Consider the following 57,671-nt stretch of genomic DNA (forward strand, 5'->3'; position numbering starts at 1 on the left):
CAGGTTATGCGCTTCAGCCTGAGAATCGATACCTGTGATACGGAAGTTACGGCCCAGCGCGGTCTGGATAGTCGCCTGGTTAATCACTTCTTCGTGTTTTTCCAGGATAACTTTACCGCTGGCGTCACGTTTACCGCTGTCTTTGTATTCAGTAAAAATGGTCGCCATCAGCTTACCCACGTTGTTACGTGAGAAGGCTGTCATTTTGCTGCCGCCTTCGCTGTCGAGCGAGATGTTTACCTGCGGACGGCCATATTCATCAGCACTTGAGCTTGCATCCGTGATGTGAGAACCCGACAGGATCACTCGTTTTTTCAGAACAACAGGGCGCTGATCACGGGTGAATTTCACTTCGCTGCCTGGTGGCACACGACCGGAAGCCGCTGCCGCCAGATCAGCCGCGCTGTCGACTTCACGGAATTCCAGAGTGGCGGTTGCCCCCAGGATTTCTTTCGCACGGGCAGTATCCTGTACCCCTGGCAGTTCTACCACGATGCGGTTTGCACCCTGGCGCTGTACCAGCGGCTCAGCAACACCCAGCTCATTCACACGGTTACGAAGAATGGTAATGTTCTGATCGACGGCGTAGTTGCGGATTTCTTTCAGACGCTCTTCAGTGAAACGCGCCGTCAGAACAAAGCGACCGTTGCTGCCGGAATCTGTGAACAGCATATCCGGGTGCAACTTAGCCAGCGCAGATTTGGCTTCAGCCAGTTGCGCGTTGTCACGCAGACGCACTTCTACCGTGTCAGTGGTTTTGGCGATCGCACGGTAACGAATCTTGGCTTCACGCAGCTCGGTACGGAACGTTTCTTCCTGCTGACCCAGCAGTTTTTCCATCGCGGCGTCCATATCCACTTCCATCAGGAAGTGCACCCCGCCACGGAGGTCAAGGCCCAATTTCATTGGGTTAGCGCCGATAGCTTCCAGCCAGTCAGGAGTCGATGCAGCCAGGTTCAACGCAACAACATAGTTATCGCCCAGCTGTTCATTCAGAATATCGCGAGCACTGATCTGTGTATCAGTGTCGTTAAAGCGGACCAGGACAGTGCCGTTTTCGAATGCGACGGATTTATAAGAGATTTGGTTTTTTTTGAGATCTTCGGTAACGGTATCCAGCGCGGACATATCTACCGAGGCGCCACGCGCCCCGGAGATTTGAATTGCTGGATCTTCACCGAACACATTGGGAAGCGCATAAAGCAGACCGATGATCAGTGTAAACACCACCATCAGGTTCTTCCACAAGGGATAACGGTTTAGCACTGCTGTGATCCTTCAAAGCAAGTTTTACAGAGACTTCATTGTGCCTTTTGGCAGAACGGCAGAAACAAAGTCTTTCTTGATGGTAACTTCAGTCGTGTCGTTCAGAGCGATAACGATGTAGTCGTTTTCTGCTGAAACTTTCGTGATACGACCAACCAGACCACCGTTTGTCAGCACTTCGTCACCTTTGCCCATAGAAGACATCAGATTTTTGTGCTCTTTCACACGTTTCGCCTGCGGACGGTAAATCATGAAATAGAAAATTACCGCAAACAGACCAAGCATGATGAAAAGCTGCATGCTGCCACCCTGAGGTGCCCCTTCCGCTGCCGCGTGTGCTTGAGAAATCAGACTCATTTACTAACGTCCTCGTTTAGTTGTTTTCGTTTAATGGTGGAACTTCACGGTTACGACGCGCGTAGAACTCTTCTACAAAAGCGTCGAAACGATCTTCTTCAATCGCCTTACGGATACTGGCCATCAGACGCTGGTAGTAACGTAAGTTGTGGATTGTATTCAGACGCGCACCTAGAATTTCATTACATTTATCCAGGTGATACAGATACGCCTTCGAGTAGTTGCGACAAGTGTAACAGTCACAATGCGGATCGAGAGGACTTGTATCCGTTTTATGTTTCGCATTACGGATCTTGATCACACCGCCAGTCACAAACAGGTGACCATTTCGGGCATTTCGGGTCGGCATTACGCAGTCGAACATATCGATACCACGACGAACACCTTCCACCAGATCTTCTGGCTTGCCTACGCCCATCAGGTAACGAGGCTTGTCTTCCGGCAGCTGCGGACAGGTATGCTCAAGAACACGGTGCATGTCTTCTTTTGGCTCACCGACCGCCAGACCACCGACGGCATAACCGTCAAAGCCGATGTTGGTCAGCCCTTCCACGGAAACATCGCGCAGGTCTTCATATACACTACCTTGGACGATACCAAACAGTGCATTTTTGTTACCAAGTTTGTCATGGTGGTTTCGGCTGCGCTGTGCCCAACGCAGTGACATCTCCATCGACTTCTTCGCTTCGTCGTGTGTGGCCGGGTATGGTGTACACTCATCGAAGATCATAACGATGTCAGAACCCAGGTCATTCTGGATTTCCATCGACTTTTCAGCGTCCATGAAAATCTTGTCACCGTTTACCGGATTACGGAAATGCACACCTTCTTCCGTGATCTTACGGATATCGCCCAGGCTGAAGACCTGGAAACCGCCGGAGTCAGTCAGAATCGGGCCCTGCCACTGCATGAAGTCGTGCAGATCACCGTGCAGTTTCATTACTTCCTGACCCGGACGCAGCCACAGGTGGAAAGTGTTACCCAGCAGGATTTGCGCGCCGGTGTCTTTTACTTCTTCCGGCGTCATCCCTTTTACGGTGCCGTAAGTACCTACAGGCATAAATGCCGGTGTTTCCACCGTACCGCGTTCAAACTTCAGGCGACCACGACGGGCACGTCCCTGAGTTTTATCTAATTCAAATTTCACAAAGCCTCCAACAGCCAGAGAAACAATCTGACATTTCATTTCCCGGCCGGTTATGGCCAGGAATACCCTGACGCCGCAACGGCGAAGCTGCAGCGCCTGTCTGCCAGGGGGCTTCCCCGCTGGCAAGCCACTACGCATTTAAGCCTAGTGGAAGAAACTGAGATTGGTCGGACTAAGCGCCCAGCCCCTCTTCAGGAATGAATATCGTCTTGATATTCAAAGACAACAAAGGCCGCATTCTAGCAAATGCAGCCTTAAGTAACACTGACTTAGACCATTAACTGGTCATCAAGCGGTCTTACGGGTGATGAACATCGAATCACCGTAACTGAAGAAACGGTAACGATTTTCTACCGCTTCTTTATAAGCATTCATGGTGTGCTCGTAACCGGCAAAGGCACTGACCAGCATGATCAGTGTCGATTCCGGCAGGTGGAAGTTGGTAATCAGCACATCCACCAGCTGGAATTCATAGCCAGGGAAGATAAAGATATCGGTATCACCGAAGAATGGCTTCAGCTCGGTGCCGTTTTTCACCGCGTCCTGCGCCGCGCTTTCCAGCGAACGTACCGACGTCGTGCCGACGGCAATCACACGTCCGCCGTTGGCCTTGGTTTCCGCAATCGCCGTTACCACCTCTTGCGGTACTTCGACATACTCGGCATGCATATGGTGATCATGGATGCTGTCCACACGCACCGGCTGGAACGTACCGGCACCCACGTGCAGGGTGACAAACGCCAGATTCACGCCTTTTTCTTTAATCGCTGACAGCAGCATTTCATCAAAGTGCAGGCCTGCTGTCGGTGCTGCTACCGCGCCCGGCTTGGCGTTGTAAACCGTTTGGTAACGCTCTTTATCAGCCTCTTCATCCGGGCGGTCAATGTATGGCGGCAACGGCATGTGGCCGACATCTTCCAGGATTTCCAATACGGTTTTGTCGCTGTTAAAACGGATTTCAAACAGCGCATCATGGCGGGCAACCATTTCTGCCTGATACTCGTCGTTTTCACCCAACAACAGCTCGTTACCCGGCTTTGGCGGCTTTGACGCGCGAACGTGGGCCAGAATGCTTTTATCGTCCAGCATGCGCTCAACCAGCACTTCCAGCTTACCGCCGGACGCTTTGCGACCGAACAGACGGGCAGGGATAACTCGGGTATTGTTAAATACCAGCAGATCGCCCGGCTGCACCAGATCCAGCACGTCTTTAAAGCCTTTATGGGCAAGCTCACCGTTATTACCGGTCAGTTGCAGCAGGCGGCTGGCTGTGCGTTCAGGTTGCGGATAGCGAGCAATCAGCTCGTCAGGAAGGTCAAAGTGAAAATCTGAAACTTGCATCGTTAGGGCCCTAAATTACAGCAGGCAGCTAGTATAGGCTGCCACACTGCAAGATCAAGCAGAGATCACTCTCACGCGCTGCAAGTTTTTCCTCTCTTTATGCACACCGGATTAGCGGGCTTGTGATAACCCGCCCGGCGGGATCTCGTTTCAGGGGGAAGTGAACCCATTCAGGCTCGGCCAAGACCACGGCGTCGACAGGCCAGCACCATCAGCCCGCAGAGCACCCAGATGCTCATCGTGCCCCCGCCACTGCTACCACCACCACTCGCGACCGGCTGTGCAATGGGAATTCCCTGACCGGCACCGGAATAATCGGCAGTGAACGGATTGCGGGAAAACTCCGGTGTGACCTGAGTAAATAGGCTGCCGCCAACTTCACTGGCCAGCCAGTTACGGTAAGTCGCCACTTGGGTATAAACGCCCGGCAGGCGCCCGGCACACCCTTCGCCGAAACTGACCAGGCCAACCAAGCGCAGTCCGAAATCGCTGTCCCCGGCTGCCTGCGGGTTCTGCCACACCAGCGGCCCTCCCGAGTCACCAAAGCAACTGTCTCGCGCCAGTTCAGGAGCCGTAGAACCGGCACACACATAAATACTGTAATCGTTCGCGGTGACACTGCTGCCCCACATGCCATCACAGCGGGAATCCGGTACGCCTGACAATAAGGTCTGCCGCAGCCGTGTTGAGCCTGAACTGGAATCGCCAACAGACGTACTGCCCCAGCCGGATACCAGCAGGTTCGCTACTCGCTCAGCATTATCGACCCAGCCATTGGCAAACTCGAGGTCAGCCGCCGCCTGCTCGCCGGACGTTGCGAGCTGTATCGGACGAGCGCTGTCAGGCAGGGTTTCTGCCAGCTTCAGCACGGCAATATCATTCGAAAATCGGGTAGAGTTATAATTGGGGTGTATCACGATGCTCTCAACCCGCACAGCACTGGCGGAAGTCGCACTGAAGATGGAAGTAATACCAGCCCAAACTTCCACATCTTCCGGCGCAACCAAGCTCTGGCCGTTACGCATGCAATGCGCGGCGGTGATAACGGTAACCGGGCTGATAACCACCCCACCGCAGATAAACGTACGCGCCCCCTCACTGTCACGAAACGTCATGTTCAGATAAGCCTGCCAGGGCAGCTCATTGGGCGCCGTTTCAATACCACCAATAATTCGGGCTTGTGAGACCGGCTCTGCTCCAGTGGCCTGGAAAGGTAAGCACATAGACCAAGACAACAAAATAAACAACAGCTTATGCATTGATTTATTCCTACATGGCATGTCGTTTATTGAGTATATGACACAATCTTATTTTTAACGGATGAGAAACAAATGAGACACAGTCAAATAACTTGTGTTTTCTTTGACGAGTGTCATGGGTTGCTTATTCAGGATTGGCTACAGTCAATACGTAGGCAATGCATACAGAATCGAGAGGTACAGCTGTAGCGAGCCACAGGGAGGATAAATCTTTGATACAGGAGGCTTGTATGTTTACCGTAGCTGATATGATGACCCCCAACCCGCATACGCTGAGTACCAGTCACACTCTGGCTGATGCGAAGCGGGTGATGGCGAAATACCACATCCACCATGTACCGGTCACGGATGAGAACAACCACCTGGTTGGGTTAGTGAGCCAGCGCGATATTCTGGCCGCCCAGGAATCAAGCCTGGAGCATATCTCGCAATCCCGCTTTGTTTCTGCGCTGGATATTCCTCTGGCCGACAGCATGCACCGGGATCTGATGAGTGTGGCACCCAATGCCGGATTAAAAGAAGCGGCCCTGTTCATGCAGAAACATCAGATTGGCTGTTTGCCAATCATTGACCACAATAAACTGGTCGGTATCATCACTGACTCCGATTTTGTGTCAATTGCGATTAACCTGCTGGAAATTCAGGAAGAGGTAGAACCCCTTGAAGAGGAAGGCGAAGAAGACGGTTCAGATTCTCTGCTCTAGTTACCAACCCCGGCGTCATCACGCCAGAAAGTCACCGTAAGCATGAACTTTCTGGCACATTTACATCTGGCTGAGCAGTGCCAGAGCCATCTGGCGGGTAATTTGCTGGCTGATTTTGTCCGGGGTAATCCTGACCAGCAATTTCGCCAGGACGTTGCCGACGGAATCCGCCTGCACCGTTTTATCGACAGCTATATTGATGCTCTGCCTGAAGTCCTTGAATGCCGACGCTTGTTTGACACCGATACCCGCCGGGTCAGCGGCATTGCTCTGGATATCACCTGGGATCATTTTCTGGCCCGCCACTGGACACAATTTCACCCCCAACCGTTAACTGAGTTCGTTCGCACTGCCCGCCGGGAAGTCGAACAATTCTCGGATCCGGCCCCCGAGCAATACCTGGCGACAATGGCCCGGATGTGGCAACAAAACTGGTTGGAACAATACCAGCACGTCAGCACGCTGGAGCGGGCTTTGCAGCGTATGGCATTGCGTCGTCCCCGGCTCAATCAATTGGCAGCCTGCCCGGACGTGATTCTGGCTCACTATCCGACTCTGGAGCAGCAGTTCTTTGTGATTTACCCTCAGGTCAGCCGGGCAGCTCGACAATTTCGACAGCAGCAACTTCAGCCGTAGTGCCGTGCCAGCAGTATCTGCAGTATCTGCAGTATCTGCAGTATCAAGTTATAGCCAGTCACCGCTAACGCGAAGAACAACCTCAGGCATGAAGGGTTTTTCAGGCGACGCCTAATTACAGAAGGTGCGCCCAACAGAGCCTGGGATAGTCCCCAGATAGCATTGCAGATAGAAATAAAGGTAGAAAAAAGAAAAAGAAAAAGAAAAAGAAAAAAAGGAGCGCACCAGGCGCTCCAAAAGACTATCAACGATTACTAGGAGTTTAAGGGTTTATACCCATTTTTTAGAATTGCTCTTCTTCTGTAGAGCCAGTCAAAGCCGTAACGGAGGAATTACCGCCCTGAATGGTATTGGTCATCTTGTCAAAGTAGCCAGTACCCACTTCCTGCTGGTGCGCCACGAAAGTGTAACCTTTCGATGCAGCTTCAAACTCAGGACGCTGTACTTTCTCAACATAGTGGCGCATACCTTCACCCTGAGCATAAGCGTGTGCCAACTCAAACATGTTGAACCACATGTTGTGAATACCTGCCAGTGTGATGAACTGGTATTTGTAGCCCATGTCAGACAGCTCTTGCTGGAACTTAGCAATCGTGTCGGCATCCAGGTTCTTTTCCCAGTTGAATGATGGCGAGCAGTTGTAAGCCAGCAGCTGATCCGGGTACTGAGCATGAATCGCTTCAGCAAACTTACGCGCTTCTTCCAGACACGGAGTGGCCGTTTCACACCAAATCAGGTCAGCGTAAGGGGCATATGCCAGACCGCGGGCAATCGCCTGGTCAATACCGGCACGAACGCGGTAGAAACCTTCCTGAGTACGCTCGCCCACAATGAAGTCAGCATCATACGGGTCGCAGTCAGAAGTCAGCAGATCCGCCGCGTTAGCATCGGTACGGGCAATAACCAAAGTCGTAGTACCGGAAACGTCAGCCGCCAAGCGTGCTGCAACCAGCTTTTGTACCGCTTCCTGAGTCGGAACCAGAACTTTACCGCCCATGTGACCACATTTCTTCACAGAAGCCAGCTGGTCTTCGAAGTGAACCCCGGCTGCACCTGCATCAATCATATTACGCATCAGTTCATACGCATTCAGGACACCACCAAAACCGGCTTCAGCATCAGCCACGATAGGCAGGAAGTAGTCGATACCCTCTTCCGGGTTACCGCCATTTGACCACTGAATCTGATCAGCGCGGCGGAAGGCATTGTTGATACGTTTTACCACGGTTGGCACTGAATCGACCGGATACAGCGACTGATCTGGGTACATTGTTTCCGCAGAGTTGTTATCTGCTGCGACCTGCCAGCCTGACAGATAGATAGCCTCAATACCCGCTTTCGCCTGCTGCACAGCCTGGCCGCCTGTCAGTGCGCCAAGACAGTTAACATAGCCTTTCTTCGCGTCGCCATTGACCAGGTCCCACAGCTTGTCAGCACCACGCTGGGCAATAGTGTTTGCCGGCGCAAATGAACCACGCAGATTAATGACTTCTTCTGCGGTATAAGTCCGCTTTACATTTTTCCAACGTGGGTTTTCTGCCCAATCTTTTTCCAAGGCTTCGATTTGTTGCTGGCGAGTCAGTGTCATAATGATGTCCCTCGTTTCAGTTGCGATAATCCGCATCACACTTTAGTTATTGAACTGAGTTTTACCGCCCGGAGGTAATCCCTCCCCCGGGCACTGCATTTTCTGTCGCTGGCTGTTACCACTTCGAATACAACGGGTTCTATTTCATCCACTTCGAAAACTAGCGCTTCGAAAACAGTTGTTGCTAAATTCTGTGGGTACAAGAGATTCTCATACCCTGCTCCTGCATCTTCAGGATAAGTATTCGTATCCCGGCACCGTCAGGAAGTTCACCAGCTCGTCACTGGTGGTCAGGCGTGACATCAGCACCGCGGCTTCGTCATAGCGCCCGGCAGCAAAACGTGCTTCCCCGACTTCCTGTTTCACGACGTCCATTTCCTCTTTCAGCATTTGCTCAAACAGCGCTTTAGTGACCATTTGTCCATTGCTGAGTGTTTTGCCGTGTTTAATCCACTGCCAGATAGAGGCTCGGGAGATTTCTGCCGTGGCGGCATCTTCCATTAATCCGTAGATAGGCACACAGCCGTTCCCGGAGATCCATGCTTCGATATACTGCACCGCGACACGAATGTTGTGGCGCATTCCGTCTTCCGTACGCTCGCCATCACAAGGTGCCAGCAGTTCGGCAGCCGTAATCGGAGCATCTTCACTGCGGCTGATGTCAAGCTGATTGCTGCGCTCGCCCAGTACCCCATCGAACACCGCCATGGCTGTGCTTGCCAGACCAGGGTGAGCAACCCAAGTGCCATCGTGGCCGTTATTGGCTTCAAGCAATTTGTCGGTCTGGATTTTGTTCAGTACCCATTCATTGCGCTCTGGATCTTTCGATGGAATGAAGGCCGCCATGCCTCCCATCGCAAACGCACCACGTCGGTGACAGGTTTTCACCAGCAGACGCGAGTATGCATTCAGGAAAGGTTTTTCCATCGTCACGACCTGGCGATCCGGCAGGATACGGTCAGGATGGTTACGCAGCGTTTTGATGTAGCTGAAGATGTAATCCCAGCGGCCACAATTGAGGCCCACAATGTGCTCTTTAAGGCTGTAGAGGATTTCATCCATTTCAAAGACGGCCGGCAGAGTCTCGATCAGTACCGTGGCTTTGATCGTGCCGCGCGGCAGACCGAATTCATCCTCGGTAAAGCTGAATACTTCGCTCCACCAGGCGGCTTCCTGATGCGCCTGCAGCTTTGGCAGGTAGAAGTACGGACCGCTGCCTTTTGCCAGCAGTTGCTGGTAGTTGTGGTAAAAATACAGTGCGAAGTCGAACAGGCACCCAGGGATAGCTTCTCCCTGCCACAACAGGTGTTTTTCCGGCAGATGCAGGCCGCGTACGCGACAGATCAGCACCGCAGGGTCATCGTTCAGTTGATAGTGCTTGCCGTTTTCCGGGTTGGTGTAGTCGATGGTGCCGTTCACCGCGTCTCGCAGATTACGCTGGCCATCCAGCACTTCATTCCATGCTGGAGCAAACGAGTCTTCAAAGTCGGCCATGAACACCTTTACATCCGCATTCAGGGCATTAATCACCATCTTACGGTCAACCGGACCCGTGATCTCCACGCGGCGATCCTGCAGATCGGTAGGGATGTTCTGAATTTTCCATTCGCTGTTACGGATCTCTGCAGTCTCCGGCAAGAAATCAGGCAACGTGCCGGCATCAATGGCTGCCTGGCGAGTTTCCCGTGCAGCCAGCAGCTGAGGGACCCGGGAAGCAAAACGTTGCACCAGTTTTTCCAAAAACTGCTGAGCCCCGTTATCTAGAATCTCTGCCTGCGCCGGTGTCAGGTCAGTCTGAAGTGACAATTTCACTTCATGGCTTGCCGGTGTATGTGTGTCCATTTATCTCGCCCCTTTCAGCTGTAACTTTATCACCACGAATGTCAGTAACCTGATTTTGGGTTATCGACCATCCCATGGCCATAACACGTTAGTTACGTTGCCTTAACAAAAAATGAATTGCAAGCCACTCCATTTTTTCACATTTCCGCAACACAGGATCTAAGCATTTAAAAACAACAAGTTACAAATATTAGAGCAATAACTCAAAACACCAAATTGAAACAGAATTCAGGTGATTACTCGGTTTTTCACCAGATAATAAAAAATCCATAAAAATGTAACGAGTTACGTAATAAAATTTCAGTTTTTGCCAGTTCAAACGAATGTTCAAATTTGCGTTTCAAACAAAAACACAAATTCAACCCTGACACCAAACCAATGATTTTTAAGCATGAAAACGCAGTGTTTGGGACGAAATTTATACAACCCACATAGCAACCAGAGGCATATCAACCCTATTTATTCGCTACGCGAAACAACATATACCTACAAAACAGTTTGAATAGCTCACTGGTGGACTATGGGTAAGATCGGGAAAGATGAAATAAAAGCAGGATAATGTGCTGAGAAAGCGATTTTTTCTCAGCACACCAGTAAATTGGAGGAAATAAAATCAGAGCAGTCCGGCAACAATTTCTGCCAGGCGTTCGAAGGTGCGGGTACGGGTAGAGGTCGGACGCCATACCAGTCCTATCTCACGGTAGGCTTCTTCCTGGCCCGGCGGATCAACAATCACCAGGTTCTGGTTATCCAGCAGGCCATGATCGATCGCCATCTGGGGAATGAAGGTGGTGCCCAGCCCGTTCGCAACCATTTGAACTAACGTATGAAGACTGGTCGCCGTGAAAGGGTTAATCTTCTCTTTCGACGTCAGTTTGCAGGCAGAAACCGCGTGATCGGTCAGACAGTGCTCTTTCTCAAGCAAGAAGACCGATTCATTCGGCAGATCGGCATACCTCAGCGGTACGCTGACCTGTGAAGCCTGCTTCTGGCTGATCACCATTTTGAAATCGTCACGCCCGACCACCTGACTGTGCATACCGTTAATATCCACCGGCAGCGCCAGAATCAGGACATCCATCTCGCCATTACGCAGAGCCGTCAGCAAGTTGGCCGTGGTATCTTCCCGCAGCAATAAATGAAGGTTCGGGTGGAGGCGGTTCACCTCCTGCACCAGATCGCAGAGCAGGAAAGGGGCAATGGTCGGGATACAGCCGATGCGCAGCTGACCATCCATCCCATCCCCTCCTTTACAATTGGAGAGCTCCATCAGATCCTGGGTACGAGCCAACAGTTCCCGGCTGCGTACGACCACGTCCTCCCCGGTCGAGGTAAAGACCAGAGACTTGTTGTCACGCTCAATAAGTTGACAGCCCAGCAATTCTTCCAGATTCTGGACGCCGGAGCTAAGGGTTGACTGACTGACAAAGCAGCGCTTGGCCGCCTCACCAAAATGTCGGGTTTCAAACAGGGTCACCAAATAGTGCAGCTGTTTAAGTGAAGGAAACTTGTTCATCGCAATTTTCGATTACATCAATCTATTTATTCCGCTTTTTTCAATGTACCAGTTTCGTTATAGTTTGTCCCGTTCAAACAGAAGCCTACCGGAAAGGTCGGCGACAAACACAATATTTTAGGAGCACCAAACACATGGTACTAGTAGGTCGTCAAGCACCAGATTTTACTGCTGCAGCTGTTCTTGGTAACGGTGAAATCGTTGATAACTTCAACTTTGCAGAATACACAAAAGGTAAAAAAGCGGTAGTTTTCTTCTACCCACTAGACTTCACTTTCGTATGTCCTTCTGAGCTGATCGCTTTTGACAAGCGTTTCGAAGACTTCCAAGCGAAAGGCGTTGAAGTAATCGGTGTTTCTATCGACTCTCAGTTCTCTCACAACGCATGGCGTAACACTGCTGTTGAGAACGGCGGTATCGGTCAGGTTCGTTACCCTCTGATTGCAGACGTTAAACACGAAATCTGCAAAGCTTACGATGTTGAGCACCCAGAAGCAGGCGTTGCGTTCCGTGGTTCTTTCCTGATCGACGAAGAAGGCGTTGTTCGTCACCAAGTAGTTAACGACCTGCCACTGGGCCGTAACATTGACGAAATGCTGCGTATGGTTGACGCTCTGAACTTCCACCAGAAGAACGGTGAAGTTTGCCCAGCACAGTGGGAAGAAGGTAAGAAAGGTATGGACGCTTCTCCACAAGGCGTTGCTGCTTACCTGTCTGAGTTCACTGCAGACCTAGGCAAATAAGACATCTTATTGTCGTAAATCACACTCGCTCAACGGTGTGACGGCACAAACGTGAAAACGTAAAGCCGAAAAGTCAGTCTATGACACAATAATATGAGGCCCGGATACACCGGGCCCTTTTCGTTTCTGTCTTCCGCTTTCTGCCCTTTCTCCCTTCCCCAACTGAATGACTCCTCCCGCTGTCTTGATCTGTGCTATCGCATCAGACATTCGGATGCTCTACACTGCAGATTCTTCACAATAACTGAGCTAACCCGATGACACTCCGGCATATTGAAGTCTGTATCGATAACATTGAATCCCTGCATCTCGCCCAGCAAGGCGGTGCAACCCGTATCGAACTGTGTTCCTCCCTCGCCCTTGGCGGCCTGACGCCCAATCCGGGACTGATGAAACTGGCAGCCCGTCACGCGACGGTGCCAGTGTACGCCATGATCCGCCCGCGCCAGGGGGATTTTCTGTTTAGCGAGCAGGACAAAGAAATCATGCTGGCTGACGTCTACGCAGCTCGTGAAGCCGGATTGCAAGGCATTGTGGTTGGTGGCCTGTTGCCAGACAGCCGCATTGATGCCGAGCTGCTGGGTGCCTTGTGCCGGGAAGCCCAGGGGATGGGGGTGACTTTCCACCGTGCCATTGACCAGTGCCTTGAGCCGTTTGCGGCACTGGACACCATCATGTCTCACAACTGTGAGCGTGTACTGACTTCCGGCCTTAAAGCCAACGCCTATGAAGGCATTCCGGTACTGGCTGAGATGGTCAGATATTGCGGTGACCGGCTGGCCATTATGGCCGGTGCCGGACTGCATGCTGGCAACGTGGTGGAGATTGTGCAACAGACCGGCGTGCAGGAAGTGCACCTGTCAGGTAAAAGCACCCGTGCCAGCCTGATGCAGCAATATTCACAGGAAGCCTATATGGGCAGCGCGGAGGTTGACGACTTTACCATTCCGGTCACTGACCCGGACAAAATCAGGGCTGTTGTCCAGGCACTCCAAACCCTCGACAACCATACCCCATATAGCCATACCCCACACAATCAACGTCGTTCCTGAAGCTATTCCTGCATGCCCTCCCTGCCACACCAAAGACTTGGCAGGGACAGTTTGCTTTTAGCTGCCCGATACAGAAAAAGTGCCATTGGTTTCAAATAATTAGCTATCCAATTCGTCAAGGATCTCATTCCGCGTTACTCTTTTGTTAAGCGCAGTAAAAAGTGAGAGACAGGTATGGGTTATCAGCCACCAGCACAACGATTGAAAAAAAAGGATTACGACTCAGAGCTTGAGCGCCTGCAGATTGAACTCGTCAAACTGCAGGAATGGATCAAACAGGAAGAGCTCAAGGTTGTGGTGATTTTTGAGGGCCGCGACGCCGCCGGGAAAGGAGGCGTTATCAAGCGCATCACCGAAAAGCTCAACCCTCGGGTATGCCGGGTCGTGGCACTGCCCAAGCCCACCGAAAAAGAGCGCACCCAATGGTACTTCCAACGCTATGTCGCTCACTTGCCGGCCGGCGGTGAAATGGTGCTGTTTGACCGCAGTTGGTACAACCGGGCCGGGGTCGAGAAGGTCATGGGGTTCTGTACCGACGACGAATACGAAGAATTCCTACGCTCCTGCCCCGAATTTGAACGCATGTTGGAGCGCTCCGGTATTATCCTGCTGAAGTACTGGTTTTCCGTCTCTGATGAAGAGCAGGAAAAACGCTTCCTGGAACGGATCAACACCCCGATAAAGCGCTGGAAATTCAGCCCGATGGATTTGGAATCCCGCTCGCGCTGGGCAGCCTACTCCGAAGCCAAGGACAAGATGTTCGCATACACCGACACCAAACAGTGTCCATGGTGGGTAGTGGATGCCGATACCAAGAAAAAGGCGCGCATCAACTGCATTTCTCACCTGTTGTCCCAGATCCCTTATGAAGAGATTGATTACCCTAAAATTGAGCTGCCAGACGTGAATAAAGAAGGGTATATCCGGGCGCCTGAAGATGATCAGACCTTTGTTCCGGACCTGTTTTCTGATGATGCTGACGACGACAGTGAATAGTCACTAGTAAATAGTCACTAACGTGGAAAACAAGAAAGGCGGACTGGTCCGCCTTTTCTTTTGCTCCTGGCTTCTTGCATCAAACGCCTTGCACCCAATTTCACCCACTCGATTTGACTTGCCCGGCGCAGAATCAATCAGCGCAGAATATCTTCCCGCTCTTGCGGGCTGGTGTGGCGAATATCCTTGCCTTTGACAAAATAGATGATGTATTCGCAGATATTCTGGCACCGGTCACCGACCCGTTCGATAGAGCGGGCTGACCACATTACCTGCAACACGTTAGGGATCGAACGCGGGTCTTCCATCATGTACGTCATCAGCTGACGGATAATCGCTTCGTATTCACGATCAATCCGGTCATCTTCTTGGTACACCTGAATCGCGGCTTTAACATCCATCCGGGCAAACGCATCCAGAACCTCATGCAGCATACGCACCGCGTGCTGACCCAGCGCCTCCAGCGACACCAGCAGGTTGTACTGCTTATTGGTGAAGTTTTCCAGCGCCACTTTCGCTATGCTCTCGGCCACGTCACCGATCCGCTCTAGATCGGTAATGGTCTTGATAATGGCAATCACCAGACGCAAATCACTGGCGGTTGGCTGTCGCTTGGCAATGATGCGGGTACAGGCTTCATCAATTGCCACTTCCATGGCGTTGACCTTATGGTCATCTTTGATCACCCGGCGAGCCAGCTCAATGTCCTGTTTATGCATCGCTTTAAGGGCGTCAGCCAGCTGCTGTTCTACCAGCCCGCCCATCGCCAGAACATGGGAGCGGATGCTCTCCAGCTCGGCATTAAACTGGCCGGAAATATGACGGCCAAGGCTTACATTGTCTAACATCGCTTAACTCCTTAACCGTATCGACCTGTGATGTAATCTTCTGTTCGTTTTTCGCGTGGGGTGGTGAAAATATCATTGGTACTGCCGTATTCCACCAGCTCGCCCATGTGCATGAATGCCGTATTGTCTGACACCCGTGCCGCCTGCTGCATGTTGTGCGTTACGATGATCACCGTGTACTTGGTTTTCAGATCGTTGATCAGCTCTTCAATGGTCAGCGTCGAGATCGGGTCCAGCGCTGATGTCGGCTCATCCAGCAGCAGCACCTCCGGTTCAATGGCAATCGCCCGGGCAATAACCAGACGCTGCTGCTGACCACCGGACAACCCGAAAGCATTCTCGTGCAGGCGGTTTTTCACCTCATCCCACAACGCAGCACCGCGCAGCGAGTTTTCCACCGCGTCGTCCAGTACCCGACGATCCCGGATGCCCTGCAGACGCAGCCCGTACACCACGTTCTCATAAATCGATTTAGGGAACGGGTTCGGGCGCTGAAACACCATCCCGACCCGGCGTCGCAGCGAGGCCACGTCCACCTTATTATCATAGATGTTCTGCCCGTGCAGCATGATCTGGCCGTCAACCCTGCACCCTTCAACCAGCTCATTCATTCGGTTGATACACCGCAGCAGGGTCGATTTCCCGCAGCCTGACGGGCCGATAAACGCGGTCACCTGCCCTTTAGCAATGCGCATGTTGATATCAAACAGGGCCTGATGGTTGCCGTAATGCAAATCTAGCCCCTCGATAGACAACGCCGTTTTTTCCTCGGGCAACGCGGACAAGTCAACGGGGGCAAACAAACCGATTGGGGAATTAATTGAAAACATAATCCTTCCTGACTCTCGCTATTGCTCCAGGGAGCGGAACTTCTCTCGTAAATGGTTGCGGATACCGATGGCGGTCAGATTCAGACCAACAATCACCGTCACCAGTAAAAATGATGTGGCATACACCAGCGGGCGGGCAGCTTCAACGTTCGGACTCTGAAAGCCGACATCATATATATGATAACCAAGATGCATGAATTTACGATCCAGGTGCAGATACGGGAAGTGGTTATCAATCGGCAATGACGGGGCCATTTTCACCACTCCCACCAGCATCAAAGGGGCCACTTCCCCGGCGGCGCGAGCAACTGCCAGGATCAATCCGGTCATGATTGCCGGACTGGCCATCGGCAATACCGTCCGCCACAGGGTTTCTGCCTGTGTCGCGCCCAATGCCAGTGAGCCGTGCCGGATAGACACAGGAATCCGCGCCAGGCCTTCTTCGGTCGAGACAATCACAACTGGCAGGGTCAGGATCGCCAGCGTCAACGCCGACCACAGGATACCCGGCGTACCGAATGTCGGCGCTGGCAGCTCAGAGGCAAAAAAGACCTCATCTATGGTGCCGCCTACCATGTAGACGAAAAATCCCAACCCGAACACCCCGTAAACAATGGACGGAACCCCGGCTAGGTTAATCACCGCCACCCGGATCAATTTGGTAAACATACTTTTCCCGGCATACTCGTGTAGGTAGACGGCCGCCATCACCCCTAGCGGAGTGACAATCACGCTCATCAGCAGCACCATGAATACCGTACCGAAAATCGCCGGAAATACACCGCCCTCGGTATTGGCTTCGCGCGGGTCCTCGCTGACAAACTTACCGAGCTGATCCAGCCAGTGCACCAGTTTGGCCGACAGTGTCATTTCATTCGGAAACCACAAATCGAGGATCTGCGCTAAAGGCAAAGCAATTTCTTTGCCAGACATTTCCCGCACGATCAGCGTGTCGCTTTCCAGTTGCTGGCGCAGTTGAGTCAGTTGCTGCTCCAGGGCATGAAGGGACTGCTCCAGGCGGACTTTTTCTGCCGGATCCACCTTGCCGCTATCTTCACGGCGCAGCCGCTCAAACTGGTAGTTAAGCGATTTCAGCTCATTTTTTTCCAGCTGACGAATCTGCTCCCGCACGGCAATGGCCCGCATCAGGCTGAGGTTAAGGCTATCCAGCGAGATCGGCCTGCCGTCCTCATACAATGCGGTGGGCACCCCGTAGAAACGGCCATTTTTCATCCGCTCGATGACAGCTACCCCGGCTGCCAGTTGCTGGCTCACAATATGCGGTGCCAGTACCGTCACAAAGTCACTGCCCAGCAGATCCCGGTTGCCGGTTTTGATGATGTAACGATCAACCTGACCGGCCGCGGCAAACGCCGACGTGTCTACCCCGGCATCAGCCAACTGCTGAACCGGTACCGTTTTCCGCTCGTACAACTCACCGATGACGGTGCTGTGTTCCATGGCCGGCTGACCATTCACTGACAACTCAAACTGATAAACAGGGGCTGGCCAAAAATAGCCCAGCCCCTTCCAGCCGATCAGTAATAACAGCCCCAGTACCGCCACAAGGCTCAGACTGACAGCGCCGGCGGTCAGCCAAATCCAGGGCGAGCCCGATTCAAACCATTTACGCATGATACCACGTCGTCATTGTTATTCTTTTCGTCTTCATTCCTGTGAAAGTCTCTTTCGCTCTGTGCACTGTCTGGCGTGCCTCATCAGAGTGAACTGTATTTTTCCCGCAGCCGCTGGCGTACCAGCTCGGCGACGGTATTAAAGAAAAAGGTAAATACAAACAGCACAAAAGCTGCCAGGAACATGACCCGGTAGTGAGAGCTGCCCACTTCGCTTTCCGGCATTTCAATCGCAATGGTGGCAGACAAGGTGCGCATTCCCTCCAGCACGTTCCAGTCGAGGATCGGCGTATTCCCGGTCGCCATCAGCACAATCATGGTTTCCCCGACTGCGCGCCCCAGCCCCATCATCACGGCGGAAAAAATCCCCGGACTGGCAGTTAGCAATACCACCCGTGTCAGTGTCTGCCAGTGGGTCGCCCCCAGCGCCAGCGAACCGCTGGTCAGGTGGCCAGGTACCGAGAAGATCGCATCTTCCGCAATTGAGAAAATTGTCGGAATCACCGCAAACCCCATCGCAATCCCGACCACCAGGGTATTGCGCTGATCGTAGCCAATGCCCCACTCATTATTCAGGTACACCCGCATATCGCCGCCAAAGAGCAGCGTTTCCAGCGCAGGGCTGAGAGCAAAACACCCGTAACCGACCAGCACGATCACCGGCATCAGCAACAGGATATGGAGACCGCCGGGAATGCGCTGACGAAAACGTCCCGGCAAGAGCGCCCAAACCAGTCCAGCAGCCATCATTGCCAACGGGAAGGCCACCAGCAGCAGGGCAATCCCCGCCAGATTTTTTTCCACAATCGGCGCCAGCCAAATTCCGGCCAGAAAGCCCAGAATGACCGTCGGCAGCGCTTCCATCAGCTCAATGGTCGGTTTAATCACCCGCCGCATCCGCGACGACATAAAATACGCGGTGTAAATTGCACCGGCCAGTGCCAGTGGAACCGCAAAAAACAGGGCATAGAGCGCCGCTTTCAGGGTACCGAAAATGATTGGCACCAGACTCAGCTTAGGTTCAAACTCATCACTGGCCGAGGTGGACTGCCAGACAAAATCCGGCTCCGGATAGCCCTCGTACCAGATTTTCTGCCACAACGAGGCAAAACCGATTTCCGGATGGCGGTTGTCGACTTTATAAGTCTGCCACTGATTGCCCGTAACGGCGACCAGACGATCGGCACGTGGCGAAATCATCAGGGTGTCCGGCACCTTATCAGTAAATACCGCAGAACTGTAGATAGCCCCTTTCACTGTGGTATAAAACGCCGACAACTGGCCGTCATCCTGCAGCACAAAGAAGCCTTTACGGGCATATTCCGGGACCAGCGATGTAACATTGCCAGGCGGCAGAGCAAATTCACGGGTCTTCACCAGCGAGCGGCGCCCGTCTTTCACGATTTCAAACCACTGCGCCACACGGTGCTCGCTGTCCGTGATTAACAAGGAGTTGGCACCGGACAACAACGCCAGTTGACGCGGCTCCGCATCGCCGTCTGCGACACTCACCACCTGACGGATCTGCGCCTGCGCTTCGCCCAGAGTCACAACATAGATACGTTTTCCGGCCAGCAGATACAAGGTTCGCGCATCCGGCGTGACCGCCAGATCATCAATAGGCTCTGCAACGCCTTCCAACGCGAAGTCAGTGGCCTGCCAGTGCTCTGGCCCCGTCTGCCCCAGGACCTCTCCCCCGGTGAACTTTTTCACCCGGATACGCTGATCTGCGGTCACCCCCGCCAGCACGGCCCGACGGCTGCGTACCGACACTGCCAGTTTAACGATCGGCTGGCGTTGCGGATCAAGCTGCAATGGCTCCTGGCCGAGCGGAAATGCCATCGACAAGCCGCTTTGATAACCGTCACCCGCAGCGAGCGGCCGGGCTATCACCACTTCGCCTTCGCTGCCGCCGAGGGCGATCAGATCTTCCGCCGGCAGGCTGCGCCCGATGCTGGTTGTATGTGGCAGTAAGGTGTATTGGCGAACTTCGCGACCGGGATCGGCCGACGTCAGGGGGATCACCGACAACTGCCCGGTATCGGACAGGCGAAACAAGGTGTCGTTGCGATCGTTAAAAGTGACCAGTGCCGTGCGATCTGCAAAGGAGGTCGAGAAAGCCTGCTGAGGTACCACGCGGACCGCAGAGAAAATCGGCAGGATCACATAAAGCAGGTAGAAAAAAATCAGAACTAAGGTAATTAAGACGAAGATCCCTCCAGCTGTCACTCCATATCGGGCAAGCTTATCGGTTACCTTCCGGCCAGGACTGTTTCCCATCAAAAATTCGCTGGCCTTTGCCATTATTACCTCAATAAATTTACACGCTTACTTATAATATTGCCTTTAGATGACAATTATATGACAACGAAATTGTCCCAGCTACGGGGATGGATCCCGCCGCTTGCAATAGCCACTTTGCAGCATACTTAACAGCACGCACTGCAATAAAAATGTCACAAAACTGTTCTACCCTTGACTGCAGGTAATTTTGTACAGTTTTCAATAACCTGAATTATTACGAAACTAGACAGAACATACACCAGGTCACATAATGGTCAATAGCCTCCGGCTTTCTATCGCCTCAACGAATAAGGATATCGTTATGAAGCACCTCATCATCACTGTTATTGGCCGCGATCAGGCGGGTCTTGTTGAAACCCTTTCCGATACGATTTACCAGAACAACGGTAACTGGCTGTCCAGCAGCCTGAGTAAACTCGCCGGCCAGTTTGCCGGGATCCTGCAAGTGGAAGTCGCCGATCAGCACATTGCCGCGCTGAGCAAAGCACTGAGCGAGATCGAAGCCCTGCAAGTGCAGATTGTTGAGGATGAAAGCAAGACCTCACCGACCACCACCCTGTTTAACCTGCTGGTCACCGGTAATGACCGGGTAGGTATCGTGAAAGATGTCACCACCAAGCTCAAGCAGTTAGGCGTCAACATCAACAAGCTGAAAACCGACTCTGACAGCGCCCCCAACTGGGGCTACCCCATTTTCACCGCTGACTTCCAACTGGAGTTGCCGGACGGACTCAGTATTGAGCATGTCCAGGAAGCGCTCGAGTCGATTGCCGATGACCTGACCATTGATATTGATAATAACTAAGGCCTGAGCCCGTTTCAGCTGTACCTTTAGACGGATTGCTGCGCCGCTCCCTGCCGGTATGTCGCCTCAGGCGGCTATCTGTGGGGAGTCTGGGCATGCGCAGTAGACACCACTGGTAGGAAGAAACCGGCCACAGGCCAGCAGTACCTTTAGCCCAAGCTTTCTATAGGAATAAAATGAGCACGGAACCTCTCTATTTAGAAAAAGAACTCAGTTGGCTTTCCTTCAATGAACGTGTGCTGCAGGAGGCTGCCGACAAGTCAGTCCCCCTCATAGAGCGTGTGCGTTTTCTCGGTATCTTCTCCAGTAATACCGATGAGTTTTACAAAGTACGCTTTGCCGATGTAAAACGCCGCATTCTGATCAATCAGGAAAGAGGCAGTAACGAAAACTCCAAAGAACTCCTCAGCAAAATCCAGAGTCGCGTGCTCAAACTGAACCAGGACTTCGATACCCTTTATAACGAAATTCTGCTGGAAATGGCCCGGCGCCACATTTTCCTGGTCAATGAACAACAGCTCGATGATCATCAGCAAAACTGGCTCCGAAAACATTTTCGTACCCAAATCCTTCCCCACATTTCGCCAATCCTGCTGACCGATGATGTGGATTTGCTGCAATTTCTTAAAGACGAATATTCCTACCTGGCGGTAGAAATGCAGCAAGGCGACAGCAAACGCTACGCCCTGCTGGAGATCCCGACCGATCAGCAGCCACGGTTTATCAAACTGCCGGAGGCCAAAGGGAAGCGCCGCAAGACTCTCATCCTGCTGGATAACATTATCCGCTTCTGTCTCGATGAAATTTTCAGCGGGCTGTTTGAATACGACAGTCTGGCAGCCTATGCGATGAAAATGACCCGCGATGCGGAATATGACCTGAGCCAGGAAGTGGAACACAGCCTGATGGAGCAGATGTCTGAAGGCCTGAGCCAACGTCTGACGGCCATGCCGGTCCGGTTCGTGTACCAGCGCGATATGCCGGCAGATATGGTCGACACCCTGTGCAGCATGCTTAAAGTCTCCAGCTACGACAGCATTATCCCGGGCGGCCGTTACCATAACTTCAAAGACTTTATCGGTTTCCCGAACGTCGGCCGCAACTACCTGGAAAATAATCCGCTGCCACCGCTCGAAAGCTACCAGTTTGTCAGCGCCCGCAACGCCTTTGATGCGATCAAAGCGCAGGACATCCTGCTGTACTACCCGTACCACACCTTCAACCACATGACGGAGTTGGTGCGCCAGGCAGCGTACGACCCGAAAGTGCGCAGCATCAAAATCAATATCTACCGGGTGGCCAAACAGTCCCGGATCATTGAGTCAATGATTGATGCCGCCAACAACGGCAAACGGGTGACCGTGGTGGTCGAGCTGCAAGCTCGTTTCGATGAGGAAGCCAATATTGAATGGGCCCGACGCCTGACCGAAGCCGGCGTCCATGTGGTGTTTGGCGTACCGGGCCTGAAGATTCACTCCAAGCTCTGCCTGATCACCCGTATCGAAGGGGATGAACTGGTGCGCTATGCCCATATCGGTACCGGTAACTTCCACGAGAACACCGCCCGGATTTACACCGACTTCTCCCTGATGACCTGCAAGCCGGCAATCACCGACGAAGTCCGCATGGTGTTCAGCTACATCCAGAATCCGTACCAGCCGGTGAAATTCAGAAAACTGATTGTCTCGCCGCGTAACTCGCGCTTACGGATGTACGACCTGATTGATCGTGAAATTGCCCATGCCAAGCAAAATCTGCCGGCGGGTATTACACTCAAGGTGAACAACCTAGTGGATAAAGGATTGATCAACCTGCTTTATCAGGCCAGCAATGCAGGCGTGAAAATCAAGCTGATCATCCGTGGCATGTGCTCGCTGATCCCCGGCATCAAGGGCATCAGTGAAAATATTACCGCGATCAGCATCGTCGACCGCTTCCTCGAACACCCGCGAGTCATGGTGTTTGATAATAACGGCGATCCGGAGGTTTTCATTTCTTCCGCTGACTGGATGACCCGAAACATCGACAACCGAATTGAAGTCGGCTGTCCGATTGACGACCCGGCCCTGAAGCAAAAGATCATTGATATCCTCAATATCCAGCTGTCAGACACCGTCAAGGCCCGGGTACTCGACCGCGACATGAGCAACAATTATGTGTCCCGGGGCAACAAGCGGAAGATCCGATCTCAAATCGAGATCTATGATTATCTGAAGCAGTCGGAAAAACAGCTCAAGAAGCAAGCGCAGAAAAGTGAAAACGACGCATGACAGAACCCGAAGCACCCCGTGAAATTGCCGCGATAGATATTGGCTCCAACAGCTTTCACATGGTTGTTGCCCGCGTGGTCGGCCAGAGCCTGCAAATTATCAGTCGCCATAAACAGCGTGTGCATCTGGCCTCCGGGCTGGATGCGCAGCAAAACCTCGATCAGGCCGCGATTCAGCGCGGCCTGAACTGCTTGGCCATGTTCGCCGAACGCCTGCAAGGGTTCCCGCCGGAAAATGTCCGCATTGCCGCAACCTATACCCTGCGCCAGGCCAGAAATGCCCACGTTTTTCTCAAGCGGGCTGAAGCTCTGATCCCGTACTCGATCGAAATTATTCCCGGCACCGAAGAAGCCCGCCTGATCTACCTTGGCGTGGCTCATACCCAGCCGGACAACGGCCGCAAGCTGGTCGTTGATATCGGTGGCGGCAGCACAGAGCTGGTGATCGGGGAAGGTTTTCATCCCCTGATTGCCTACAGCAAGCACATGGGCTGCGTCAGCTACAACAAGCTGTTTTTCCCGAAAGGCAAAATCAGCAGCAAACGCATGGCTGCCGCCCAGCTGGCTGCCCAGCAGAAAATGGAAAGTATCGCCAACACCTACATGCGTGCCGGCTGGCAAACGGCAATCGGCTCCTCGGGCACCATCAAGGCGATCCGGGAAGTGCTGATCGGCATGGGCCATCAGGACGGCGTGATCACCCCGGAACGGCTGGCACTGCTGATTGAGGCCATGCTGAAAGTAAAACAGGCGGACGAGCTGGATCTACCGGGGCTGACAGACGACCGCAAACCGGTGTTTGCCGCAGGGGTAGCTATCCTCAGCGCAGTCTTCAAATCGCTGGACATTGAAGAGATGATTTTCTCAGACGGCGCCCTGCGTGAAGGGCTGTTGTACGAGATGGAAGATCGTTTCCGGTTCAGTGATATCCGGGTCCGGACCGCTACCGCAATGGCCGAACAGTACAATGTTGATCTAGCCCAGGCAACGCGGGTTAAGGAAACGGCCGAAATGCTCTACAGCCAGATTGAGCCACAACCGGGGCTGACCAAAACCGATCTGGCCACCCTGCTCGGCTGGGGCGCCCAGTTGCACGAAGTCGGCCTGAGCATCAGCTATCCGGGCTTTCACCGTCACTCGGCCTATCTCCTGCGGCACAGTACCATGCCCGGGTTTAACCTGGAGCAGCAAACGGTGCTGGCAACACTGGTCAGATACCAACGCAAGAGCCTGAAGCTGGAAGAAATGCCGGAGCTGAGTATTTATAAGCGAAAGCACCTCTACCCCCTGATCCGCACCCTGCGCCTGGCCGTGGCATTGAATGGCCAACGCAGTGACAGCCCGCTGCCACCGATCACGGTTGAAGCCAACAAAGAAGAGTGGCGCCTGATCCTGCCGGAAGGCTGGGAAGCCGATAACCGACTGCTCGCCGCCGATCTCCGTCAGGAGCAAGAATACTGGCAGAAAGCCGGCTGGCAGCTGCACCTATGTGAATCGCCGCTGCTCATCGCGTAACCACGGACATCGACCAGTACTAAATGCCAGCTAGGTGCCAGGTGCCAGGTGCCAGGTGCCAGGTGCCAGGTGCCAGGTGCCAGGTGCCAGGTGCCAGGCAAAACACAAAACGGCTTGCCCTGAGGCAAGCCGTTTTTTGGTAGTTAGCCCCATCTGACCGCTCAAGAGCTGACCGGCCGAGGAAACTCACAGCTCCAGTTGGCGCAGGGTCGCTTCAACGGAACTGGAAGGCAGCGGGATGTAGCCGTCCTTCTCCACCAGATCCTGGCCGGTGTGAGAGAGAATAAAACGGACAAACTCAGCCACCAGCGGCGACAACGGTTTGTCCGGCTGCTTGTTGATGTAGATATACAGATAACGAGACAGCGGGTATTTGCCGTTGACGGAGTTCTCGATGGTAGCAGCCACATAGTCAGTTCCTTCGCGGGCAATCGGAATCGCCCGAATCCCAGTCGTCTGGTAACCCACCCCGGAGTAACCGATCGAGGTCAGTGAACTGGCGACCGACTGCACCACCGATGCCGACCCCGGCTGTTCATTCACGTTGTTGCGAAAGTCACCGTGGCATAGGGCCTGCTGTTTGAAGAAACCATAGGTGCCGGATACCGAGTTACGCCCAAACAGCTGAATATCCCGCTCGGCCCAGCGCCCAGTCATACCGACCTGTCCCCAGTGATCAATAGGTGTCAGCCCGCCACAACGCAGAGTTCGGGAATAAATCGCATCCAGCTGAGCAAAATTCAGTCCTTTCAGGGGATTATCTTCATGGACAAACACCGCCAGTGCATCAATCGCCACCCGGATTTCAGTCGGCGGGTAACCGAATTCCTGCTCAAACGCTGCAATTTCTTTGGCTTTCATCCGTCGGCTCATCGGCCCCAGCTGCGCTGTCGATTCAATCAGGGCTATGGGCGCGGTAGACGAACCGGCCGCCTGGATCTGAATATTGACCCCGGGATAAAAGCGCTTGAATTCTTCTGACCAGTAGGTCATCAGGTTGGCAAAAGTATCGGAGCCGACCGATGACAGGTTGCCGGCTATCCCGACCCCGGTCACCGGCTGGTAGTCAGGTAAACGGCTATGGGTGGCCTGCGCCGGACTGCTGGCCACCAGTGTCATCAGCACGCCCAGTCCGGCCGACAGAAATCCGGATGACAAAACCTCGGCTGACAGACGGGTACACAATGCCCGTGGCCAATGAGCGAGGCGACGCAGTTGGTACAGGGCGACTTTCCCTCTCGTCCTCAAGACGGCTTACTCCTTAAATACGGCAAAAGCGGCCACAAGGGCCGCTAAGAGTCACTGATGTATTTGCGCTCAGGCCGCTTTGGCAACCAGGCGCTGTGGCAGGGTAAAGGAGAACGTACTGCCTTCCCCCACCACACTTTCAATTTCCAGGTGCGAGTCATGGTGACTCAGAGCATGTTTCACAATAGCCAGCCCCAGACCGCTTCCCCCGGTTTCCCGAGAGCGGGCCTTATCCACCCGGTAGAAACGTTCCGTCAGGCGGTGAATGTGCTGCGGTTCAATGCCCTGCCCGTGGTCAATCACTTCCAGCCGTGGCCCGCCCGGAGACAGGAACCAGCGTACTTTGACTTCCGCATTGGTCGGGGTGTGTTTCACCGCGTTGTACACCAGGTTAGAAATCGCACTGCGCAGCTGATCTTCATCACCACGTACTTTGAGGCTTTTATCAACTTCAAAAGTGAACAGGTGCTCATCACCACCGCTGAGAGACACCGCTTCTTTTTCCAGGATTTCCAGCATTGCCGGTACATCGATGGTTTCTTCCAGCTCGATATTCGGGGCCGCCTCAATCTTCGACAGGGTCAGCAGTTGCTCCACCAGTGAGTTCATTCGGCTTAACTGCTCAGTCATGACGCCATGGGCTTTATCCCACATCGGGCCAACCAGCATATCCGGATCTTTGGACATTTCCAGATACCCCTGCAGCACCGTCATCGGGGTACGCAGTTCATGGGAAACGTTAGCAAAGAAGTTGCGGCGCATCCCCTCAAGCTGCTTCACCTGCGACACATCACGTACCACCATCAGGTATTCCCCTTCGGTATACGGCATGATACGCAGCTCCAACGTGCGGTCAAAATTAAAGGGCGAGGTAATTTCCAGCGGCATATCAAAGGAGCGTCCGGCCAGATAGCGGACAAAATCCGGACTGCGCAACAGATTACTGATCGGCTGCCCGGCATCATCCGGCCAACGGAATCCCAGCAGATCCTGCGCCAGCTTGTTACACCAGACGATGTTCCCTTCGCTGCGAAAGACAACAACAGCATCAGGAAGGGATTCCGCACCATTGCGGAAGCGGCGGATCAGAGTTGCCAGTTCTTTGCGGCGGCGACGGTTGCGCTGTTGCAGCCGGTAAATCCCGTTAAACAGAGGTTCCCAGCTGCCCGAGCCGGAAGGCGGTGTCAGGCTGCGCTCTTTCCACAGCCAGTTGGACATTTTCAGCTGATTATGAAAATGCCAGATAAGTTGGATCCATGTTGCCACCAGCAAGAACCAAGGCATATAGCCAAAGATCATTCCCAGGGCCACCCAAGGCAAGTAGAAAAGGATCAGTTCCCAGACCAACTTTTTCCACGACAGCCGCTCAACCATTGTTTACTCCGTGACAGCGGAGCATTCAGGTCACTCCCGCTGTCTGTTACTGCTTTGAAAACCACTAAACCCGTGTTGAGAAACGATACCCGGCACCACGTACAGTCTGCACCAGCTTATCGTGACCATGTGCTTCCAGCGCCTTACGCAGGCGACGGATGTGAACATCGACCGTACGGTCTTCGACATACACATTGGTTCCCCAGACATTGTTCAGCAGCTGTTCACGACTGTACACCCGCTCCTGATGCGTCATGAAGAAATGCAGCATCTTAAATTCAGTCGGCCCCATCTCCAACGGCTGCTCGTTCGAGGTCACACGGTGTGAGACCGGATCCAACTTCAGCCCCTGGACATCAATCACATCATCCAGCGAAGTCGGGGATACCCGACGCATCACGGCTTTCAGCCGTGCCATCAGTTCTTTCGGAGAAAAAGGCTTGGTGATGTAGTCATCCGCACCGACTTCCAGTCCGCGGACTTTATCTTCTTCCTCACCCCGCGCCGTCAGCATCACGACCGGAATCTGGCGTGTTACTTCATCGCGTTTCAGGTGTTTAATCAGGTTGATACCGGAACCGCCAGGCAGCATCCAGTCAAGCAGAACCAGCTCAGGGTACGGCTCGCAAATCTTTTCCAGCGCCGTGTCGTAATCCTCAGCTTCAATAGCCTGATAGCCTTTTTGTTCAAGAACAAAACAGAGCATTTCGCGGATTGGTGCTTCGTCCTCTACAACAAGAATCCGTCTTACCATAATGTTCATTACCTACTTAGTTGCTGTCTTTCGAGCGCCATTATGTGTGTAAAGTATGACACTTTTGTGACTAGCCCGGAGAAAAACGTAACCTGTTGTATATGAAACTGTCATACAAACCAGGTTGTGAATCAAGCTCACAACCTAGCCGTACAATATTCAATCAGGCGCTTAACCTTTGACCGCTATTTTACTCCGTCCCCCGCCCTGCGCTTCAACGCAAACCTGCACCCCGATACGCTCCACCAGCGTGCTGACATGGGAGATCACGCCGATCTGACGTCCATCGGCCTGCAGCGCATCCAGGCAGGACAGTGCCATTTCCAGGCTGTCCGGGTCCAGCGTACCAAAACCTTCGTCAATAAACAGTGACCCCAGTTGGCGGGTATCGGCCGCGAGGGAGGCCAACGCCAACGCCAGAGCCAGCGACACCAGGAAACTTTCCCCGCCTGACAGAGATTCCACGCTGCGCACTTCGTCGCCCATGTCGTGGTCAATCACCTGCAAGGCTAGCGGGCTGCCCGGAACCGGTTGCAGCGCGTAACGCGGAGCCAGCTCCTGCAAATGCTCATTGGCCAACACCACCAGCTGCTGCAGGGTCAGTCCCTGTGCCAGCGTGCGGAACTTGTTGCCGGTTGCTGAGCCAATCAGCTCGCTCATCTGACCCCACAGTTCAGTCTGCTGTTGCTGCGCCGCCAGCTTCTCGGTCAGCTCCCCGGCCTGCTGCAGTGCCTGTTCAGCCTGTACCAGCCGTTGACGCAGCCGGAAGATCTGCTCTTCCAGTCCGGCTTTGTCCTGCTGCCACTGGGTCTGCAACGGTGCCAGCTGGACGCTGATCGGCTCTGCCGAATTCAGGGCCAACTCAAAAGCCTCGCCCCAGTCACGAGCAGCATCGGCTGCAGCCTGATGCAGCTCAATGGCGCGCTGCCGCTCCTTCAGCACTGACGCCGCCTGGGTGAGCGCATCATCCAGCGCCTTCAGGGCCGCCTGCTCTTGCTCCTGCCAGTGTTCATCTTTACTCAGCAACTGCATCAGCTGATGTTCATTCAGTCCCAGCTTTTCCTGCCAGCCCAGCCAGTCATGAACCACCTGACGGTGCTCCGCTGCCGTCTCTTTTTCCTGCTGCTGCCAGCCTGTCAGCGCTGCCTCGGCGGCGGCCACTTTCTCACCGGCCTGGCGCTGCGCCTGCTCCGTTTCAGTCAGTCGCTGCTGGGCCTCAGACATAGCGGCTTTGTGCTGGGCCGCCAGGCTGTCAGCATTCTGCTCACCGATGATAGCGACCCGTTGCTGCCAGGTAGATTCCGCCTGCTGCTGCAACGTCGCCGCTTTCTGCTGCCATTCCGCCAGTTGGCGATAGCCTGCCGCCAGTCCGGCTTCCAGTTCTGCCAACTGCGGTGCCAGTTCCGTCAATTGCTGCTCGGTCTGCTCCAGCTCTTTCTTACCGGAAAGATAATGTTCAACCTGTTGTTTCAGCTGATGAATATACTGCTCCGAACCGTGCTGACGCAGCATCTGCAGCCACTGGTTGCTGCCGTACTGCTCGTTCAGTGCCTCACTGCGAGCCGCCAGAATCACCTGTTGGGTCTCGCTCTGTTGCTCAATCGACTGCAGTCGTTCTTTCCACTGAGTCGCACTCTGCTCCAGCTGGTGCTGACGCTCTTTCATTTCCGTGGCGGCCTGCTGCAACTGATGTTGCTGATGTTGCAGATGACGCCCGTGCTGAATCTGCTGCTGGGCCAGTTCCATCGCCTGCTGCTGCAAACGGATGTCACGGTAAGCCTGCTCAGCGTCCTGCTGCCATTGGCGTAATTGGTCGTTCAGCCGGGCGGTGTCCGGTGACACCGTCAGGCTCTCCTCCAGCTCCAGTTGTTTGAGCACATCCAGCAGCGGAGCCAGCAGTTGATCCTGATACTGACGGAAACGGTGCAACTCATTATCAATCACCGCCAGACGCTGCTGACCGTGTGGTAACTGCTGTTGCAGGTGGCGGCGTTCTCCTTCTCCGTCCTGCAGTTGCTGCTGCAGTTCACGCAGGCGTTGTTGCTGTTGGTGCAGCAAGCCTTCAACCACCGGATGCTGCGCGGCGTACGGATGATCTTCCGAACCACACAACGGGCACGGGGTATCAGGCTTAAGCTGGCTGCGGTACTCCGAAAGGTTCACCACGGCCAGACTCTGCTGGAACTGCTGCTCGGCTTCCTGATACCGGGCCCGCAACTGCTCCATCGCCGGAGCCAGTGCCGCCAGTCGCTGCTCCACCTGAGTCAGATACTCAGTCAACTCTTGTCGCTCACCCTGCAGTTTTTCCGTCTGCTCCAGCAGCCCGGCCCACTCTTTGGTGCCGGACATCGCCTGGCGCAGGGTATCGAGTTCGGCTTGCTTGTCGTTGTATCGTTTCTGGCTGTCGGCCAGCTGCTGCTCTTGTTGCGCCAGATCCAGTCGGGTCAGCTGCTGCTCAAGCTCGCCTAAGTGACCGCTCACCTCTTTTTGTTGCTGCTCCAGCAGCGCAAAATTGCGAGACTGCGATTGCTGCTCATGCAGGATCTGCTGCTTTTCCTGAGCCAGACGGCCTAAGGTGCGATGCGCCGAGAGGTACTGATCCAGGTTATCCAGAACCGGCTGATACTGCTCCGCGACACCGGCCAGTTCATGATATTGCTCGAGCTGGATCCGCAACTGATGCTGACGGGTTCGCCACTGCAACTGCTGGCGTTTTTTCTCGTCCAGAGCAGTTTGCTGGCGCTGACAGTCATTCTGATGCTGCTGGAACTCAGCCTCAATAGCACTCAACTGACGCTGGGTTGCCGCCAGTTGTTCATCCAGTACCGTGACCTGCTTGAGTTTCGGCTCCAGCGCTTCCCACTGCTGGCGGGCGATGTTCAGGGCTGTGCGGGCCTGCTGCACCGCGCCATCGGCATTGACCAGCTGCTGCTTGTCCTGAACCAGACTTTGCTGGGCATTGGTGATTGAGGTTTCCAGCTTCGCCAACTGCAACCGGGTTTTCTGCAGCAGGGAAAAATCGTGTCTGGCCGGTTGCGCTTTGGCTATCTGTACCAGTGTTTCACGACGGGGAGCCGCCTCCTGGTGCTGTTGTTCTGCTTGCTGGCGGGCCTGCTGCGCATCCGCGCATTGCTGCGCCAGGCGCGCTTCGGTCTCCAGCGCCTGCTGATGCTGCGCCAGCGCCGTCAGTGATTGATCGATACCTTGCAGCTGCGCTTTGAACTGTTCCAATTGAGCGGATAACTCGGCCTTTTGCTCATCATCCAGCAGTTCAATGTCCCCCAGCTGCGCCTGAAGCTGAGTCAGTTTCTGTTTTTCGTCCCGGGCGCGTTCATAGGCCGCGACGGACAGGCGGCCGTAAATCTCACCGCCGGTCATGCGTTCGAGCAGAGCGGCACGCTCGTCGGATCCGGCTTTAAGGAACGCGGCAAATTCCCCCTGCGGCAGCATTACCGCCCGGCGGAACTGTTCAAACGTCAGGCCAATCAGGCGCTCAATCTCCGTCTGCAGCTCGGCTTTTTTACCGGCAAAACGCTGTCCGGTGTCGAGGTTTTCCAGCCATTGTTCCGCGGCCTGAATACGGCCGTCCGCCTTGCTCCGAGCACGGCGCACATGCCAGTGGGCCCGCCAGGCGGTGCCGTCATTGGCCATGAAATCCACCTCGGCGTAGCCTTCGGCTTTGCCGCGCGACAGAATGCTGCGCACGTCATTGGCCTTGATCCGGTTCGACTCATCATCGCGACCAATTTCAGCATCGTTTTTCTTGTTCGATTGCAGGCGGGGAATGCGGTCGTACAGCGCCAGACAGATGGCATCCAGCAGCGTGGATTTTCCGGCCCCGGTCTTACCGGTGATGGCAAACAAACCGGCTTCGCCCAGCCGGCCACCGGCAAAATCAATCTCAAACGGTTGCTGCAGACTGGCAAGGTTTTCACCACGTAGCGCAAGTATTTTCATCGTTGTTGTGCTCTCTTCATTTACTCGGTGGCTGTATTACAAATTCGCTTCATCTTCTTCGACATTGATCAGCAGCTGCTCAAACGCGGCCGTCATCGCCTCATCCGGTTCGCCCTGATATTTCTGCGTCCAGCTCAGGTTGAACACTTGCTGTGGCGTCACATCAGACAGACGACGGTGCCCCAGTCCCTGCTGGGTCTGGGTCGCCGGATAATGAGGCGTAATTTTGGCCAGACGCACGGCTTTGCCATCCAAGGCTGCCATGATTTTTTCCCGCAGCAGGGCTTGTGGCTTATCAAGCAAAACATGCACTTCCAGAAACGGCTGCTGCTCGCGCGGCTTGTCTTCCACGTCCAGCGCGCTCAGCTCTTCAATTACCTGGGCCAGCGGTGCCGGTGACGCCGGAACCTTGAGCATGTCCACCACGCGCGGCACTGAGACCGGCTCAATCGCCGTCACATCGGCCCCGTCGAAGTCAACCAGCACCACCTGGTGGTTGTAGCCCCGCTCTGACATGGACAACGGCAGCGGCGAGCCGCTGTAGCGGATGTGCTCCTGCTTGGCGACCCGTTGCGCCAAATGCAGATGCCCGAGCGCCACATAGCTCAGGTCCTCAGCAAAAATGGACGCCGGTAAGGCATGCTGGTTCCCGCCCAGTACCCGACGCTCTGACATCTCTGACAGCTTGCCCGAGGCCATGTAAGCATGTCCCATCCCGATCAATGCCTGATTCGGCTGGCGGCCATGCCGCGCCGCGGCGGTCACTTCTCCATACAGGGTTTCGACCCCCTTGATCAGGCGATCATCCTCTTCACTCAGACCATCCGTACGCAGATCGGCACTGCGCAAAAACGGGACCGCCAGCACCCAGGCTGCCTGCTGCCCGGAGGCGTCGGTCAGCGGCACCAACATACGTTCGGTGTCCAGCTCGCCATCTTCACGGCGATGAATCCCCCCGACGATATGCAGGTCAAACGCTTTCAGCAATTCATGCGGGGCATCCAGCTTACTTGGCGAATCGTGGTTGCCGCCAATCATCACCACATTCAGGTTCGGCAGGTTTTTCGCCAGCCGGGCTAGAAAACGGTACAACATGCGCCAGGCACTGGCCGGCGGATTGGCCGTATCAAAAATGTCCCCGGCCACCAGCAATGCATCGGCCTGGCGGGCTTCCAGTGTGTCTGCCAGCCAGTCAAGAAATGCCTGATGTTCGAAATCCCGGTTGTAACCATGCAGCTGATGACCCAGATGCCAGTCGGAGGTATGGAGAATCTTCATTACAAATCTATATGCCGAGTTGGAAAACTGCGTGAGATTGTACCGCACTTTTTCTTTCGCCCAACCCGGTGGCCGAGAAAACCAACGACATTCTTTTATCAATGCAATAAGATTGACAGCCAAATGCACAACCTAGGATCTGTAACAGCCATGATGTGGTTTAAAAACGTACTTACCTATCGCTTCAGCCGCGAAATCGACATCAACCCTGACCAACTGGAACAGCAACTGGAAGAATTCCGTTTTACGCCATGTGGCAGCCAGGACATGCAGAAATTTGGCTGGGTACACGCCCTGGGTAAACACGGTGATATGTTTACCCATGTGGCCGGTGACAACATCCTGATCTGTGCCCGTAAAGAAGAAAAAATGCTGCCGTCATCGGTGATCAAAGAATCACTGAGCGAGAAAATCGAGGCGATGGAAATCGAACAAGGGCGTAAGCTGAAGAAAAGCGAAAAAGACACTCTGAAAGATGAAATCGTGATGGATCTGCTGCCGCGCGCGTTCAGCCGTCGCTCCCAGACTTACGCTCTGATCATGCCAAAAGAAGGCTATATCGTGGTTGATGCCGGCAGCTTCAAGAAGGCCGAGGAACTGTTGGGCCTGCTGCGTAAATCAATGGGCAGCCTGCCGGTTGTACCAGTTACCCCGGAAAAACCGGCTGAACTGACCATGACCGAGTGGGTACGCAGCAACGAATCACCTAACGGCTTCACCATTGGTGAAGAAGCCGAGCTGAAAGCGATTTTGGAAGACGGCGGCGTGATTCGCTGTAAGCAACAGGATCTGTCGTGCGATGAAATTCTGGCGCACATTGAAGCAGACAAACTGGTCACCAAGCTGGCAATGAACTGGCAGGATCGCATTGACTTCGTGCTGAACGAAGACCTGTCGGTAAAACGCCTGAAGTTCTCCGACGAACTGCGCGATCAGAACGACGATATCGACAGGGAAGACATGGCGCATCGCCTGGATGCTGACCTGTCTCTGATGGCTGGTGAGTTTTCCGCTTTCCTGCCAAACCTGTTTGACGTGCTGGGCGGCCTGGAAGCCAAAGCCTGATCGGTTGGCACCACACGACTCCTGTCGCAAAAATACCGGCCACAAAAAAACAGCACTCAAAGAACACCAACATTCAAAGAAAAAAGGCGACCACAGGTCGCCTTTTGCTATCCCGCCCCCACGGGTCACCCATCGTTTGTTTGCCGCCTGTGTATCGGCTCCTGTCATCCCAACCGGTTGTTTTCGGTTAGCCGGTGGCCTTCCCTTTCGAGCAACAGCACCGCCCGCCATCAGGATTCCTACCTCATTTCCCTCTATCCATTGCCTTTGTGGGTGGGATCACAGTAAAATCCCGCCTCAACTCCGTATCCCGAGTGATACGGCCTGATTTGCAATCAGACACTGGATTATAAGAGCTATGTTTAAACCTGAATTGTTATCGCCTGCGGGCAGCCTGAAAAACATGCGTTACGCATTTGCCTACGGCGCAGATGCCGTGTACGCCGGCCAGCCACGTTACAGCCTTCGTGTTCGTAACAACGAGTTCAACCACGAAAACCTGAAAATCGGTATCGACGAGGCGCACGCGCAGGGTAAGAAACTGTACGTGGTATGTAACATTCAGCCGCATAACTCTAAGCTGAAAACGTTCATCCGTGACCTGGCTCCTATCGTTGAGATGGGCCCGGATGCGTTGATCATGTCTGACCCGGGTCTGATCATGATGGTGCGTGAAAACTTCCCGCATATGCCAATTCACCTGTCAGTTCAGGCGAACGCCGTTAACTGGGCAACCGTGAAATTCTGGGCAACTCAAGGCGTTGAGCGCGTGATCGTATCTCGTGAGCTGTCACTGGAAGAGATCGAAGAAATTCGTGAACACTGTCCGGAAACCGAGCTGGAAGTGTTCGTACACGGTGCACTGTGTATGGCGTACTCTGGCCGTTGCCTGCTGTCTGGCTACATGAACAAGCGTGACCCGAACCAGGGTACCTGCACCAACGCCTGCCGCTGGGAATACAAAGCCGAGAAAGCAACTGAAGATGACGCGGGGCAAATCGTGGAAATTCAGGAAGCCTCTGCCGTTCAGATGCAAGAGCCAGAGCGTCCGGAAGTGGCAATCGGTAAAGGCAAGCCAACTGACGAAGTGGTGCTGCTGAGCGAATCTCACCGCCCGGATGAGAAAATGGCAGCGTTTGAAGACGAGCACGGCACTTACATCATGAACTCAAAAGACCTGCGTGCTGTTCAGCACGTTGAGCGTCTGACGAAGATGGGTGTTCACTCACTGAAAATCGAAGGCCGTACCAAGTCGTTCTACTACTGTGCCCGTACCGCTCAGGTATACCGCAAAGCGATTGATGATGCTGTCGCCGGTAAGCCATTTGATGAAACCCTGATGGGTACTCTGGAGAGCCTGGCTCACCGTGGTTACACCGAAGGTTTCCTGCGCCGTCACACGCACGATGCCTACCAGAACTACGAGTACGGCTACTCTATTTCTGACACCCAGCAGTTTGTGGGTGAGTTCACCGGCAAACGCCGCGGTGATCTGGCAGAAGTAGAAGTGAAGAACAAATTCGTTGTGGGCGACAGCATGGAGCTGATGACCCCGAAAGGCAACGTGATCTTCACCCTGGAGACCATGGAAAACCGTAAGTCTGAAGTGATCACCGATGCCAAAGGTAACGGCCACTTTGTCTTTATCCCGGTACCTCAGGATATGGATCTGGAATTCGGTCTGCTGATGCGCAACCTGAATGCCGGTGAGAACACCCGTAATCCTCACGGTCCTAAAGACGGTAACTAATCGCAATGGCATTGCTAATTACAGAAAAGTGCATCAACTGCGACATGTGTGATCCGGAGTGTCCGAACGACGCGATCTCCATGGGTCCGGAAATCTATGAGATTGACCCGGACAGATGTACCGAGTGTAAAGGGCACTACGACAAACCGACCTGTCAGTCGGTCTGCCCGATCACCAACTGTATTATTACTGACCCGGAACACATCGAGACCGAAGACGAGCTGCTAGAGAAGTTCGTCACCCTGCAAGGTCTGGTGTGAATCCACTGGTTTTGCCATCAAAAAGCGCCCTGTCGGGCGCTTTTTTTGTATGGTTTAAATGCTGATTTGCCTTCCTATCACAGACAGCCCCCCCTTCACCATCGAAAGACGCATTCGGATACCAGATGGGTTTCAGCTGTCTTTTTGCAGTAAAGCCACGCACTGGGCCGGTGGTACTACCGGCGGTTTCTTTTTCACCTTGGCAACCGCCTTCGGTTTCTCTTTGGTGACCGGTTTAGGTTTAGGCCGCCAGGAAGCCAGTTCCGCGCCGCAGCCATCACCCGGCGGGGGCGGCATCTGCGCCTTACAGCTGGTATCACCTTCCGGGCAATTCAGCCGGACATGGAAGTGGTAGTAATGGCCCCACCACGGCCTGACTTTCCGCAGCCAGTCACGTTCTTTCCATTCCCGCTGGCACAGCTGCTCTTTGATCACCGGATGGACAAAAATCCGCGCCACACGTTCATCTGCGGCCGCGAGCTGAATCATCAGCGCCTGTTTATCACCCCAGTTTTTCTTGTTGATGCGGTACTGCTTAAGGTGCACCATCGGTAGTGGCTGCACATCAATCAGCTCTTCATCACTCAGCGGTTTATCCGACAGCTTCAGCCAGATATCTGCATCCAGCCCGGTCTGATGACTGGCGTGCCCGGAGGCAAAGCGTCCCCCCCGCGGCATCGCGATATCCCCGACCAACAGCTGTCCCAGCTTAAGCTGGTTCACCCCGTGAGCCAGATCGTGCAGAAACTTGATCATATCCTGATGGCCATAATAGCGCCCGCGATAAGATCGCATGACCTGATAACCATCCCCTTCCAGCGGCAGGCTCTGCCCGCCCGCCAGACAACCGTTACTGTATCCCCCGATTGATTGCGATTCCCCGTGACTCGGGGTTTTAACTTTTTCCCACGGACTCGCCCATGCGGCCTGGCTGACCACGACTGCCAGCATCCATACATATCGTTTTAACATTGCGCGCTCCCTATTTCCCCTTATCAATCTTAGCAAGCTCGCCGGAAGGCAGGGTAACTCCCTCGGTTAAAACGCCGGCCCACCTTTCAAAAAAGGCCGCCCGCAGGCAGCCTGATCTCAACTGATCCGAAATGGCATCATCAGATCCTTTATTTCATTTGTTGATCAAGATTGAGGATGGTCAGGGCGTTGCTGACACTGGTGGCCAGCACATCCACCACACCGGATCGCAATGCGCCCAGCAGCGCCAGGGCTTTACTGTTTTCCGCGGCGGTCACCACCACAATCGGGATATGGCGCAGCTCTTCCATGCTCAGACCAATCACCCGGTCGCTCATCATGGTGTCGGCTCGGCGACCCTGACTGTCAAAAAAGTCATAACCGGCAATGTCACCTACCACCCCTTTCCGGATCCGCGCCTCTACGATTTCCTGCGGGGTAAACCAGCCCATTTTGACCATGTGGCTGTTCTCGTTCATATCCCCGACCCCAACCAGCGCGACATCCGCACGGCGGGCACGGTCCAGTGTTTCTTTGACCGTGCCGTTTTTCATGATGGCTTCTTTGACTTTGATATCATCGACATACGCCGGGGCGTACAGGGTTTCACTGATCCCGTCGTATTTCTTGGCCAGCTGGCGGCAGATATGGTCGGCATTGATGGCATTGCCTGAGCGGTGCGTACCGCCGATACCACAGACAAAACGGCAGTTGCGATGCGGCACTACGCCGACATGATTGGCGATAGAGGCGATATTGCGTCCCTGGCCTACCGTCACCACCATGTCATCGGTCAGAACGGAAGAGAGGTAGCTGGAAACCAGACTGGCAACCTGCTGGCGCTGACTTTCATCGTCCGGCTGGTCCAGTGCAATCAGGGCACGTTTCAGGTTAAAACGCTCAATCAGCTGCTGTTCGAGTTTCTCGCTGAATACCGGGTGATACTTTACCGTAATTTCCACCACTCCTTCATCCCGTGCCCGGCGGAGCAAGCGGCCCACTTTCGCCCTCGACATGCCGAAGGTTTTGGATATTTCTTCCTGGGTCGCGCCGTCCTGGTAATAGGCAATGGCGATCTCAGTCAGCAGATCGCTGTCTACATAGCTGGTGTCATTCGGGGTGGCAGTCATTAACCAGTCCTTACATTCCGTCAAAAAGCCCTGCGGCATCATGGGTTAACCGCCTAAGTGTACCGCTATTCCCATGAAGCAGCGAGCGTTCCGGCATTCATGGCAACGAAGCCATGGTGGTTGTTATCGTCCCCCAGCCCTGATGGTTGAAACAGCCGCGATAACAAAAATGACTGCTACTTTGCTCTTTCTCACTCCTCGCACACCTTTTAGGCTTATGGTAAGCCTAAAGCTGCACAGGCTGTGCGCTCAACACAGCCCCTCTTAAATACAACCAATAAATACCTGTTATTATTGTTTTTTATTTTCCGTACAGCTTTTTACCTGCTATGTGACTAAAGCTCAGAAAGCTGCCCTTTGTCCTCATAAGACAGACAACTCTTGCCCAAATCCTTATTGTTACTACTGTTACTGTTTGTTTTAACTGGTGTGATCTCAGTAACTTAGATGAGCTTTTACTGTTAACACTGTTGAGTTTATGTATAATCAAACGAGAATGGATATCATTATTGATTAAGGAGCCACTATGTCCGCAAATGACAGCACGGTTAAACGTCAGCCGGTGTTACTCACCGTGAAATCTGTCCAGGATTTGGGCCCGCGCTACCGGCGCATCTGCTTCACCTCCCCTGAACTGGCACACTACCCGCCATGCAGCCACGGCGCCCATATCAAGATCATGCTAGCCCACGGAGACCAGTCCGAGCCGGTGTTGCCGGCGATGACAGAAAGCGGCCCTAAATGGGCATCGGCGGAAGACAAACCTTTGCTGCGCACCTTCTCGGTACGCGCCCTGCGCCGTGAAGTCGGTGAGATAGATATCGACTTTGCCCTGCACGGCGATATCGGGCCAGCCTCTCGGTTTGCCCTGGCCGCCCGCCCCGGCGATAAGCTTGGTATCTCCCCGCCGGGCGGCCCGTTCCCGATGCTCAAACCGGCCTCACAGTACTTCCTGGCCGGTGATTTGACCGCTCTGCCCGCTATTGCCGCCATGCTCGAAGACATGCCTGCGGACAGCCGGGGGTATGTCGCCTTGCAGGTGCCTGACCATACCGATCTCCAGGATCTGGTCTGCCCGGAAGGGGTCAAGATTGAGTGGTTCTTTGGTCAACCCAATCAGGTTCAGCCGCTGATCGACCAGTTCTGCCTGCAGCTTGAAAATGACAAGCACCATGTCACGGACAGCTATTTCTGGCTGGGTGGCGAAGAGCAGATCGTCGTGGGTCTGCGGCGCTACATCCGCCGTGAGCTGGATGTGGATCGTTCACAGGTTTACGCCATTCCCTACTGGCGCTTTGGTAACGATGAAGACAGCTATCACGCCAGACGCCACGAAGTAATTGATAATAAAGAATAAGAATCGACCACCTGTAACGACGTCAGGCTGAAAGGCCTGGAAGCACAAGAGTGATGTCATCGACCGATGACAACAAAGGAACCAACAATGGCTATTGACCCTTCAGTGATCCGAGCCCACTCATGGCAGGCACTGCCTACCCCGGCCACGCTGGCTCAGGATATTCCCTGCCCGCCGGCGCTCACCGGACACATCTCTGCCTCGCGAAAGGCCATCCGGGATGTCCTGCACGGCCACGATGACCGCCTGCTGGTGGTGATTGGTCCGTGCTCCATTCACGACCCGAAAGCGGCGCTGGACTATGCCCGACAACTGGCCGCGTACGCCGAGCAGCATCAGGACCAGTTAGTGGTCGTGATGCGGGCCTATTTTGAAAAACCGCGTACCACCGTTGGCTGGAAAGGCTTACTGTTTGATCCGGATCTGGATGGCAGCTATCACATCACCAAAGGGCTGTATCAGGCTCGCGAGCTGCTGATCCAAATTAACGCACTGGGGCTGCCGACCGCGACTGAGTTCCTCGACAACACCAGCTTTACCTATCTGGCCGATCTGATGAGCTGGGGCGCGATTGGCGCAAGAACCACCGAGTCCCAGCCACACCGGCAGCAAACGTCCGGACTACCTTGCCCGGTAGGGTTCAAAAACGGCACTGACGGCAATATCAGTGTTGCCATGGATGCAATGATCGCCAGCCGCCATCCGCACCTTTACACCACCGTCGGACAAGATGGTCAGCTTTACGCCGTTAACAGCACCGGGAATCCGGATTGTCATCTGATCCTGCGCGGCGGAAAGACGCCAAATTACAGTGAAGATGATATCCGTCATGCGCTACAGCAGCTGCATGCCAAAGGGCTGATGACCGGCGTCATGATCGATTGCAGCCACGGTAACAGCCTGAAGCAATACCAGCGCCAACTGCTGGTTGCCGAAGAGCTCTGTCGCCAGATTGGCAACGGGAATCATGCCATTGCGGCCATAATGGCAGAGAGTTTTCTGGTTGAAGGCCGTCAGGATATTGCGGCAGAGATGACCTACGGCCAGTCCATTACGGATGCCTGTATCGGCTGGGACGATACCAAAACCCTGCTGACCATGCTGGCCGATGCGGTTGAGCAACGCCGTCAGGGCTGCCCGCGTCAGCTGGCTGCCAACGAGGGTTAACGCCATTTGGGGCACTGATAAACCGGTTACTGATAAAAGCCAAAAGCCAGCCGATTCGGCTGGCTTTTCTCAGTGCGCGTCAGAGATTGATGAACTGTCGGAGAGCGCTGCCCGTCAGAGCATCAACCCGTGAGTCGTTGCCAGTCGGCCTGACGGCGCGGCACGATCACTGGGGCATCATCAAACGGTGCCTGCAAAATATCCACATGGGTGTTGTACAGCTTATCGATCATCGGTTTGGTGATCACCTCGCGCACCGGGCCTGCCGCCACGACGCCTTGCTCGCCAATAGCAACCAGCTCATCGCAGTACCGTGCTGCTGCCGCCAGATCATGGATCACCAACACCACGGTTTTTCCTACCGCCACCATCTGGCTGATGCTTTCCATCACTTCAATCTGATGACCGATATCCAGTGCGCTGGTTGGCTCATCCAGCAGAATCACGCCGGTATCCTGAGCCAGAATCATCGCCAGCCAGGCACGCTGACGCTGGCCGCCGGACAGGCTTGCCACCGGCTGTTGCAGCAGACCTTCCAGTTTCATCCATTTAATAGCGTTGGCAACCTGTGCCGCGTCCTCATCGCTCCACTGACTGAACCAGCCCTGATGGGGATGACGACCATACTGCACCAGTTGCTCGACTGTGATCCCCGCCGGGCTAATAGGTTGCTGCGGCAAAAAAGCAAGCTCTCTGGCGAGCGCCTTCATTGAGTAGTCGGCCAGTGACGTGCCGTTTAAGGTAATGTTTCCCTGCTGCGGGACCAGTTGCTTGGCCATCATTTTCAGCAGGGTCGATTTTCCCCCACCGTTCGGCCCGACAATGCCGACCAGTTTTCCTTTACCCAGGCGGAATGAAACATCCTTGAGGACGGTTTTGTTCTCGTAGGAAAATCCTACCCCTGTCATCGTTAACGCTGTCATTAGTCTGCCTGTCCTTTATCTCGCAGAAGAAAAATAAATAGCATGATGCCGCCCAGAATCCGGGTCATGATGCCGGTCGCCACCTCATGGGGGTCAGCCAGCACCCGCACCAGGGTATCGCTCAGCAACAGCAGCAGTGCGCCCAGCATGGCGGCGGTCCAGAGCGGGACGACCCGTCCTTTGAGCAGGAAGCTCGCAATAATCGGCGCCGCCATCGCAATAAACACCACCGGCCCGCCAATTGCGGTGCCCAGCGCGGCGACCAGAATCGCCAGCATCAGGATGGCTACCTGCACCCGATTGACATTCACCCCCAGGCTCTGCGCTGTCGGGATGCCCAGCCGCAACACAGCCAACTGGCGGGAGAAATACATCACGGCCGGACAGATAAGCACCAGCAATCCAGCCACCGGCAGGCTGACGTTGTAGCCCTGACCGACAAAGTTCCCTATAGTCCAGAAGTACACGCTGCTGACGTGCACAATCGATTCGGTGGACATCAGGAACTCTCCTACGGCCCGCATCAGCTCCGACACCCCGATACCGATCACCACGAACAAGTATCCCTGCTCACCGGGGTTACGGCACAAGGTGTACAGCATCAAGGCAGCCACCACCGCACCGAGCGGCGCCGCCCACCATGGCCAGGCCCCGAGCGTGAGATAAAGCGTAAAGAAGGTGATAGCCAGTGTGGCCCCTTCATTCACCCCGACCATATCCGGGGTAGCCAGCCGGTTGCGAACCAGTGTCTGAATCATGCAGCCGGACAGCCCCATCGCGGCCCCGGCCACCAGCACGGCCACCACCCGGGGCAGACGAATTTTGAACACCATGATCTCGACCATCCGGGTCGATTCCCCCAGCAGGGCTTTCAATGCCAGCCAGGGAGTCAGTTTGGCAGAACCGACGCTGATCGCCAGCAGGCTCAGGCCCATCAGCGCAACCAGCAACAGCGCTCCAATCCATACGGCGCGACGCTCCACCAACAGGGTTTTACGGCCCAACCGCCACAGCCATTTGCCGTGCGGTATGTGTTGCCCCGGCAGTGCGGCAGCTGGCGGCGTGTATTGTTGCGCGCGCGCTGGCATCACTTGCTGCATCCCTTTTTCCATCAGCAACTCCTCCTACTTCACGGCCAGTAATGAGCGGAAACCGCCCCGTCGCACCACCCCAATCAATACCGGGGCGCCAATCATCGCCAGCAGTACACCGTTTGGCATCTCATACGGCTGAATCATCCAGCGTGCCAGAATATCTGCGGCCATAATGAAGCAGACGCCGAACAGCGCCGAAAACACAACCTGCAATGACAGCCGCACCGGCTCCACCATGCGAGCACAGTAAGCCGCCAGGAAGCCGACAAAACTGATCGGCCCGGCAACCGAAATAGCGCAGGCAGTAAATAAGGTTGAGGCCAGCAAGACACCAATACGAACCCAGTGGGTATTGATCCCCAGCGAGCGAGCCTGCTGCTCGCCCAGCTGCATCATGGTGAGCTGACGGGCCAGCAGAAAAGTCAGTACGACTGCGGCCAGCATAAACGGTGAGACCATCGCCATGGATGCCATATCCGCAGCCGCCAGCGAGCCTAGGTTCCAGAATCGGAACTGATCCAGCACCACCTGATGCGACAAGAGAATAAAACTGGAGATACCGCCAAACGTGGCATTCATTGCCACCCCGACCAGAATGAGTTTGAGCGGGCTGGATTTGCCCATGACATGACCGACCAGCAGCACGACGATGTTGCCGGTCAGCGCGCCCAGCCCGGACCAGACCAGATACCCTTGCGCCGATTCGACGCCAAAATAGGTCAGTCCGGTCACCAGCCCCAATACTGCCCCGGCATTCACCCCGAGCAACCCCGGCTCAGCCAGTGGATTGCGGGTCGCGCTTTGCAGTAAAGACGCCGCCAGCGACAGGCTGACTCCGACCATCAGGGCGCACAGTGTGCGCGGCAGTCGCAGTGTATCCATCACCATGATCATGTGCTCTGACGGATTGATGGCTGAAAAATAGTACGCCAGCGCATCTGCTGCGCCGTATTCTCCGGCTCCGACCGACAAAGACAATAACGAAAAAAAGCAGACACAAACCACGCCCGCTCCCAACCAGACAAGGTGATGTTTCGACACGCTTGCAACTCCATGTATATCGACGAGGCTGGACATGATATCAACCCGCCTTTTCGCTGAACAGAAATAAATAAAAATAGTTCTCAATATCCTTATCAAGTACAATTGCGAACGATTCATCTCATTCACTGATTTGCATAATAAGGAGTATTATGTTGCTTCGAAGCCTGTTTACCGCATTGGCCCTGTTCTGCATGGCGAGCCAGGCCACTGCCGCCGATACCCGTACCGTTGACAATGCCCTGGGCGAAAAAGTTACGGTTCCCCTGCACCCGAAACGGGTGATCACCCTGAGCGAAATCGACCTCGATACCGCCCTGGCGCTCGGTATGACACCGGTCGGCACCGTTAACGGCCGTGGTCAGCAAACTCTGCCGCGCTACCTCGCCCCGGCTATCAAGGGCGACATTCAGATTGTCGGCGATCTGTCCCGCCCGAACCTGGAAACCATTCTGGAGCTGGAACCGGATCTGATCCTGACCGCGCCAAACCGCCCGGAAGTGATTGAGCTATTGAATGAAATTGCCCCGACCGTGGTGACGTTCAACTATGGCGAAAGCTGGAAAGAGGTCTTCAAGCGCACCGCCACTATCCTGAACCGCGAGGCGGATGCCGATTCCTTTATGCAGCGCTATCTGTCACATGCTGAGCAAACCAAACAGGCTATTGGTGACCGACTAGGCCAGACCATCAGCGTCGTACGCTGGAACCCGAAAGGACCGGCTTACATGTTCCGCGATTCGTTTGCCAGTCAGGTGATTGCCGATGTCGGCATGAAACGTCCGGATAACCAGCAAGATCCGGGGCATACCCATTCCATGTCACTGAGTCTGGAAGCGTTATCAGTGCTGGACGGCGACTGGATGGTGATCGGCACCCTCAGCACGTCCGGCGAAGCCGTGGATGCCATGAAACAAGCCGAAAATACCCCTGCCTTCCGCCAGCTGAGCGCGATTAACGCCGGTCGGTTTACCGCTGTGGACGGCTCACTGTGGACCTCCGTCGGGGGCCCGCTGGCCGCGATGAAAGTGATGGATGACATCGCCAAGCTGGTAAACAAGCCGGAAGCCCAATCGGTGACGCAATAACCCTTACCACTGGTTGCCACGCTAAACAAAAAACCGCCTTTCGGCGGTTTTTTTGTCAGTTAAGTTTATTTGTCGGTTAAAGACAAGAGAGGAATACCAATCCGTCGCTAACCGGCCACCAGCCGCTTACGATCGACCTTACCGCTGGCGGTTTTCGGCAGACTGTTCAGCCACACGAACCGTCCCGGAATCATGTAGCCCGGCAAGTGTGCCGCCAGTGCCTTACGCAGCTGTAGACGCGTCATACCTTGTGAGCGAAGCATTCCTTGTGAGCGAGTCACTTCTTGCGAAATTGGTGCCCCAGCCTGAGCATCCTGCTCCAGATACGCCACCAGCATCGCCTGCTCACCTTCGCCTTCCAACCTGACGGCTGCATCACTGACACCATCCAGCTCGCGCAGCCGGGCTTCGATCTCCCCCAGCTCAATCCGGTAGCCGCGCAGCTTAACCTGATCATCCAGCCGTCCCAGATACTGATAGCGATCGTCCGCCAGCCGCCGGACTTTATCACCGGTGCGGTAATAACGCCGCCCGTCTGCACGAACCACAAACTGCGCCGCGGTCAAATCCGCCCGCTGCCAGTAACCATCACTCAGGGCATCACCATAAATGCACAGTTCCCCTTCCAGCCCTTCGCCCACCGGTGACGCTGTTTCATCCAGTACCAGATGGCCATACCCGGCCAGACTCTGACCGATGGTGATCGGCTGCCCCGGCTGCACGGTCGACATCAGTGACCAGACCGTGGCTTCCGTGGGTCCGTAACAGTTCCAGAGCACCTCGCAGCGCGAATGCAGCTGCTGCGCTAATCCGCTGTCCAGCGCTTCCCCGCCGGTCAGCGCGGTCAGCCCGGATTGGCCTTGCCAGCCGGTGTTTACCAGCATCCGCCAGAAGGTCGGCGTGGCCTGCAATACATTCACAGACGGGTGCTGCGCCAGCGTAGCCGCGACAGCATGAGGATCTTTATGTGCTTCGCTATCGGTCAGCAACAAACGGCCGCCCACCAGCAAGGGGGCAAAAATCTCCAGCATCGAGATATCAAACGCGATAGTGGTGATCAGCAGCCAGTGACAACGGGCATCCAATTCCAGTCTGGCAACCGCGGCACACAGGAAGGTTGCCAGCGCCTGATGACTGATAACGACCCCTTTCGGTTTGCCGGTTGAGCCGGACGTGAACATCATATAAGCCGTGGTATCGGGCCTCAGCTTCGGGCTGAGTGTCAGAGCCCCCACACCACCCTGCTGCGTCCGATGTCGCGTCTGTTCTTTATTGTCATCCAAGCTAACAACCGGGCAGCGAAATCCGATAGCTGCTGGCACTTCACTGCCAGCCTTATTGCCAGTTTCATGACCAGCCTCCAGCACCGCATCCAGCTGCGCTTCCTCAGCAATATCCCGTAGCCGCCCCGCCGGAAACAACGGATCGAGTGGGACAAATGCCATGCCGGAAAACAGACAGGCCAGTAACGAGGCAATCAGAGTGGGCGTTCGCTCCAGGTGGATCCCGACGCGGCATCCCGCCGTCAGGCCCGCCTGCGTCAGGCGCTGCTTTACCCGTGCCGTATCAGCCAGCAGATCACGGTAGCTGAGCGATGCATCGCCAAAGTCGATGGCCATCCGTCCGGACTCGGCCGCCCCGTTCAGGGCGGCCTCCAGCATAGTTGCAAGATCACGTGAAGATATAGAATCACGTGAAGAAACACGCGCGCACCAAGACGCGGACAGAGCGTTTGTCTGATCCAGATTAGGCATCGGCCACCTCCCGTTCAGGCTGCTGAGCATATGCTTCGCTCAATGCCCGGCACATCACTGCCGGTGTGGCATGCTGATACAGTTCTGCCAGAGTCACGGCCTGCTTCTGCCCCTGCTGACTCAGCGCCTGGTTCAGACGCTGCACCAGCGCAATCGCCCCCAGAGAATCAATCCCCAGTGCACACAACGGCTGGTGCCAGTACGCGCTGTCCGGCGTGACCGTCAGTGAAGTACTCTGCTGCCACACCTGACTGACCAACTGGCTAATAGCCGGTGGCCAAGGCCCATCAAGAGATGCCGGATCTGCCTTCGCATGATGCTCACTGTTCAAACATTGCGGCTCAGCCACAGATGCCAGCGGGGTCAGTGGCAACACTTGCTGCGGATCAGCAGCAATCACCGCTAACAGCTCATCCTGCCAACGCATCAGCACCTCGCGGGCGCGAGCTGGCTCGACCTGCTGCCCGTCAAATTCAAAGCGCAGCGACAGCTGGCCGCCAACCTCATTGACCACCAGGCTGAGCGGAATTTCCACCTTTTCAAAAGCCGGTCCGAACTCCGGTTGCAGTACAGCACGGAGATTATTGACGGGTTGTTCGATGGGTGTCATCTCTTGCTCTGGGGCCTTCTGCTCTGAGGCTTCCGGTCGAGGGTAGTTCTCGTAAACAAACACGCTGTCAAACAGTCGTCCGCGTCCGGCTTGTAGTGCGATCAATGACTGCGTGGCGTGCTGGTTCAGCGCCATGGTCTCACTTTGCAGCCCGGCAAGTTGCACGGCCAATGGCTGCGACTCCTGCCAGGTCATCATCAGCGGCAACGTATTGATATAGAGCCCGACGCTGGCGGTGATCCCGTCAACCGGCGCATCACGCCCCGGCACCACATTCCCAACTATGGTGGTCGGCTGGTCACTTAACGGCTGACCGGTAGCACGGGCCACCAGACGGTGCCAGGCAAACTGCGCTACCGTGCTGTGAGTGACCCCAGCCTGACGGGCAAAATGCACCAGAGCAGCCTGCGCCTCCGGCGACAGTGCCGTTTTGACCACCTCGGGTTGCTGTTGGTAAGGGGACGCCGCAAAACCATGACCAAACAACAATGTCAGATCATTGGCTTTTGCTGTCGCCAGCGACTTCTCAGCCCAGAAGGCTGCCGTGTCGGCCTGCTGCCTGAAGGCATACTCAGCATGGGCCAGATACGCCTGATCGACCGGCAGCACAGCGGATTCCTCGATATGCTCGCTCTCAGACAAGGATTCATACGCCTGATGAAGCGCCGCAAACAGACGCGGGCCACTCCAGCCGTCAATCACCGCGTGGTGGCAGCTGAAGATCACCTGAATATCATCGTCCGCCAGACGGAAACAGCGCACGCGTAACAGCGCCTCGCCTTGCAGCGGGATTCCCTGCTGGCGATCCTGCGTGCAGTATGCGGCAATCACCGCCTGCGGATCAGCTTCATCGGTCAGATCCACCACGTCAAACGGCAGTACACACTGACGCTGCACCACCTGAATCAATGGGTTTGCCTCGCCAAACGGCCCGCTTAATACCGTCCGCAATGCCGGATAAGCGCTGACGACCGCATGCCATGCCTGCCGGTAACGGGTCAGATCCAGTGGCTGTTGGTATCGGATCGGGGTTTGCAGCAGATACGCTTCATCGTCAGGGCAACGCTGCTGATGGGCAAACATGCTTTGCTGCAGCGAAGACGCCGGTAGCAACGCGTCGATATCAAACCGTTCTGACAACGCATCCAGCTCTGGCTGGGTCAATGTGACCAACGGGTGATCTGACGGCGTCGACTGCCTGCCGTGAGTCACGGTGTGCTGCTCACAGTAACGGATCACGGCCAGCAGGTTGGCTTTAAATGCCGCCATAAACTGCTCACTCAGAGCCTGCTCCAGAACCCCGACCTGACGCATTGTCAGTTGTCCTTCATAGATCCCGCCATGCAGGCTGATCAGCTCAGCCCCCGGGTTCAGCGGTGAAGCCGTTTGCCCCGGTATCACCGGCAGAGGACGCCACGGTTCCGGTTGCAGCCCTTGCTTGCGGGTCTGACGCCCTAGGTAGTTAAAGACCACTGGCGAGAACGTCAGCTGCGCGCCCTGTGGATGGTAGCTACGCAGCGCATTGAAGCCGATGCCATTATCCGGAACCTGCCGCAGCGCCTCTTTGGTGTGCTTGATCGTCTCCGCCAGCGAAGGCTGCACGGCAACGGTACACGGATAGGTACTGGTAAACCAGCCGACGGTACGGCTGACATCGAGCTGCTCGGCAATGTCCTCGCGGCCATGCCCTTCCAGCATCACGGTCGATTGCTCGCCCCAGCCCAGTTCATTGAACGTCATACCCAGAGCCGCAAGCAGCAGATCGCGCACCTCTGTGGTAAAGGCACTGTTTGCCTTACCGACCAGACGTTCAGTCTCGCTCTCATCCAGTTCCAGCATCGCCTGGCTCGGAATCACCTTGCCATCACTGTCACGGTTCAGTTGATTTGGTAACGCGCAGTAGCGGGCATCGCTAGCGGACTCACAACGTGACTGAGCCGCCTCAAGCTGGCTGTGCCAATAGTCAAACTGTTCCGGATGACGATCAGCATAGGCTTTCAGGGCATCGCCCCACTGGCGATAGCTGGAGGTTTTCGCCGGCAGCGGCAGCCCCTGATACAAACGCTGCAGATCTTCGGCCAGAATACGCCAGGAAACCGCATCCACCACCCAGTGATGCAGCGCAAGGAACAGTCCAGTCTGGGGCTCTGCGCCTTGCTCGGACTGAGCCTTTGGCAACGGCAAATGACGCACCCGCGCCCAGGCCATTACCGGCCCGTTGACGAGATCGAACTGCGATTGCAGCGTCGTCAGCGCATCATACAGTTCGCTTTCGGTCATGTTCGCCGCATCCAGTTCCACCAGTTCCGGTACTGTCACCGACGCCTGATAACGCTGGCGGCGCGTGCCATTGTCGTCCGTTACCCGCAGACGCAAGGCATCGTGGTGAGCCAGCAGTTGGGCCATCATGCTGGTCAGCCGGGCAGAATCTACCTCAGGAATAGCCAGTACCACCGCCTGATTCCAGTGCGCCGGACGGGCAAAAGGCTGAGCATCGAACCAGCGCTGGATCGGATGCAAATCAAACGTACCGGCCAGTTGTCCCTTCTCGGCATCAACCGCCCGTTCATGCTGCGAATGGGCTGCCAGCGTCCGGCACAACTTACGCACGGTTTTCGCTTCAAACACATCTTTGACGGTGCAGGCAAAGCCCGCATCACGCAGCCGAGTGTTGAGCTGAATGCTGAGGATCGAATCCCCGCCGAGACGGAAAAAGTCATCTTCAACACCCAGTTCGGTGTTAAGCACCTCGCGCCAAATCGCCAGTACCTCAGCTTCAAGGTCATTATCAGGCTGAGCACCGTCTCCGGTTACAAGCTGGCGAGCCGGTAACCGGCTGATATCCAGTTTGCCGTTTACGGTCAGTGGCAGCTCATCCAGCACAATGAGTTCTACCGGCACCATATATTCCGGCAGAATACGGGCTGCGGCCGCCAAAATTTGCCCCGGTTCGACACGTCCAGCCGGTGAGGTATGTGGCATCATCTCAGACACTGATTCCACCGTGGCATAGGCCACCAGCTGGCGCTGCACGCCTTCACCGGCCACGATCACTCGAACCTGATGGAGCTGCGGCGCAACTTTCGCAATCTGATTTTCAATTTCAGCCAGCTCAATCCGGTAACCGCGCAGTTTTACCTGCTGGTCAATCCGGCCCAGGTACTCCACTTCGCCGTTATTGAGCCAGCGTGCTTTATCACCGGTGCGATAACAGCGAACGGTCTGCCCGGCAATCTCCCGCGTGACAAACACATTCGCGGTCAGCGCTGGCTGGTTAAGGTAACCCCGTGCCAGCCCCCTGCCAGCCAGGCACAACTCACCGGCCACGCCCACCGGACAAAGCTGTCCTTGTTCATCCAAAATCACGGCCTGGGTATTCTCAACCGGATGGCCAATGGTCACCGGCTCTCCCGGTTGCAACTCTTTGACCAGCGCGGTCACAGTGAACTCGGTCGGGCCATACATGTTCAGCAGGCGCAGTTTGCCCTGCCAGCTGGCGGGCAGATTGGCCGGGCACGCTTCGCCGCCAAATGCCACCGTTTTGAGTGAGGTCAGCGGACGAGGAGCCATGGCCGCAAACAGCGCGGTCGAGCTGATCATATGCGTCGCACCGTGCGCTTCGGCCTGCTCCAGCAGGGTGTCATCCGGCTCGCCAAGCACCAGTTTCGATCCGGCAAACAATGGCAGTATCGCCGTCATGTTACCGGCATCAAATGCCAGCGACATCGGGTTAAACATCACGCTGGCGGATGTCATGTGCAAACGGGCAGTATGGTCGGTCAGTACGTTCGTAAATGCGCCATGTTCCACTTCCACCCCTTTTGGCAGACCGGTCGAGCCCGAGGTGTAGATCACGTAAGCAAGATCTTGCGCCGTCACCGTGATTGCCGGTGCCGTCGCAGCGGTCTGGGCCAGCCTCGCCGCCGTTGCCGCTTCCGTCACATTGACTACCTGGCATCCGGTCAGCCCCGGATGCGCCTCAGCAAACTGCGCATCCGGCGCAATGACCACCGCCAGTTGGGCGTCGTCAACCAAGTGCTGTAACCGTGCCGTCGGGTAAGCGGGATCCAGCGGGACATAACTCATTCCCGCTTTCCAGGCGGCCAGCGCAGCAACCGCATACTGGGTCGTGCGACTCGCGACCACCCCGATTTTCTGCTCGGCAGACGATTCATCGGTCATGTGCGCCAGTAGATACTGCGCCAGGCGGTTGGCGGCCTGATCCAGCGCCTGATAAGTAATCGTCCTGTCGCTGCCGGTCACCGCCGGTTGTGCCGGATACGCTGCGGCATGGCGGCTGATTTGCTCATGGATCCGCAGAGCATCCGTCACGGCCGCAGAATCACCAGGTAATTCACCAGTAACCAACGCACTAGTAGCCAACTCACTAGTAACCATTTCACCAGCAGCCATGGGCTCACCATTAGCCATAGCCAGACTGGCCAGCGCCTTGCCGATTCGGGCCTGATGCTGGCGGTCTACCATCGGCAGCTCCATCACCGGCGATTGCGGTTCAGCCAGAATGCCATCCAGCAGCATCAGGAACATCTCGGCGAAACGGGCTACCGTCTGGTGCTTAAACACCCCTTTGCTGTAGAGCCATTCCAGCCGGACACCGTCTACCAACTCAGTAACCTTAAGCGACAAATCGGTTTTCGCCGGCAACACCGGAGACGGCTCTTCCACTGCACCACAACCGGGGATCAGATCGTTGAAATCCACCTTGGCCTGATAAACCAGCATGATCTGGAAAATCGGGTTAAGCGCCGTGGTACGGTCGGCTCCGATGGCTTCGCTCAGGGCTTCAAAGCGGAACAGCTGATGGTCAAACGCGGCCAGATCCTGCTCACGGCAGTAACGCAGGTACTCGGCGAAGGTCAGGCTGTCATCCAGCTGAGTACGTAACACAATGGTGTTGACGAAAAAACCCACCACATCTTCGATGTCAGCGCGCTCGCGATAAGCCAGCGGCGTCCCGATCACCACATCCCTGTCGCCGCCCAGACGGGCCATCAGCAGTGAGAACACCGCGTGCAGGCCGATAAAATACGAGGTGCTATGTTGCTGGCACAAACGCTGGAACTGCTGCCATTGCGGCAACGGAATGGATGAAAACACCAGTGCGCCATCATTGTTGTGGCTGGCCGGGCGCGGTTTGTCGAGCGGCAGGGCATGCACTTCCGGGATACCTTTCAGGCGCTCCACCCAAAACGGGCGGAACTCTTCGTGGTAGTCACGGAAGGCCGGAGAGTTGAGCCAGTGGGCATAGTCGATATAGTTGACCGCCGTCGGTGTTATCGGTTGCGGCTGGCTATTCTGATAGGCAAGAAAGGCCTGCTTGAAATCGGCAAACATATTTTTCACCGACCAGCCATCAGAAATAATATGGTGCTGGGTGAGCATCAGCAGGTGCTCTTCTTCACCCAACCGGACCAGCTCCACCCGGGTTAGCTCGCCTTTTTCCAGATCAAATGGGCGATAAATATCTTCCTCGACCATTTTCACCAGTGCCTGCTCGCGCTCGGCATGCGCCAGATGAGACAGGTCATGATGAGTGACCGCCAGCTCAGCCTGCGCGGCAATATGTTGTTCACCTTTGCCCTGGCTATTGCGCACAAACCGGGTACGCAGGCTGGCGTGTTTGGACACCAGCGCCGAGAAGGCGTATTCCAGCGCGGCGACATCCAGCTTGCCGGTCAGGCGAAAATGCACCGGCATGTTGTACAGATGCGAGTTATCTTCGTACTGCTCAATAAACCAGAGGCCACTCTGGGAGAAAGAAAGCGGCCCGGAGGCCGCCTGTTGTACGGGGATCGGTTGTTCGTACGCCTGGCGGGCGTGCAGACAGCGAATGATGGCGTCTTTGTTGTCTCGGATCTGTTGCCCGATTTCCGGTGTCAGCGCCTGCTTGCTGCACTGGGAAGTCAGCTGACCTTTCTCATTCAGGGCCAGCCGGATCCCTTTGCGCTCAAGGTCTGCCAGTAATGAAATCATGTCTGTCATGATGTTTTCCTGTGTCGTGTTTTGCTGTATCGCTGATGTGCGCCTGCTCAGGCGTTAAGAATCGCGCCGCCATCCACCACAATGTCCTGCATGGTGACATGGCTGGCCAGATCCGACGCCAGGAAAACCACCACCTGAGCGATCTCTTCCGGCCGGGCAATTTTGCCCAGCGGAATCCCCAATTTGAACTGCTCCTGGAAACCGGCAATGGTGAGCTGCTCGGCATCGTCGCTGTGCCACAAAGATCGCTGCATCCGGGTATCGGTTGACCCCGGTGACACCACATTGCAACGCACACCGTAAGGAGCCAGCTCAAGGGCTGCACAATCGGCCAGACTGGTCAGCGCCGCTTTCGAAGCACAGTACGCGGTCATGTGAAGACGCGGAATATGCGCAGCATTGGAGCTGACGGTGACCACCGCTCCGTGACGCTGCTGCTTGAACACCGGGATCAGTTGCTGCAATAGGTAAAACACCCCGGAGGCATTGACGTTGATACAGGTGTGCCAGTCATCAACGGTCAGCTCTTCGGTTTGCCCCATTCGCAGGATCCCGGCCACGTTCGCCAGCACATCGATCACTGGCTCCGCGGCCAGAATGGTCTGTGCGACCTGACTGACTGCAGCCGGATCACTGATATCTACCTCATAAGTGGCAAACGGATGGCTGATACCCTCGTCGCGTGCGGCACTGAAATCAATGTCCAGCCCCATCACCCGGGCACCCAGACGATGGAAGCTCATCGCCACCTCATGACCGATCCCGCGCGCAGCACCGGTCACCCATACGACTTTGTTCTCGAACTGACCGGTAAAGGTCATTGCGGTTTGTTGTTCTGCCATCACCACACCATCTCCACTTCATCTTCACTTTGTTGCTGCATCTCGTCGAGATAGCGGCAGAAATCACTCAATACCGGGCGGTCAAACACGTCTGACACCTTGATGCTGACTTCAAACTCCGAGCCAAGACGGTTCACGATCTGGATGGTCTGCAACGACTGGCCACCCAGTTCAAAGAAGTTATCCTGCGAGTCAATTGAGCCCACCCCGAGGATCTGCTGCCAGATCGCACCGACCCGGTTCTCCGTTTCGCTGGCCAGCACCTGTCCGGTGCTGTCTTGCTGATAGCCCGCTAGCAAGGCTTTACGATCCACCTTGTTACTGCCGGTTTTCGGCAACGACGGGAAAAAGCGGAAATCGGTCGGGATCATCGCTGGCGGCAGGCTTTCCTGCAGGGCTTTCTTGATAGCTAGGGCATTAAAGCGGTCATACTGCTCACCGGCGACAAACGCCACCAGACGACGAAGACCGTTATCAAACACCATTCCCTGCACGCAGGCTTCTTCAATGCCGGTCAGCGCCAGCAGATGGGATTCCACTTCGCCCGGCTGAATCCGGTAGCCACTGATTTTGAATTCGTTATCGATCCGTCCCAGATACACCAGCTGGCCGTGTTCCAGCGTGACCCGATCGCCGGTGCGATAAACCCGGCGCAACTCATCGCCGACCTGCAAGGTCGAAAATGCCGGGTGGTTCTGGCCCAGATAACCGTCTGCCAGGGTGGCCCCCATGATGACCAGCTCGCCGGTCGCCGCCGGACAAGACTGGCTGTCGAGCACCAGCACATCAACACCGGGCAGTGGCAGGCCAATCGGTAACTGGCTGTGCTCGCCGCGGAAGTGTTGCAGGTCAGTGCAGGTCGCCACGACCGTGGTTTCTGTCGGACCGTAGGTGTTAAACAGGTGAATACCGTTTGCCAGGCCAGTACCGGCAGAACCAGCCGCCTGTCTCGCGTTCTGTACCGCTTTCTGCCACTGCGCCAGCGGCTCGGGATACACGGCTTCCCCCCCGATGATCACACCACGGAGTGTGCCTGGCAGGGAGGCAGTGCCTGCTTGCAAACTGACTACCCACTCGTTCCAGAAGGCCGTCGGCAGATCCAGCACTGAAATCGTTGCCGCCTGCACCGAATCGGAGAAGGTTGCCATCGACTCCAGCATAGCGTCGGTACGCAGCACCAGCGTCGCTCCCTGACTCAGGGCGACAAAGATTTCTTCAATGCTGGCATCGAAGTTGAACGGGGCAAACTGCAGCACGCGATCAGCTGCGGTGACACCGTAGGTTGCCGCCGCTGCGGCCACGAAATGGTTCATCGCATGATGACTGATGGCCACGCCTTTCGGCTGGCCGGTCGACCCGGAAGTGAACATGATGTACGCCAGCTCAGATGCTGCAGGTTCGGTGAACGCACTTCCTTCATTGAAAAAACAGGTTGTATCAGAAGGGCCAGATTCAACTAACCCCGCAGACTGTAGGTGCCCCGCCAGCTGAATCGTGACCGGCAGTACTGACAGACGGTGCTGATACTGGGCCTCGGTGATCACAGTGCGGATCCCGGCCTGACTGACGATGCTGCTCTGGCGCTCAATTGGCTGGTCCGGATCCAGCGGTACATACACCGCCCCGCTCAGCATGACGGCCAGCACAGTGGTGATACACGGCAGCGAACGGCTCAGCGCAACGCCAACTTTCTCTCCCTCGCTGATTCCCTGTGCCCGCAACGTACCGGCCGCAGCCTCGGCTTTTTCTACCAGCACCTGATAGGTCAGTGACTCCCCCTCTTGCTCAACGGCAATTGCGGTCGGGTGTTCAGTCGCATGACGCCGAATCTCGGCCAGGACTGAGATGGCTGCCGGGCGCCGCGGCTCTCCAGGAATCAACGCAGCAAGCCGTGCCTGCGCGTGCAGGCCACCCAGCAGCGAGGCCGTCGTTTGGGTCGGTTCAGTCAGCCAGGTAGCCATCAGGGTCAACAGTTCCTGTTGTAGCCCCGCCAGCTGACCTTTTTCGTACACCGCCGGGTTAGCGTCAAAGTCAACCACCGGCAGTCCTTCTGATTTACAGTGCAGCTCAATGGTCAAATCTTCCACCGGCCCCGCACTGAGGTTCAGGGTATCGGCCGCCAGATTGCCGTACTGCAACGGGTGATCAAACGGCATGATGTTAACCAGTGCGCCGTATAACCGCTGGCTGCCGCCGACCCGGTTCAGGTCACGGCGTAGATCTTCATAGCGATAATGCTGGAAACGGCGCATTTTCTTTTTGTGTGCCGCGACCTTGCGCGCCACACTCAGCAGGTCATCCTCATCGGAGACCTCAACCACCAGCGGCACAATGTTCATTTGCATGCTTGGCACCGTCAGGGACTTCGATCCCAGCCGGTTCATCACCATCATACCCAGCACCACCTGCTCGCTGTTGCCGTTACTATTGCCGTTACTGGTGATATTGCTGTTGGCACCATTGTGGCTGACAGCCGTGTTGTACTGACGCAGATGGGTACAGAGCGCGGCAAGGAAAATATCCGCCCAGGTCAGCTGATGCTGGTCCGCCAGCGTCTGGCACTGCTGCCACAGGCTGTCACTGAAGGTGGTGCTCTGCCGATGGAACCGGGCGGCTATCGGGGCTATCTCGGTACTGTACGACGACGGTGCAGTATTCCCTGCCAGCGTTTCCAGCCAGAACTGACGGGCTTTGTCATACGCCCCGGAATCGCGGCGCTGCTGATCTTCGTCCAGTACCGCGCTGAAACTGCCGAATGGCGACGGGGTGACCATCTGTCCTTGCACCAACAGCGAATAAACCTCGGCAATCCGCTGGAACATCAGGGTTGTACCAAAGCCGTCCAGCGCAATGTGATGGACACAGTTGTAGAGATAGTCATGCTGCTGCCCACGAAGCAGGGCAAAACGACACGGCAGTTGCTGTTCCAGATCGAACGCCAGTGTCATATCTTCTTCAGCCCAGCGACGCACTGCCGCAATCTCCTCGGCTTTGCTTCCCGCTTCCGAAGACAGCTCCACCACATCAAATGCCACCGGCTCAGAGGCGGCAATGCGATACGGCTGTTCGTTTTCACTACGGTAATAGCAGGACAGGCATTCGCTTTCTGCCACTGCCTGACGCACCGCCGCTGCCAACTTTTCGGCATCCACCTTCCCTTCAAACACGATGCACTCAGCGGTGTTGAACAGGGCTTTGTCTTCATTCAGGGTATGGCCCAGCCACAAGCCGTGCTGGGCAGTATTCAGGGCGATCATGCCACCGCCTCCTTTTGCCCGCGTTGTGGTGCCAATGCGGGCGTGTTCTGCAATGCCTCTGCCAGCAGAGCCCACCAGTGGTTAAACGTAGGCTC

At 55.3% G+C, this 57,671-nt stretch carries 41 protein-coding genes (2 of these 41 cut by a window edge); 14 read left to right on the forward strand and 27 right to left on the reverse strand.

Annotated features, from left to right (window positions below):
- The 5 genes from secD to C9I92_RS04870 all read right to left on the reverse strand — a co-directional run.
- Positions 1-1,266, reverse strand: partial view of a protein translocase subunit SecD gene (gene secD / locus C9I92_RS04850; RefSeq protein ID WP_084712653.1) — the 5' portion only. The gene continues 588 nt to the left of window position 1, outside the view; 1,266 of the gene's 1,854 nt are visible here — the first part of the coding sequence; the start codon lies at positions 1,264-1,266; its stop codon lies off the left edge, out of view.
- A gap of 24 nt (positions 1,267-1,290) precedes the next feature.
- The gene (yajC, locus tag C9I92_RS04855; RefSeq protein ID WP_047886588.1) at positions 1,291-1,623 is read right to left on the reverse strand and encodes a preprotein translocase subunit YajC; all 333 of its coding nucleotides are present in this window, start codon (positions 1,621-1,623) and stop codon (positions 1,291-1,293) included.
- Between the two features lie 16 nt (positions 1,624-1,639).
- Positions 1,640-2,770, reverse strand: a complete 1,131-nt coding sequence (tgt, locus tag C9I92_RS04860) for a tRNA guanosine(34) transglycosylase Tgt (RefSeq protein WP_047886631.1) — start codon at positions 2,768-2,770, stop codon at positions 1,640-1,642.
- Positions 2,771-3,058: 288 nt separating this feature from the next.
- Positions 3,059-4,111, reverse strand: coding sequence for a tRNA preQ1(34) S-adenosylmethionine ribosyltransferase-isomerase QueA (gene queA / locus C9I92_RS04865; protein WP_047886587.1), 1,053 nt, complete (start codon positions 4,109-4,111; stop codon positions 3,059-3,061).
- Positions 4,112-4,281: 170 nt separating this feature from the next.
- Positions 4,282-5,370 carry a S1 family serine peptidase gene (locus C9I92_RS04870; protein ID WP_047886586.1) on the reverse strand — a complete coding sequence of 363 codons (1,089 nt, stop codon included), beginning with the start codon at positions 5,368-5,370 and terminating at the stop codon, positions 4,282-4,284.
- Between the two features lie 230 nt (positions 5,371-5,600).
- On the opposite strand from C9I92_RS04870, the gene C9I92_RS04875 reads away from it, so the two are divergent.
- Positions 5,601-6,074: a CBS domain-containing protein gene (locus C9I92_RS04875; RefSeq protein ID WP_047886585.1), complete on the forward strand. Its 474-nt coding sequence runs from the start codon at positions 5,601-5,603 to the stop codon at positions 6,072-6,074.
- 42 nt (positions 6,075-6,116) lie between these two features.
- Positions 6,117-6,710 carry an acyl carrier protein phosphodiesterase gene (locus C9I92_RS04880; protein ID WP_047886584.1) on the forward strand — a complete coding sequence of 198 codons (594 nt, stop codon included), beginning with the start codon at positions 6,117-6,119 and terminating at the stop codon, positions 6,708-6,710.
- Positions 6,711-6,993: 283 nt separating this feature from the next.
- Here the strand turns inward: C9I92_RS04880 and aceA are convergent, their stop codons facing one another.
- The 3 genes from aceA to C9I92_RS04895 all read right to left on the reverse strand — a co-directional run bounded on the left by aceA (position 6,994) and on the right by C9I92_RS04895 (position 11,656).
- The gene (aceA, locus tag C9I92_RS04885) at positions 6,994-8,298 is read right to left on the reverse strand and encodes an isocitrate lyase (RefSeq protein WP_047886583.1); all 1,305 of its coding nucleotides are present in this window, start codon (positions 8,296-8,298) and stop codon (positions 6,994-6,996) included.
- Between the two features lie 231 nt (positions 8,299-8,529).
- Positions 8,530-10,140, reverse strand: coding sequence for a malate synthase A (gene aceB, locus C9I92_RS04890; protein ID WP_047886582.1), 1,611 nt, complete (start codon positions 10,138-10,140; stop codon positions 8,530-8,532).
- Positions 10,141-10,753: 613 nt separating this feature from the next.
- Positions 10,754-11,656, reverse strand: coding sequence for a hydrogen peroxide-inducible genes activator (locus C9I92_RS04895; protein ID WP_047886581.1), 903 nt, complete (start codon positions 11,654-11,656; stop codon positions 10,754-10,756).
- Between the two features lie 134 nt (positions 11,657-11,790).
- Between C9I92_RS04895 and C9I92_RS04900 the strand changes: the two genes are divergently transcribed.
- From C9I92_RS04900 to ppk2, 3 genes are all read left to right on the forward strand, one after another.
- Positions 11,791-12,399, forward strand: a complete 609-nt coding sequence (locus C9I92_RS04900) for a peroxiredoxin C (RefSeq protein ID WP_047886580.1) — start codon at positions 11,791-11,793, stop codon at positions 12,397-12,399.
- Positions 12,400-12,656: 257 nt separating this feature from the next.
- Positions 12,657-13,451, forward strand: a complete 795-nt coding sequence (locus C9I92_RS04905; protein ID WP_047886579.1) for a copper homeostasis protein CutC — start codon at positions 12,657-12,659, stop codon at positions 13,449-13,451.
- Between the two features lie 174 nt (positions 13,452-13,625).
- Complete coding sequence (ppk2, locus tag C9I92_RS04910) at positions 13,626-14,447, forward strand: polyphosphate kinase 2 (protein ID WP_047886578.1); 822 nt, start codon at positions 13,626-13,628, stop codon at positions 14,445-14,447.
- A gap of 137 nt (positions 14,448-14,584) precedes the next feature.
- Here the strand turns inward: ppk2 and phoU are convergent, their stop codons facing one another.
- The 4 genes from phoU to C9I92_RS04930 all read right to left on the reverse strand — a co-directional run bounded on the left by phoU (position 14,585) and on the right by C9I92_RS04930 (position 20,063).
- Positions 14,585-15,295, reverse strand: coding sequence for a phosphate signaling complex protein PhoU (phoU, locus tag C9I92_RS04915; protein ID WP_047886577.1), 711 nt, complete (start codon positions 15,293-15,295; stop codon positions 14,585-14,587).
- An 11-nt stretch (positions 15,296-15,306) separates the two neighbouring features.
- Positions 15,307-16,125: a phosphate ABC transporter ATP-binding protein PstB gene (gene pstB / locus C9I92_RS04920; RefSeq protein ID WP_047886576.1), complete on the reverse strand. Its 819-nt coding sequence runs from the start codon at positions 16,123-16,125 to the stop codon at positions 15,307-15,309.
- 18 nt (positions 16,126-16,143) lie between these two features.
- Positions 16,144-17,760, reverse strand: a complete 1,617-nt coding sequence (pstA, locus tag C9I92_RS04925) for a phosphate ABC transporter permease PstA (RefSeq protein ID WP_047886575.1) — start codon at positions 17,758-17,760, stop codon at positions 16,144-16,146.
- An 83-nt stretch (positions 17,761-17,843) separates the two neighbouring features.
- Positions 17,844-20,063 carry an ABC transporter permease subunit gene (locus tag C9I92_RS04930; protein WP_047886574.1) on the reverse strand — a complete coding sequence of 740 codons (2,220 nt, stop codon included), beginning with the start codon at positions 20,061-20,063 and terminating at the stop codon, positions 17,844-17,846.
- A 301-nt stretch (positions 20,064-20,364) separates the two neighbouring features.
- On the opposite strand from C9I92_RS04930, the gene C9I92_RS04935 reads away from it, so the two are divergent.
- The 3 genes from C9I92_RS04935 to ppx all read left to right on the forward strand — a co-directional run bounded on the left by C9I92_RS04935 (position 20,365) and on the right by ppx (position 24,652).
- Positions 20,365-20,868: a glycine cleavage system transcriptional repressor gene (locus tag C9I92_RS04935; protein ID WP_047886573.1), complete on the forward strand. Its 504-nt coding sequence runs from the start codon at positions 20,365-20,367 to the stop codon at positions 20,866-20,868.
- A 176-nt stretch (positions 20,869-21,044) separates the two neighbouring features.
- Positions 21,045-23,138 carry a polyphosphate kinase 1 gene (gene ppk1 / locus C9I92_RS04940; protein WP_047886572.1) on the forward strand — a complete coding sequence of 698 codons (2,094 nt, stop codon included), beginning with the start codon at positions 21,045-21,047 and terminating at the stop codon, positions 23,136-23,138.
- A complete protein-coding gene (gene ppx, locus C9I92_RS04945) occupies positions 23,135-24,652 on the forward strand; it encodes an exopolyphosphatase (protein ID WP_047886571.1) in 1,518 nt (505 codons plus the stop codon). Before ppk1 ends, ppx begins: the two co-directional genes overlap by 4 nt.
- Before the next feature lie 186 nt (positions 24,653-24,838).
- Here ppx and C9I92_RS04950 read toward each other — a convergent pair whose 3' ends face one another.
- The 5 genes from C9I92_RS04950 to C9I92_RS04970 all read right to left on the reverse strand — a co-directional run bounded on the left by C9I92_RS04950 (position 24,839) and on the right by C9I92_RS04970 (position 33,263).
- Entirely contained in the window at positions 24,839-25,771 is a 933-nt protein-coding gene (locus C9I92_RS04950) for a PstS family phosphate ABC transporter substrate-binding protein (protein WP_047886630.1), read from the reverse strand.
- 198 nt (positions 25,772-25,969) lie between these two features.
- Positions 25,970-27,274 carry a phosphate regulon sensor histidine kinase PhoR gene (phoR, locus tag C9I92_RS04955; RefSeq protein ID WP_047886570.1) on the reverse strand — a complete coding sequence of 435 codons (1,305 nt, stop codon included), beginning with the start codon at positions 27,272-27,274 and terminating at the stop codon, positions 25,970-25,972.
- A 64-nt stretch (positions 27,275-27,338) separates the two neighbouring features.
- Positions 27,339-28,028 carry a phosphate regulon transcriptional regulator PhoB gene (gene phoB, locus C9I92_RS04960; RefSeq protein ID WP_047886569.1) on the reverse strand — a complete coding sequence of 230 codons (690 nt, stop codon included), beginning with the start codon at positions 28,026-28,028 and terminating at the stop codon, positions 27,339-27,341.
- 171 nt (positions 28,029-28,199) lie between these two features.
- Positions 28,200-31,985, reverse strand: coding sequence for an AAA family ATPase (locus C9I92_RS04965; protein WP_047886568.1), 3,786 nt, complete (start codon positions 31,983-31,985; stop codon positions 28,200-28,202).
- A 36-nt stretch (positions 31,986-32,021) separates the two neighbouring features.
- Positions 32,022-33,263 carry an exonuclease SbcCD subunit D C-terminal domain-containing protein gene (locus tag C9I92_RS04970; RefSeq protein ID WP_047886567.1) on the reverse strand — a complete coding sequence of 414 codons (1,242 nt, stop codon included), beginning with the start codon at positions 33,261-33,263 and terminating at the stop codon, positions 32,022-32,024.
- A 153-nt stretch (positions 33,264-33,416) separates the two neighbouring features.
- Between C9I92_RS04970 and rdgC the strand changes: the two genes are divergently transcribed.
- The 3 genes from rdgC to C9I92_RS04985 all read left to right on the forward strand — a co-directional run bounded on the left by rdgC (position 33,417) and on the right by C9I92_RS04985 (position 36,338).
- On the forward strand, positions 33,417-34,328 hold the full coding sequence (rdgC, locus tag C9I92_RS04975) for a recombination-associated protein RdgC (protein WP_207103717.1): 912 nt from the start codon (positions 33,417-33,419) through the stop codon (positions 34,326-34,328).
- 358 nt (positions 34,329-34,686) lie between these two features.
- Entirely contained in the window at positions 34,687-36,078 is a 1,392-nt protein-coding gene (trhP, locus tag C9I92_RS04980) for a prephenate-dependent tRNA uridine(34) hydroxylase TrhP (protein ID WP_047886565.1), read from the forward strand.
- Positions 36,079-36,083: 5 nt separating this feature from the next.
- Complete coding sequence (locus C9I92_RS04985; RefSeq protein ID WP_047886564.1) at positions 36,084-36,338, forward strand: YfhL family 4Fe-4S dicluster ferredoxin; 255 nt, start codon at positions 36,084-36,086, stop codon at positions 36,336-36,338.
- Between the two features lie 132 nt (positions 36,339-36,470).
- Here C9I92_RS04985 and mepA read toward each other — a convergent pair whose 3' ends face one another.
- Entirely contained in the window at positions 36,471-37,310 is an 840-nt protein-coding gene (mepA, locus tag C9I92_RS04990; protein WP_047886563.1) for a penicillin-insensitive murein endopeptidase, read from the reverse strand.
- A gap of 149 nt (positions 37,311-37,459) precedes the next feature.
- Positions 37,460-38,440, reverse strand: coding sequence for a sugar-binding transcriptional regulator (locus C9I92_RS04995; RefSeq protein ID WP_047886562.1), 981 nt, complete (start codon positions 38,438-38,440; stop codon positions 37,460-37,462).
- 526 nt (positions 38,441-38,966) lie between these two features.
- Between C9I92_RS04995 and C9I92_RS05000 the strand changes: the two genes are divergently transcribed.
- Both C9I92_RS05000 and C9I92_RS05005 read left to right on the forward strand, forming a co-directional pair.
- Positions 38,967-39,797 carry a siderophore-interacting protein gene (locus tag C9I92_RS05000; protein WP_047886561.1) on the forward strand — a complete coding sequence of 277 codons (831 nt, stop codon included), beginning with the start codon at positions 38,967-38,969 and terminating at the stop codon, positions 39,795-39,797.
- A gap of 87 nt (positions 39,798-39,884) precedes the next feature.
- Positions 39,885-40,964, forward strand: a complete 1,080-nt coding sequence (locus C9I92_RS05005; protein WP_047886560.1) for a 3-deoxy-7-phosphoheptulonate synthase — start codon at positions 39,885-39,887, stop codon at positions 40,962-40,964.
- A gap of 122 nt (positions 40,965-41,086) precedes the next feature.
- On the opposite strand, the gene C9I92_RS05010 is transcribed toward C9I92_RS05005, so the two are convergent.
- The 3 genes from C9I92_RS05010 to C9I92_RS05020 are packed head-to-tail and all read right to left on the reverse strand — an operon-like array spanning position 41,087 to position 44,022.
- Entirely contained in the window at positions 41,087-41,887 is an 801-nt protein-coding gene (locus tag C9I92_RS05010) for an ABC transporter ATP-binding protein (RefSeq protein WP_047886559.1), read from the reverse strand.
- The gene (locus C9I92_RS05015) at positions 41,887-42,999 is read right to left on the reverse strand and encodes a FecCD family ABC transporter permease (RefSeq protein ID WP_107193812.1); all 1,113 of its coding nucleotides are present in this window, start codon (positions 42,997-42,999) and stop codon (positions 41,887-41,889) included. Before C9I92_RS05015 ends, C9I92_RS05010 begins: the two co-directional genes overlap by 1 nt.
- Before the next feature lie 12 nt (positions 43,000-43,011).
- Positions 43,012-44,022, reverse strand: a complete 1,011-nt coding sequence (locus C9I92_RS05020; protein ID WP_277991772.1) for a FecCD family ABC transporter permease — start codon at positions 44,020-44,022, stop codon at positions 43,012-43,014.
- 152 nt (positions 44,023-44,174) lie between these two features.
- Here C9I92_RS05020 and C9I92_RS05025 point away from each other — a divergent pair, with 152 nt between their 5' ends.
- Positions 44,175-45,110, forward strand: coding sequence for an ABC transporter substrate-binding protein (locus tag C9I92_RS05025; RefSeq protein WP_047886557.1), 936 nt, complete (start codon positions 44,175-44,177; stop codon positions 45,108-45,110).
- A 107-nt stretch (positions 45,111-45,217) separates the two neighbouring features.
- On the opposite strand, the gene C9I92_RS05030 is transcribed toward C9I92_RS05025, so the two are convergent.
- The 5 genes in view from C9I92_RS05030 to C9I92_RS05050 are tightly spaced (at most 47 nt apart) and all read right to left on the reverse strand, a layout consistent with a single transcriptional unit that may run on beyond the window.
- Positions 45,218-46,864, reverse strand: coding sequence for an amino acid adenylation domain-containing protein (locus C9I92_RS05030; protein WP_169776052.1), 1,647 nt, complete (start codon positions 46,862-46,864; stop codon positions 45,218-45,220).
- Complete coding sequence (locus tag C9I92_RS05035; RefSeq protein WP_047886555.1) at positions 46,857-53,477, reverse strand: non-ribosomal peptide synthetase; 6,621 nt, start codon at positions 53,475-53,477, stop codon at positions 46,857-46,859. The genes C9I92_RS05030 and C9I92_RS05035 overlap by 8 nt, the downstream gene beginning before the upstream one ends.
- Before the next feature lie 47 nt (positions 53,478-53,524).
- Positions 53,525-54,319: a 2,3-dihydro-2,3-dihydroxybenzoate dehydrogenase gene (dhbA, locus tag C9I92_RS05040; RefSeq protein WP_248827391.1), complete on the reverse strand. Its 795-nt coding sequence runs from the start codon at positions 54,317-54,319 to the stop codon at positions 53,525-53,527.
- Entirely contained in the window at positions 54,319-57,576 is a 3,258-nt protein-coding gene (locus C9I92_RS05045) for a non-ribosomal peptide synthetase (RefSeq protein WP_047886554.1), read from the reverse strand. Before C9I92_RS05045 ends, dhbA begins: the two co-directional genes overlap by 1 nt.
- A protein-coding gene (locus C9I92_RS05050) for an isochorismatase (RefSeq protein WP_047886553.1) crosses the window boundary here: on the reverse strand, positions 57,573-57,671 show its end. 852 nt of this gene lie beyond the right edge of the window; only the last 99 of its 951 coding nucleotides appear in the window; its start codon lies beyond the right edge, outside the window; it ends in the stop codon at positions 57,573-57,575. Before C9I92_RS05050 ends, C9I92_RS05045 begins: the two co-directional genes overlap by 4 nt.

This window comes from Photobacterium ganghwense (assembly GCF_003025595.1).
GTDB classification, from domain to species: Bacteria; Pseudomonadota; Gammaproteobacteria; order Enterobacterales; family Vibrionaceae; genus Photobacterium; species Photobacterium ganghwense.

What these genes read in the sequence shown, in the direction of transcription:
- trhP (WP_047886565.1), top strand. Translation starts at nt 34,687, where the DNA reads ATGTTTAAACCTGAATTGTTATCGCCTGCGGGCAGCCTGAAAAACATG.
- C9I92_RS05015 (WP_107193812.1), bottom strand. Translation starts at nt 42,999, where the DNA reads ATGGAAAAAGGGATGCAGCAAGTGATGCCAGCGCGCGCGCAACAATAC.
- C9I92_RS04965 (WP_047886568.1), bottom strand. Translation starts at nt 31,985, where the DNA reads ATGAAAATACTTGCGCTACGTGGTGAAAACCTTGCCAGTCTGCAGCAA.
- C9I92_RS04935 (WP_047886573.1), top strand. Translation starts at nt 20,365, where the DNA reads ATGAAGCACCTCATCATCACTGTTATTGGCCGCGATCAGGCGGGTCTT.
- ppk1 (WP_047886572.1), top strand. Translation starts at nt 21,045, where the DNA reads ATGAGCACGGAACCTCTCTATTTAGAAAAAGAACTCAGTTGGCTTTCC.
- queA (WP_047886587.1), bottom strand. Translation starts at nt 4,111, where the DNA reads ATGCAAGTTTCAGATTTTCACTTTGACCTTCCTGACGAGCTGATTGCT.
- C9I92_RS04985 (WP_047886564.1), top strand. Translation starts at nt 36,084, where the DNA reads ATGGCATTGCTAATTACAGAAAAGTGCATCAACTGCGACATGTGTGAT.
- ppx (WP_047886571.1), top strand. Translation starts at nt 23,135, where the DNA reads ATGACAGAACCCGAAGCACCCCGTGAAATTGCCGCGATAGATATTGGC.
- C9I92_RS04880 (WP_047886584.1), top strand. Translation starts at nt 6,117, where the DNA reads ATGAACTTTCTGGCACATTTACATCTGGCTGAGCAGTGCCAGAGCCAT.
- C9I92_RS05005 (WP_047886560.1), top strand. Translation starts at nt 39,885, where the DNA reads ATGGCTATTGACCCTTCAGTGATCCGAGCCCACTCATGGCAGGCACTG.
- C9I92_RS04995 (WP_047886562.1), bottom strand. Translation starts at nt 38,440, where the DNA reads ATGACTGCCACCCCGAATGACACCAGCTATGTAGACAGCGATCTGCTG.
- C9I92_RS05025 (WP_047886557.1), top strand. Translation starts at nt 44,175, where the DNA reads ATGTTGCTTCGAAGCCTGTTTACCGCATTGGCCCTGTTCTGCATGGCG.
- mepA (WP_047886563.1), bottom strand. Translation starts at nt 37,310, where the DNA reads ATGTTAAAACGATATGTATGGATGCTGGCAGTCGTGGTCAGCCAGGCC.
- pstB (WP_047886576.1), bottom strand. Translation starts at nt 16,125, where the DNA reads ATGTTTTCAATTAATTCCCCAATCGGTTTGTTTGCCCCCGTTGACTTG.
- C9I92_RS05000 (WP_047886561.1), top strand. Translation starts at nt 38,967, where the DNA reads ATGTCCGCAAATGACAGCACGGTTAAACGTCAGCCGGTGTTACTCACC.
- C9I92_RS05030 (WP_169776052.1), bottom strand. Translation starts at nt 46,864, where the DNA reads ATGCCTAATCTGGATCAGACAAACGCTCTGTCCGCGTCTTGGTGCGCG.
- C9I92_RS04870 (WP_047886586.1), bottom strand. Translation starts at nt 5,370, where the DNA reads ATGCATAAGCTGTTGTTTATTTTGTTGTCTTGGTCTATGTGCTTACCT.
- aceA (WP_047886583.1), bottom strand. Translation starts at nt 8,298, where the DNA reads ATGACACTGACTCGCCAGCAACAAATCGAAGCCTTGGAAAAAGATTGG.
- C9I92_RS04895 (WP_047886581.1), bottom strand. Translation starts at nt 11,656, where the DNA reads ATGAACAAGTTTCCTTCACTTAAACAGCTGCACTATTTGGTGACCCTG.
- yajC (WP_047886588.1), bottom strand. Translation starts at nt 1,623, where the DNA reads ATGAGTCTGATTTCTCAAGCACACGCGGCAGCGGAAGGGGCACCTCAG.
- C9I92_RS04905 (WP_047886579.1), top strand. Translation starts at nt 12,657, where the DNA reads ATGACACTCCGGCATATTGAAGTCTGTATCGATAACATTGAATCCCTG.
- aceB (WP_047886582.1), bottom strand. Translation starts at nt 10,140, where the DNA reads ATGGACACACATACACCGGCAAGCCATGAAGTGAAATTGTCACTTCAG.
- C9I92_RS04970 (WP_047886567.1), bottom strand. Translation starts at nt 33,263, where the DNA reads ATGAAGATTCTCCATACCTCCGACTGGCATCTGGGTCATCAGCTGCAT.
- ppk2 (WP_047886578.1), top strand. Translation starts at nt 13,626, where the DNA reads ATGGGTTATCAGCCACCAGCACAACGATTGAAAAAAAAGGATTACGAC.
- phoR (WP_047886570.1), bottom strand. Translation starts at nt 27,274, where the DNA reads ATGGTTGAGCGGCTGTCGTGGAAAAAGTTGGTCTGGGAACTGATCCTT.
- C9I92_RS05035 (WP_047886555.1), bottom strand. Translation starts at nt 53,477, where the DNA reads ATGACAGACATGATTTCATTACTGGCAGACCTTGAGCGCAAAGGGATC.
- C9I92_RS04875 (WP_047886585.1), top strand. Translation starts at nt 5,601, where the DNA reads ATGTTTACCGTAGCTGATATGATGACCCCCAACCCGCATACGCTGAGT.
- C9I92_RS04950 (WP_047886630.1), bottom strand. Translation starts at nt 25,771, where the DNA reads ATGACACTGGTGGCCAGCAGTCCGGCGCAGGCCACCCATAGCCGTTTA.
- phoB (WP_047886569.1), bottom strand. Translation starts at nt 28,028, where the DNA reads ATGGTAAGACGGATTCTTGTTGTAGAGGACGAAGCACCAATCCGCGAA.
- C9I92_RS05045 (WP_047886554.1), bottom strand. Translation starts at nt 57,576, where the DNA reads ATGATCGCCCTGAATACTGCCCAGCACGGCTTGTGGCTGGGCCATACC.
- pstA (WP_047886575.1), bottom strand. Translation starts at nt 17,760, where the DNA reads ATGCGTAAATGGTTTGAATCGGGCTCGCCCTGGATTTGGCTGACCGCC.
- C9I92_RS04900 (WP_047886580.1), top strand. Translation starts at nt 11,791, where the DNA reads ATGGTACTAGTAGGTCGTCAAGCACCAGATTTTACTGCTGCAGCTGTT.
- phoU (WP_047886577.1), bottom strand. Translation starts at nt 15,295, where the DNA reads ATGTTAGACAATGTAAGCCTTGGCCGTCATATTTCCGGCCAGTTTAAT.
- C9I92_RS05010 (WP_047886559.1), bottom strand. Translation starts at nt 41,887, where the DNA reads ATGACAGCGTTAACGATGACAGGGGTAGGATTTTCCTACGAGAACAAA.
- rdgC (WP_207103717.1), top strand. Translation starts at nt 33,417, where the DNA reads ATGTGGTTTAAAAACGTACTTACCTATCGCTTCAGCCGCGAAATCGAC.
- dhbA (WP_248827391.1), bottom strand. Translation starts at nt 54,319, where the DNA reads ATGGCAGAACAACAAACCGCAATGACCTTTACCGGTCAGTTCGAGAAC.
- C9I92_RS04930 (WP_047886574.1), bottom strand. Translation starts at nt 20,063, where the DNA reads ATGGCAAAGGCCAGCGAATTTTTGATGGGAAACAGTCCTGGCCGGAAG.